This window comes from Nostoc sp. (assembly GCF_036916975.1).
GTDB lineage: Bacteria > Cyanobacteriota > Cyanobacteriia > Cyanobacteriales > Nostocaceae > Nostoc.
This window is the reverse complement of sequence record NZ_JBALFF010000034.1, coordinates 1-47,709: the sequence shown is the minus strand read 5'-3', so window position 1 is coordinate 47,709 and position 47,709 is coordinate 1. Positions and strand designations below refer to the sequence as shown.

General features: G+C 41.5%; 33 protein-coding genes, 1 tRNA gene and 2 pseudogenes. 15 read left to right on the top strand and 21 right to left on the bottom strand.

Going from position 1 to position 47,709, the window contains the following annotated elements; genetic code table 11:
• The 3 genes from V7K73_RS07045 to V7K73_RS07035 all read right to left on the bottom strand — a co-directional run.
• On the bottom strand, positions 1 to 221 hold a 221-nt coding region (locus tag V7K73_RS07045), incomplete at its 3' end, for a hypothetical protein (RefSeq protein WP_334878428.1).
• A 265-nt stretch (positions 222 to 486) separates the two neighbouring features.
• Positions 487 to 1,701, bottom strand: a complete 1,215-nt coding sequence (locus tag V7K73_RS07040) for a YbfB/YjiJ family MFS transporter (RefSeq protein ID WP_334878426.1) — start codon at positions 1,699 to 1,701, stop codon at positions 487 to 489.
• The gene (locus tag V7K73_RS07035; protein WP_334878424.1) at positions 1,688 to 3,583 is read right to left on the bottom strand and encodes an FAD/NAD(P)-binding protein; all 1,896 of its coding nucleotides are present in this window, start codon (positions 3,581 to 3,583) and stop codon (positions 1,688 to 1,690) included. Before V7K73_RS07035 ends, V7K73_RS07040 begins: the two co-directional genes overlap by 14 nt.
• A gap of 459 nt (positions 3,584 to 4,042) precedes the next feature.
• On the opposite strand from V7K73_RS07035, the gene V7K73_RS07030 reads away from it, so the two are divergent.
• The 4 genes and pseudogenes from V7K73_RS07030 to V7K73_RS07015 all read left to right on the top strand — a co-directional run bounded on the left by V7K73_RS07030 (position 4,043) and on the right by V7K73_RS07015 (position 6,993).
• Complete coding sequence (locus V7K73_RS07030) at positions 4,043 to 4,402, top strand: PAS domain S-box protein (RefSeq protein WP_334878423.1); 360 nt, start codon at positions 4,043 to 4,045, stop codon at positions 4,400 to 4,402.
• A gap of 116 nt (positions 4,403 to 4,518) precedes the next feature.
• Positions 4,519 to 5,910, top strand: coding sequence for a PAS domain-containing sensor histidine kinase (locus V7K73_RS07025; protein WP_334878421.1), 1,392 nt, complete (start codon positions 4,519 to 4,521; stop codon positions 5,908 to 5,910).
• A gap of 130 nt (positions 5,911 to 6,040) precedes the next feature.
• Positions 6,041 to 6,305 (top strand): annotated as a pseudogene (locus tag V7K73_RS07020) (ISAs1 family transposase); the annotation flags it as partial.
• A 268-nt stretch (positions 6,306 to 6,573) separates the two neighbouring features.
• Positions 6,574 to 6,993: a fasciclin domain-containing protein gene (locus V7K73_RS07015; RefSeq protein WP_334878420.1), complete on the top strand. Its 420-nt coding sequence runs from the start codon at positions 6,574 to 6,576 to the stop codon at positions 6,991 to 6,993.
• 136 nt (positions 6,994 to 7,129) lie between these two features.
• Here the strand turns inward: V7K73_RS07015 and V7K73_RS07010 are convergent, their stop codons facing one another.
• Complete coding sequence (locus V7K73_RS07010) at positions 7,130 to 8,602, bottom strand: glycoside hydrolase family 13 protein (protein ID WP_334878419.1); 1,473 nt, start codon at positions 8,600 to 8,602, stop codon at positions 7,130 to 7,132.
• A gap of 463 nt (positions 8,603 to 9,065) precedes the next feature.
• Between V7K73_RS07010 and V7K73_RS07005 the strand changes: the two genes are divergently transcribed.
• A complete protein-coding gene (locus V7K73_RS07005) occupies positions 9,066 to 10,793 on the top strand; it encodes a S8 family serine peptidase (RefSeq protein ID WP_334878417.1) in 1,728 nt (575 codons plus the stop codon).
• Positions 10,794 to 10,907: 114 nt separating this feature from the next.
• Positions 10,908 to 11,195, top strand: coding sequence for a hypothetical protein (locus tag V7K73_RS07000; protein WP_334878416.1), 288 nt, complete (start codon positions 10,908 to 10,910; stop codon positions 11,193 to 11,195).
• A gap of 346 nt (positions 11,196 to 11,541) precedes the next feature.
• On the opposite strand, the pseudogene V7K73_RS06995 reads toward V7K73_RS07000, so the two are convergent.
• Positions 11,542 to 12,339, bottom strand: a pseudogene (locus tag V7K73_RS06995) (RNA-guided endonuclease InsQ/TnpB family protein); the annotation flags it as partial.
• A gap of 632 nt (positions 12,340 to 12,971) precedes the next feature.
• Between V7K73_RS06995 and V7K73_RS06990 the strand changes: the two are divergent.
• The 3 genes from V7K73_RS06990 (at position 12,972) to V7K73_RS06980 (ending at position 16,160) form a co-directional block, all read left to right on the top strand.
• A complete protein-coding gene (locus V7K73_RS06990) occupies positions 12,972 to 14,261 on the top strand; it encodes a glucose-1-phosphate adenylyltransferase (RefSeq protein WP_334878414.1) in 1,290 nt (429 codons plus the stop codon).
• A 167-nt stretch (positions 14,262 to 14,428) separates the two neighbouring features.
• Positions 14,429 to 14,998, top strand: a complete 570-nt coding sequence (locus V7K73_RS06985; RefSeq protein WP_334878412.1) for an AAA family ATPase — start codon at positions 14,429 to 14,431, stop codon at positions 14,996 to 14,998.
• A 121-nt stretch (positions 14,999 to 15,119) separates the two neighbouring features.
• Positions 15,120 to 16,160 (top strand): DnaJ C-terminal domain-containing protein, encoded by a 1,041-nt coding sequence (locus V7K73_RS06980; RefSeq protein WP_334878410.1) that lies wholly within the window; start codon positions 15,120 to 15,122, stop codon positions 16,158 to 16,160.
• Between the two features lie 75 nt (positions 16,161 to 16,235).
• Here V7K73_RS06980 and V7K73_RS06975 read toward each other — a convergent pair whose 3' ends face one another.
• The 3 genes from V7K73_RS06975 to V7K73_RS06965 form a co-directional block, all read right to left on the bottom strand.
• Positions 16,236 to 16,889, bottom strand: coding sequence for a glutathione S-transferase family protein (locus V7K73_RS06975; protein WP_334878430.1), 654 nt, complete (start codon positions 16,887 to 16,889; stop codon positions 16,236 to 16,238).
• 55 nt (positions 16,890 to 16,944) lie between these two features.
• The gene (locus V7K73_RS06970) at positions 16,945 to 17,481 is read right to left on the bottom strand and encodes a peroxiredoxin family protein (RefSeq protein ID WP_334878408.1); all 537 of its coding nucleotides are present in this window, start codon (positions 17,479 to 17,481) and stop codon (positions 16,945 to 16,947) included.
• Between the two features lie 365 nt (positions 17,482 to 17,846).
• Positions 17,847 to 18,458 (bottom strand): peroxiredoxin, encoded by a 612-nt coding sequence (locus V7K73_RS06965; RefSeq protein WP_012412312.1) that lies wholly within the window; start codon positions 18,456 to 18,458, stop codon positions 17,847 to 17,849.
• A gap of 131 nt (positions 18,459 to 18,589) precedes the next feature.
• Between V7K73_RS06965 and V7K73_RS06960 the strand changes: the two genes are divergently transcribed.
• Both V7K73_RS06960 and V7K73_RS06955 read left to right on the top strand, forming a co-directional pair.
• Entirely contained in the window at positions 18,590 to 20,674 is a 2,085-nt protein-coding gene (locus V7K73_RS06960) for an amylo-alpha-1,6-glucosidase (RefSeq protein ID WP_334878406.1), read from the top strand.
• Positions 20,675 to 20,952: 278 nt separating this feature from the next.
• Entirely contained in the window at positions 20,953 to 21,930 is a 978-nt protein-coding gene (locus V7K73_RS06955; RefSeq protein ID WP_334878404.1) for a DUF4351 domain-containing protein, read from the top strand.
• Between the two features lie 65 nt (positions 21,931 to 21,995).
• Here the strand turns inward: V7K73_RS06955 and V7K73_RS06950 are convergent.
• The 13 genes from V7K73_RS06950 to V7K73_RS06890 all read right to left on the bottom strand — a co-directional run bounded on the left by V7K73_RS06950 (position 21,996) and on the right by V7K73_RS06890 (position 40,852).
• Positions 21,996 to 22,069: transfer RNA gene (locus tag V7K73_RS06950), tRNA-Met, on the bottom strand.
• 164 nt (positions 22,070 to 22,233) lie between these two features.
• Positions 22,234 to 24,552 carry a peptidoglycan DD-metalloendopeptidase family protein gene (locus V7K73_RS06945; protein WP_334878403.1) on the bottom strand — a complete coding sequence of 773 codons (2,319 nt, stop codon included), beginning with the start codon at positions 24,550 to 24,552 and terminating at the stop codon, positions 22,234 to 22,236.
• Positions 24,553 to 25,372: 820 nt separating this feature from the next.
• Complete coding sequence (locus tag V7K73_RS06940) at positions 25,373 to 25,834, bottom strand: tRNA (cytidine(34)-2'-O)-methyltransferase (protein WP_334878401.1); 462 nt, start codon at positions 25,832 to 25,834, stop codon at positions 25,373 to 25,375.
• A 309-nt stretch (positions 25,835 to 26,143) separates the two neighbouring features.
• Entirely contained in the window at positions 26,144 to 27,283 is a 1,140-nt protein-coding gene (gene gshA / locus V7K73_RS06935) for a glutamate--cysteine ligase (RefSeq protein ID WP_334878399.1), read from the bottom strand.
• 513 nt (positions 27,284 to 27,796) lie between these two features.
• Entirely contained in the window at positions 27,797 to 28,654 is an 858-nt protein-coding gene (locus tag V7K73_RS06930) for a hypothetical protein (RefSeq protein WP_334878397.1), read from the bottom strand.
• 300 nt (positions 28,655 to 28,954) lie between these two features.
• Positions 28,955 to 29,551, bottom strand: a complete 597-nt coding sequence (locus V7K73_RS06925; protein ID WP_334878395.1) for a Uma2 family endonuclease — start codon at positions 29,549 to 29,551, stop codon at positions 28,955 to 28,957.
• 132 nt (positions 29,552 to 29,683) lie between these two features.
• Positions 29,684 to 34,150 (bottom strand): translation initiation factor IF-2 N-terminal domain-containing protein, encoded by a 4,467-nt coding sequence (locus tag V7K73_RS06920; RefSeq protein WP_334878393.1) that lies wholly within the window; start codon positions 34,148 to 34,150, stop codon positions 29,684 to 29,686.
• Positions 34,151 to 34,265: 115 nt separating this feature from the next.
• Entirely contained in the window at positions 34,266 to 35,183 is a 918-nt protein-coding gene (locus V7K73_RS06915) for a histone deacetylase family protein (protein ID WP_334878391.1), read from the bottom strand.
• Between the two features lie 164 nt (positions 35,184 to 35,347).
• Positions 35,348 to 36,202, bottom strand: a complete 855-nt coding sequence (locus V7K73_RS06910; RefSeq protein WP_334878389.1) for a metal ABC transporter permease — start codon at positions 36,200 to 36,202, stop codon at positions 35,348 to 35,350.
• Positions 36,203 to 36,340: 138 nt separating this feature from the next.
• Positions 36,341 to 37,177 (bottom strand): metal ABC transporter ATP-binding protein, encoded by an 837-nt coding sequence (locus V7K73_RS06905; RefSeq protein ID WP_334878387.1) that lies wholly within the window; start codon positions 37,175 to 37,177, stop codon positions 36,341 to 36,343.
• A gap of 395 nt (positions 37,178 to 37,572) precedes the next feature.
• Positions 37,573 to 38,628 carry a metal ABC transporter substrate-binding protein gene (locus tag V7K73_RS06900; protein WP_334878385.1) on the bottom strand — a complete coding sequence of 352 codons (1,056 nt, stop codon included), beginning with the start codon at positions 38,626 to 38,628 and terminating at the stop codon, positions 37,573 to 37,575.
• Positions 38,629 to 38,912: 284 nt separating this feature from the next.
• A complete protein-coding gene (locus V7K73_RS06895) occupies positions 38,913 to 39,692 on the bottom strand; it encodes an MBL fold metallo-hydrolase (RefSeq protein WP_334878383.1) in 780 nt (259 codons plus the stop codon).
• Between the two features lie 419 nt (positions 39,693 to 40,111).
• Complete coding sequence (locus tag V7K73_RS06890) at positions 40,112 to 40,852, bottom strand: Uma2 family endonuclease (protein ID WP_334878381.1); 741 nt, start codon at positions 40,850 to 40,852, stop codon at positions 40,112 to 40,114.
• Positions 40,853 to 41,113: 261 nt separating this feature from the next.
• Here V7K73_RS06890 and V7K73_RS06885 point away from each other — a divergent pair, with 261 nt between their 5' ends.
• From V7K73_RS06885 to V7K73_RS06870, 4 genes are all read left to right on the top strand, one after another.
• The gene (locus tag V7K73_RS06885; RefSeq protein WP_334878379.1) at positions 41,114 to 42,007 is read left to right on the top strand and encodes an alpha/beta fold hydrolase; all 894 of its coding nucleotides are present in this window, start codon (positions 41,114 to 41,116) and stop codon (positions 42,005 to 42,007) included.
• Positions 42,008 to 42,317: 310 nt separating this feature from the next.
• Positions 42,318 to 43,214: a serine/threonine protein kinase gene (locus V7K73_RS06880; RefSeq protein ID WP_334878377.1), complete on the top strand. Its 897-nt coding sequence runs from the start codon at positions 42,318 to 42,320 to the stop codon at positions 43,212 to 43,214.
• Positions 43,215 to 43,419: 205 nt separating this feature from the next.
• The gene (locus V7K73_RS06875; RefSeq protein WP_334878375.1) at positions 43,420 to 45,057 is read left to right on the top strand and encodes an AAA-like domain-containing protein; all 1,638 of its coding nucleotides are present in this window, start codon (positions 43,420 to 43,422) and stop codon (positions 45,055 to 45,057) included.
• A gap of 427 nt (positions 45,058 to 45,484) precedes the next feature.
• On the top strand, positions 45,485 to 47,709 hold a 2,225-nt coding region (locus V7K73_RS06870; protein WP_334878373.1), incomplete at its 3' end, for an AAA-like domain-containing protein.

The window sequence follows — 47,709 nt, the reverse complement described above, 5'->3', positions numbered from 1 at the left end:
AAACGTCCGGCTGTTCCTATGTTTATCGCGTAGTTGTTTAGGCGCACGGCGCGGTGTAACCGCGCCATTGCTTGTGACAGTTGCGTAAGTCCTGAAGCAAAATAGATTCTGGTCGTCCTAAAACCCTTGTAAATACTGAATTGTCTAGTTTTCGGGGAATTGGTTCTATCTAATTTGGGGAATTCCGATTTTGAGTTACAGTAAGCTTTTTGGACATGCATCGCAAATAACGGACTACCATAATGCGATCGCGCTGTGCCAGTTGCGTAAGTTATGTAAATTATTATACATATATTTTATTTTAAATAGCTACACATACTTTCAATTCATTATTTAGTAATATTTTCAACAGTTTCCAGGTTCCATCAGTTAGTTTTACACTTCAAATATTGACAATCATTCTCGTAAGGAGAATTGCTGATTCCTCTTGCCTTCAAAAATGAGCGAACGTACAGTCATAGCGCAGCATTTTGTTAAGGTAAAGCTTCATGTATTCTGGGTTAGCTGTGGAGAAGGCTGAGGATGAGTAGCCATAATGCAGAAAATTGCCATCACTAGAGCTGTAGCACTGATGGCATATAAAGGTAAATAAGAATCGGTATGACTAATTAACAGCGTCATGCAGAATCCACCAGAGGCTTGAGTGAGGGCAAATGAAAATGTCATAGCACTCCATGCACCGCGATGTTGCTTGGCTCCAACTAGTTCTAGAGCGTACATTGAGATTAAAGTCACAATTCCTGGTGTGAACATTCCTACCAAGAATGCCGAAAAATGTAACACCCACAAATTTGTTGTTACTAAAGGTAAAGCTACACCTAATGCTTTCAAGGTAAAACAGACTAATAAACAGCGTCGGAATCCACAGCCATCGCCTATTATACCAGTTAATAAGGGGCCAAGAGCTGCACCAATGCCAAATAATGACCAAGATAAACCACCCACCGCCAAAGAAAATCCTAACTCTCGCACCATAAAGTCCACCCAAAATAAGGTGTGGGGCAAAAAACCAATGGCGTTAAATGCGTAAGCTATCAATAAATACCACATACTCTGATTGCGCCAAAAGCTGATTCCTCCATCTGCGTAGGCGTAGCCCGCCGCAGGCATCGCTGTATGATTTACAGGAGTGGATGCAACAGCAATATCTCCCCAAGTCTTCCATGTGATGAGAGTTAACACACCACAAGTGATTCCCATTGCCAACCAAGCAAAAATAATGTGAATATTCACTAGCTCCGGAATCAGCCAGCCAGCTAAAGCCGCACCGAGTCCAATACCTGAAAAAATCACACCAGCAACACGTCCCCATTGAGGGGCGGGGACGTGCGGTAAAATCATTGGTGCAGCTAAAACCATCAAAATTGCACCACCAAAACCCGCCAAAAATCTCCAACTATAGAACCAGAGAAAACTCATGTGAGGAAATGAACAAGCAAGGTAACTCACAGAACATAACACCATCCCAAATCGCATCAAAATCTGATTACTGATTGTTTTGATGACACGTTGAATGCATATCGGTCCGACCAAATAACCGATTAAGGTAGCTACACCTAATTGCGCTGCTTCTTCCTTAGAGAACCATTTAGCTTGAATCAGTGCGGGCATCAAAGTAATATATGCAAATCGCCCAATTCCATTACCTGTAAAGGTAGCAGCTAACCCAGCCAGCCAAAAACTGGGTTTATTTGCTGTCATAAACCTTCTCCGGTTGCTGATTCTGAATGGGAGCAGATTCAGCGTTAATTTGATTTACCAAGGATTGCACAACTCGATCTGCATCAAGTAAGGCAGTTGAGTTAACAAAAGGTCTTGGTAAAATAAAGGTGTAAAACTTAGGACCTTCGATAGGTGTTCCTAGTGCCCAAATGTTTTTGTAAACATGATTTTCTTTGCTAATCATATTAAAATCCTGTGAAATATCTAAACCGTTGGGATGAAATTGATTATTAAAAAATGGGCGAGCAAAACCGTCAGCTATCATCTGTTGTAGCAAGAGATTTGAGCTTTGTTGTGGGCTAGGTATATCAATGCGTGACCTAATCAAAACTTCAGCTTCTAGAGTTTCAAATTTTCCTTGAATTACAAATAAATTGCTAGTTTTATCAAATTCCCATTCAGGTTGAGGACCAAGATCCATTTTTAAAATGCCGGCTTTTTGTAATGCCAACATTTCCTCTATTCTGATTTTTGGTGGACCTACTGCTAAACGATTCATCGTCGGTATAAATGCGGTCATCAGCCAGCGATGGCTGCTTTCTGTCAGCCCAGCAAAATCAATAGCATATCTGAGATTGTCCCTAACATCCCTTAAAATATCACAGGCAGCTTTTAAAGGATTTAATACATTACCTTCATTGGCATTGACAACATCTGTATATAAATAATTATTGAGCCATTGTTTAAATTGAGCTTTTGATTCTAAAGCCGTTAATGGGATGGGATTTGCCAGATTGTCCCAATAAAACTGATGTTGTGGGGGAATATAATCAAAAATCAAAGATTTACGTTCATTGGCTGGAACAGTTAAATAGGCATTAGCAAATATATTAGCTGCTATGTAGCTATGATATTTTTGGATATAAGTTTTGCTATAAACAAACTCCATATCATTTAATAATAATGGGAGAATCTGCTTGGCAAAATCTAATTTTTGATATTTATTTTTTAATTCATTAATTGCTTGTCGTGTCAAAAAATTAGCTTTATATTGTTCTCGGACTTCTTTTTGATTACTGGCTCTTGCAGATAGTGGTAATCCCGAACGAGAAAAGGCGATGATTTTTGGTTCTGTTTGTGATGGTTGATAGCAAAGAACTCCTTGTTGATTGCGGCTGAATTTTCCTCCCCGACCGATGGTAAGCATAGATAAAACATCGCATGTTGATAATCCCATTCCTTCTAGTGCTACGGTTTCATGAGATTCAATACCTGATGTAGATATGTGGAGAGGATAAGCAGAGAATAGACGAGAGTTTGCGGCATCTTTTCTTAAGATTTCATGTTCATGCCCCGTAGTTAAAAAAACATAATTTTGGTAGGATGTTTCACCAGTTTCTGTCTTAATATACCATGTTTTGAGGGAGGGAGTAGCAGAAATCACCCGATGTGAAACAGGTTTAATATTTACTGTATCTGGTGCGAGACTGCACAAATAACGAAAGCTCCATTCTAGGTATTCACCTAATAGCTTTCGGGGATAATAGCTATTGGGGTCGTGTAATGAAGAGGTATGGTCACAAAGCCATTCATAAAAAGAAGGTCCATGCAAAATTAATCCAGAACCTTGTACTGTGTGGTCGGCAAAAATAGTTATTTGACTTGCAATAGTATTAACTAATAAATGCTCTGCTTGGTCGGACAAATGACAACCTGCACCAAAAGGATTGGGGTCAAAAATAGTAATGTTTACGTTAATTTCAGGTGCAAATTTTTTGGCTCTCGCAAAGGCAACAATCCGCTCCAGAATGCTCAAACCTCTTGCACCTGCACCAATAACTGCAATGTCAACAGTTTTTGGTCCGATCCATTTACTAACGTCAATTATTAAATTATTTGGTTGATTTAAAGATTCTTCCATAATTTTGCTTTGGAAATCAAAAAATATTGCCAAATTCCCCTCACAATTAGCACGCGATCGCAGCAACTGTTAGGAACCTGTGAACAATATTTTCTTGAGCGTGAAAGTAATAGGTTTGAAACAATGTCCTAAATATTATAGTTGCTAAAAATTTGAATTTAGACTAGGGTAAGCACACTTAAAATCTAGAAATAATAAAATAGTAAATTAGGTATTTTCCCCATATAATAATTGCAGCTATCAAGTTATAGATATAGATATAGGACTTATGCAAGTGTCATATACTATTCACATTTTCTATCAATAAATAGTCCAAGAAACTCTAATTTTGACCATAGACTGTTGACTATGGATGATCTGGGAGAGGATTGATTATGCTAATTGCGTAAGTCCTGGATCGTTAGTTTTCCCTCTTGACTGGGAATAATTTAATTAGACAAGTTTTAAGGAAGTAATACAATGTCAAATTTGACGATTGAGCAACTGAAGCAAAGTGATGTACCTGTGATCGTCGCTGATAGCGAAGGAATTGTGGTAGATATAAACATTCACTTTGTCAATGTTTTTGGTTGGACTGCTGAAGAAATCATTGGTCAACCATTGACGGTAATTCTCCCACCGTTTTTTCAGGACTCCCATAATTTAGGATTTGCGCGGTTTTCTGCGACTGGACAAGCCACAGTCCTGAATCATCCTTTAAATTTGACGGCTGTTACCAAAGATCATCGAGAAATTGAATCAGAACACTTTATCATTGCAGAGAAGCAAGAGGAAGGCTGGCTTTTTGCTGCAAGATTACGTCCCCTGGCAATATCTTAAGCTGATGCGCGTCTAGATTGTACATTTTGTCATTGAATGACAAATGACAACCTCATGAGTAAATATACAAACTTTTATGTGTAACAGCTTAGGTTCGTAAGGATTAAATTTACCAGATGTCTGACTCAGATTCCCAACTTAAACAACTTCGTTCAACCCTGAGCAAAATGGAAATTGCTCTGAGTAGTGTTGAGGAATGTATTGTTTGGACAGATCGTCAGGGTAGAATTAAGTGGTGTAATGCTGCTCTGGAACGTTTGTTTGGACAGACTCGCTTGTTGCTTCTGGGAAAATCATTACCAGAAAAATTACCTTTATTACTGAATGGACAAGTGGTTTTTGGTTACACTCATCCTGTGGCGATCGCTCTAGAAACCAGAAAAAGTGGCAAACAATGTTATGAGTATTATAAATCCAGTCAATATCTGTTTTTAGAAATTGCTTGGTCGTATGTCGAAATCGCCAATAACCTTACACAGACAGATGACTCGGTGAGTTCAGTTTTAGTTTTACGAGATGTCACTCACCAAAGGGAAGCAGAACGCAGACTCCAAGAAGTTAACGAAGTCTTAGAACAACAGGTAGCTCAACGCACTCAAGAATTGCAAGCAGCTAATGCCCATTTACAACTAGAAGCAGCACAATTGCAAAACTTACTCAATGAACTTCATCATACCCAAGCTCAATTGATTCAAGCAGAAAAAATGTCTGGGTTAGGACAATTAGTAGCAGGGATTGCTCATGAAATCAATAACCCGATTAACTTTGTTTATGCTAACTTGATTTATGTAAAAGAATATGTATCTAATCTATTGGATATCGTGCAACTATATCAAAAGCACTACCCTAACCCGGTATTGGAAATTAAGAAAGCAGCGAATAAAATAGACTTGGAATTTTTGCAAGCAGATTTTCCTCACCTCGTGAATTCGATGGAAATGGGTACTGAGCGAATTGCCCAGATTGTGATGTCACTTCGTAATTTTTCACGCATGAATGAAGCGGAAATCAAGGCAGTTGATATCCATGAAGGTATTGATAGCAGCTTGCTAATTCTGCAACATCAATTGAGAGCCACATCGCAATATTCAGAAATCAAGGTAATCCGAGATTATGGTAACGTGCCATTTGTAGAGTGTTATGCTGGACAACTTAACCAAGTTTTCATGAATATTCTGGCAAATGCAATTGATGCGATCAACACTAAACGAACTTATCAAGAAATTAATGATTACCCCAGCAAAATCACGATTCGGACATCTGTGATTGACTCACAATGGGTAGAAGTTGCGATTGCAGACAATGGTATTGGAATTCCCGAAGCAATTCAATCACATATCTTTAATCCATTCTTCACAACAAAACCTGTCGGTAAGGGAACAGGAATGGGAATGGCTATCAGTTACAAAATTATTACCGAAAATCATGGCGGTAAGCTAACCTGTTTTTCAATGCCAGGAATGGCGACGGAATTTGTGATTCAAATTCCTGTCCAGCAGCAGGATTAGCGCGTCTCAAACCCTATTGACAAGGGAATTTGTTTTAATTTCTTCAATTTTTGGAGGTAGTGATTTTTGTTGGGAGCTAGGAACTATTTTAGAAGCAAGTAACTCCACAAATGCCCTAGCACGACCAAACCGTAAACTATGGGCAGTTCCAGTCAGCCAAATGGGTGGACTCTACCAAGAGCAGCAGTGGGCTGGACTGCAAACGGTGGTGATGATCGTGACTAGTACCTCACCTTTGGAACAAAACCACCCAGGAGGTGCAGTTTTACCTGACCTCTTTGCCCTGTGATGCCCAACGCATCGGTCGAGCCATTCGATTGCACTGGGGCTGGGGCATTGAAAATCAACTCCATTGGGTGCTGGATGTGACTTTTTCCGAAGATGCTTCCCGCATTTCTTAAATGACTAAATTGTGGCTTTCCTCGCGGCTTGGATTGTAAATTTCCTTCAACTTTTTGTTGTTTTACAAGCTTTTGCACTAAACTCTTTGAGACGGAAAATATGTTAGCTACTTTCCTGATTGAGATGTTTTTCTGAAGATGTGCTGCAACTATTTTTTCTCGAAGATCGACAGAGTAGGACTTCATTTAAAAATATTTATATTTTAATCTAGTGTACCTCATAATAGACTTTAATATTATCTGACTAAAGTCACACACCCTTATGGCTGACCTTGTGGAAACTGCTATCAGCGCGGGAAACTTCAATACCCTGGTGAAAGCTGCTGAAGCTGCAAATCTCATAGAAATTTTGAAAAGCCCTGGTTCTTTCACGCTATTTGCACCAACTGACGAAGCCTTTGCCAACCTCCCAGAGGGAACCTTAGAATCGCTACTACAAGATATCCCTAAGCTCCAGAAAATTGTCGCATATCATGTTGCTAGTGGGGATGTTAGGTCTGATGATTTGGTACAGATTAATGAGGCACAGACGCTTGAAGGGTCAATTGTCGCCATTGAATCTGCCAACGGTAAATTTAAGGTAAATAACGCTAATGTCATCAAAACAGACATTTTGACAGACAATGGCGTGATCCACGTTATTGATGCGGTGTTGATGCCTGCAATGGTTGCGGGGAAATAAGGGCATTGGGCAAAACAGGGCTGAGGTAGGAGGTAGGAGTTAGGAGTTGGGAGTTAAGAGTTAGGAGTTAGGAGTTAGGAGTTTTTACTCTTCCCCTGCTCCCCCTGCTCCCTCATCCCCCTCATCTCCCCACTCCCTACTCCCCACTCGCCATTGCCAGAATGCACCCACTACGTGCGGGAACAGTCAATGACAACTGCTGAGTTTCTCCTTGACTATTCCACTCAAATTCAGCAGTACCATATAACAGCTTGTTGGGTTGAGTCCGTAAACTGACGATATCTGCATTGGCTGTTGCCGAACTTGTGCCAGCGTTGACGGCAATTATTAATTCCTCTGTTCCTAAAGTCCGCGCAAAGATATAAATTTGTCCTTGAGCATGGAGGACTTGGTAATCACCTGTACGCAAGGCTGGGTATGTGTGGCGCAGGGCAATTAATTGACGATGAGTGTTGAAAATTTCTTGATTCCAGTTACTCTCTAAAGGAAAGCCACGACGTGAGTCTGGATCTATTGCACCAGGTAAACCAACTTCATCACCATAGTAAATGCTGGGCGCACCGGGAAAGGTGAGTAGCAGTAAAGTTGACAATTCTATACTACCTATATCACCGCCTGCAATGCTCATCAATCGGGCTGTATCGTGACTTGCTAACAAATTGAGTTGAGTTAGCTGAATTTCCCAAGGGTAAAGTTGCAGTACTTCTTGAATTTTGGTGGCGTACTCGGTGGCAAATAAGGGTGGGTAGGGTTGATAGTCGCGGCTTTGGACTTGTTCTAAGACTACGCGATCGCCTGCTGCAAAAGCAATTGTCGGCCCAGCAAATAGATAATTCATCACGCCGTCAAATTGGGTTCCATCCAACCACGCGCGAGAATCTCCCCAGACTTCGCCGACAATGTAAGCTTCAGGATTGACTGCCTTGACGCGATCGCGGAATTCCTGCCAAAATCCAGGAGTTTTTATTTCAAATGGTACATCTAATCGCCAACCATCAATGCCGAATTTTATCCAATATTCGGCAATTTCCATAATGTATTCCCGCACTTCTGGATTATCATGGTTAAATTCTGGCAAAGCCCGATTTCCCACCCAACCGCCGTAGTTTGCCGGGAGTTCACCATTGTATGGTGAAAGCGGCCAGCCTTCTATTTTGAACCAATTTACCCAAGGCGAATGAGGGCCATTCTCCAAAACGTCGTGGAAGAAGAAAAAACCACGGCTGGAATGATTAAACACCCCATCCAAAACAACTTTGATATTCCGTTGATGGGCTGCATCTAGCAATTCCTTAAAAGCTTCGTTGCCTCCCAGCATTGGGTCAACTTGATAATAATCGTGGGTATGATAGCGATGATTGCTGGCGGATTGAAAAATCGGTGTAAAGTAAATCGCGTTAATTCCCAAATCCTGGATGTAGTCTAAACCCTCGATGATGCCCCATAAGTCGCCGCCTTTATAACCCTGGAGTGTTGGCATAGAGTCCCAATCTTCCCAACGGGCTTCTTGCAATAACCGTTTGCGCGGCTGTTTACTTCTGGCAAAGCGATCTGGGAAGATTTGGTAGAAAACTGCGTGCTTTACCCAGTCTGGTGTTTGAATTTGCATGGATAACTTTTTGTAGCTTCAGAAGCGATCGTTGCAAATCTTAGCTTCTTTATGGCTCTTACTTATGATAGAGAATCTGTCATTTGCCAGTAGTCATTAGAGATTTAGTCTCTATCCTGCTACTTTATACGCAAATGTTATCATTCTTAACTATTTTGACTAGAAACTAGAATTTATTTGAGTTTTTAACAGAAATCGCACATACGGCTGCTCAAAGCTGTCTCACGAGCCACAAAAAATAACTATCAGGGAGACAGAATTGAAGAATATGAGTTATGAATTAGCAATTATTGTCTTAGGAAAAGGTTACTGCCTCCTAAGCTTAATTGATGTTATCTCTGAAAAAAAATAGATAACAATAGTCGCATCAAATAATCAAGGCGAAAAAACTACGTTATAGAACGACTGTTCCCTCTCAAATCACTATTTTGTTAGCAGTAAATAAATTTAGCTTGAGGTAAAAATGAGGCACGAAAAACTTTCTCCCGGATTACTTTTGGCATTTCGAGACTATCAAAATGAAGGAGATCAAGCTTTAGTTACACACAAGCGATCGCTTGGCATCATTGCCCACAAAAGCCCAGTCAAGCCCACTAAAAGCGTCGTTTTTATCTACTGCGACCATGATGCAGACTTAAGTTATCTATCACAATATAATATTGAAGTCAATCAAAACTCAGGAAGTGTGCGAACGGCTTTCTTACCGATAGAAAATTTAGATGTTTTATCTGAAGAAGATTTAATTCAGCGAATTAAGCCATCACGCAAACTTCATTTGAAGATGGACACTGCAATGGGAACAGTTAAATTACCGGAGTTCCAGAACCGAACCGGATTGAGTGGTAAAGGAGTAATTATCGGCATTATAGACAGTGGCATTGATCCGAAACACCCCGCCTTTGCTGGACGAATTTTACACATTTGGGATCAAACACTGCCAGGCCCCGGAGTCACAGAGGGCGGCTATGGGGCCCAATTGACGGGAGCGCAACTGACAATTTCTCAGGATACTGGCGGTCATGGTACTCACGTTGCGGGAATTGCCGCCGGTGCAGATGCTAGCTATGGCGGTATCGCACCAGAAGCAAAATTGGTTATCGTCAGGTCAGATTTACAGGATGCCCACATTGCTGATGCTGTGCGTTACATTTTCCGAGTTGCTAGAGAATTGGGATGCCCAGCAGTGGTAAATCTCAGCTTGGGCGGACACGCTGATGCCCATGATGGTAGTGATTCCTTATCAAAGGTCATTGATGCCGAAACTGGCCCTGGAAGAATTGTTTGCTGTGCGGCGGGTAACGAAGGAAACTATAACATTCATGGTCAAGCGACCATACCCAGTGGACGCACTCGCGGTATACGCTTTAATGTTCCTTTGAATCAAATACCCATAGTTTGGTTAAACGGTTGGTATTCCAAAGACGGCGAATTAGAAGTTTCTGTGCGGAGTCCTAACGGTTTTGTCACCCCTTTCCAAAAAATAATTACTCAGGGTAATGCCGCACAAGATTATCAGTTACCAGATGCACGGGTGCAATTAGCGACACCAGCGCCAGACCAAGCCAACGGCGACCATAATTTCTTTGTGCAAATACGCGGTATTGACCCCTCGCCAATCATGGGAGGTATTTGGCAACTGCGAGTCCGCAATGTTTCCTCAGCTGACACACGTTTAGACGTATGGACACTAGATGACAGTTCGTCAGTGTTTTTCACAGGTAAAAGTGTCAAGGATGCAGTAAAAATTGGTTCGCCAGGAGCCGCCAGCAGTGCAATTACAGTTGCCGCTTATACTACTAAAACCAAGTACATAGATATTGATAACCAAGTGCGAGAAATGGGGTTAGAATTGCATACTATTTCGGAATTCAGTAGTGAAGGGCCTCTACGGAATAATGGACAAAAGCCGGATGTAGCAGCACCAGGAGCGATGATTATTTCGACGCTTTCCGCCGATGCAAATTTTGACCGCTCATCGATGATTAATTCCAAGTTTGTGGTGCAGGCTGGTACGAGTATGGCAACACCGTTTGTTAGTGGATTAGTGGCACTGCTATTGCAGCGCGATCCTAAACTCGATCCGGCTGCGGTGAAAGACTTGCTACGTAAAAATAGTACCATTCCTGGAAAACCCACAGGCACATTTGATGATAAATGGGGTTATGGAGTGATTAACACTTTAAATCTGTAATTAGACTGAGAAAGATGAATATTATTTCTGTACAAGGGTAGGCAAGAAAAACCTATAAATTTGATAAGTTAAGGTAGACAATTTCTGTCTACCCTTTTTAGTAAGGAGTTGCTGATGAATTATCAAAAACTAGATGCCGCTCTTGCTACAGCGCTGAATGAGCTTGAAAATTCACAAGAAACTAGTTTGGCTGTTTTCATCCATACGGAACCAATTTTAAATTCTGCTGCAACTGCTGTTTTAGAAAGTTTTGGTGTCAGTGGTGTTAGCAGTGGCAAAGATATTTTTACAGCAACACTCTCACCAAATGCCATTTCCCAGTTGTCAGAGCAACCTTGGGTGAAATATTTGAAGCGATCGCACCAATTAGGTTTGGTTAATAGGAGATTAAATAATTCGTAATAGAGCCTCCGGCACGCTCCGCGGTTTTCATGCCCAAAGGGCTGTACGTAATTCGTAATTCGTAATTCATAAATTTTGTTTTGCAATGAAGAGTGCTGTTGTGGAGACAGTTTCCGACTCGCATTACTTCGGGGGATTTTAACCCCAACGCAAAACTTGTCGCTTGTTAGAAGCGAGGGACTCAGACCCCTCAAAAATGTTAAATATAGGGAAGTAGGGTGTTTCATCAGCATTGCCTAACCCTACAATCTGCGGATAATTTTTTGCTGTTACTGTGAATCAGGTTTTGGGTGACATACTCCACACACTCCTATCGACGGTGAGTCTGGGCTTCTCAACGACTCTTCTATGAAGACATTGATTGAGCTTTGAGGGCGTGTGTCCCACGCGCCTTTATGTTTATAGAGGCATTTAGATCCCTGCACAAACTGATATTGCAGTTAGGGCAATTGTGCATTCTTTGGGATAACGGTTTTTTGACCTTTTGCCCACAGCTAGAACATTCTTGCGAAGTACCGTTTGGATTTATAGCAACTACTTTTAGCCCAGCGTTTTCGGCTTTGACTATCAGTATTGAAATAAATTGACCCCAACCAGCATCGTTTACACTTTTAGCAAGTCGTGACTTAGCTAGTCCTTTGATATTCAGTTTTTCTACTGCGATAACATCATACTTTTTGAGTAAGCCATTAGCAGTCTTGAAATGAAAATCTTTGCGAGTTAAGCCAACTTTTTTATGTTGCTTACCCAATTTTTGAATAGCTTTCTTGCGTCTGTTAGAACCCTTTTTTCTACGAGATACACGACGTTGTGCTGATTTTAGCTTACGTTCAGTTTTACGCAAAAACCTTGGTGCTGCTATCCTGTCGTCATCGGAAGTAACAATAAAATCTATTAGTCCGACATCAATTCCAATAATATTGTTAGCGTCAAAATCAGGCTTGATTGTTGGAACTGTCTTATCTTCTAAACTCAAAGTAACATAGTAGCCACCTGCCTTTTTGGTGACAGATACAGTTTTTATATCAAACCCGTCTGGTATTGGACGATGAACAATTATTTTGAGTGTGCCTATTTTTGACAGTGTTATTTTATCGTTGCTAAAATGCTCCTTTTTGAATTGTGGATAAGTGAAAGTCTTGTAAGGATAGCCAATAGACACCCATGATGAAAAATAAAAGACTAAGCCTAAGAATTAGCGAAAGAAGACTGTTAGTGTTGCAAACTTATGCTGCAAACAAAGACAAAACTATTACATCTCTAGTTGAAGACTGGATAGATTCACTCAACTAAAGAATTAGTTCGTTCGTCATCGACCAACGATCTTAATTGAACTGCGTTCAATGTCGCCTGTTGGTCAATTCCTCACTCACTCGCATTCATCACAACACTGAATTGGGTGCAATTTCAGTGTGAGACTTCTGCTGTTTTAGTTAAACAAACTCTTGGCAAGATTAATTATACAGAAATCCTATAGTATTATATTGGATAGTTAAATCCTAAATAAGCTATTGTAGATGTATTATTAATTACTTTTAGTTGGATGGTCTGAGAATTATCAAGTGATTGTTTGCAATGCCAGAGCAGGTCATACTTAAGATATCAAGTAGCATTTGGTACTTAAAATCGGTTTTTGGATTAACAGGCAGCACTATCCATTACCAGTAGCATTCTGTAAAATTCATCCCAAAGAATCAGATGAACCCCCTTACCTGTGGTGGCAGACAGTCCTAAACTGAATATGAGAGTTGAAAGGCAGTCGGGAGAAATTTTATTGTGAAAAAAGTTTTATCAATCATTCTTGGTGGTGGCGCGGGTACTCGGCTTTACCCACTAACCAAACTCCGTGCTAAACCAGCAGTACCAGTAGCAGGGAAATACCGCCTAATCGATATCCCTGTCAGTAACTGCATCAATTCCGAAATATTCAAAATCTACGTCCTGACACAATTCAACTCAGCTTCCCTGAATCGTCATATCGCCCGTACCTACAACTTTACTGGGTTCAATGAGGGGTTTGTGGAAGTGCTAGCGGCACAACAAACACCAGAAAACCCTAACTGGTTCCAAGGTACAGCCGATGCTGTCCGTCAGTATCTGTGGTTAATGGAAGAATGGGATGTAGATGAATATTTAATCCTCTCAGGCGATCACCTCTACCGGATGGATTATCGTGAGTTTATCCAGCGCCATAGGGAAACGGGGGCTGATATTACTCTCTCAGTCATCCCGATAGATGAACGCCGCGCCTCAGATTTTGGCTTGATGAAAATTGACGATTCTGGTAGAGTCATCGATTTTAGCGAAAAACCGAAAGGTGAAGCTTTAATCCAAATGCGCGTTGATACAAGCGTACTAGGTTTATCAAAAGAACAAGCCCAGCAACAGCCTTACATCGCCTCAATGGGGATTTATGTCTTTAAAAAAGAGGTTTTGTTCAAGTTGTTGAAAGAAGGTATAGAAAGGACTGATTTCGGTAAAGAAATTATTCCTGATGCTTCTAAAGATTACAACGTTCAAGCTTACCTTTTTGATGATTACTGGGAAGATATTGGAACAATTGAGGCATTCTATCATGCGAATTTAGCTCTGACTCAGCAGCCCCAGCCACCTTTTAGTTTCTATGATGAAAAAGCACCAATTTATACTCGCGCTCGTTACTTACCTCCGAGTAAACTATTAGATTGCCAGATCACAGAATCAATTATCGGCGAAGGTTGCATTTTGAAGAATTGCCGCATTCAACATTCAGTTTTAGGAGTGCGATCGCGGATTGAATCTGGCTGTCTGATCGAAGAATCTTTGCTCATGGGTGCAGATTTTTACCAAGCTTCTGTAGAACGCAAATCCAACGTAGAACAAGGTGACATTCCTGTAGGTATTGGTGCTGACTCGATTATTCGCGGTGCGATCGTCGATAAAAATGCCAGTATCGGTCACGATGTGAAAATTATCAATAAAGATAACGTGCAAGAAGCTGACCGCGAAAGTCAAGGTTTCTATATCCGCAGTGGCATCGTTGTTGTGCTGAAAAATGCTGTAATTACCGATGGAACGATTATTTAATAGTTAGGAGTTAGGAGTTAGGAGTTAGGAGTTAGGAGTTAGGAGTTAGGAGTTAGGAGGTTGGAGTTAGGAGGTTGGAGTTAGGAGGTTGGAGGTTGGAGTTAGGAGTTAGGAGTTAGGAGGTTGGAGGTTGGAGTTCGGAGTTTGGAGGTTGGAGTTTGGAGTTAATGACTAAAAATTATGATTATTCCTCACTGTTGACTTTTAATTCTTCACTTCTAACTTCTCATTCCTCACTCTTTTTGCTGATTGGCCTTCCAGGTAGCGGGAAGTCTACTTTGGCAAAAGAATTACTCACAGAATGCCCCCAGATGCTACTGATTTCTACGGATGGCATTCGGGGGCAACTGTTTGGTTCTCAAGCTATTCAGGGGCCGTGGCTGATGATTTGGGAAGAAGTAGAACGGCAATTTCAGCAAGCTATTTGTACTAAGAATACAGCTATTTTTGATGCTACTAATGCCCAACGCCGCCATCGCCGTAAAGTCATTGCTTTAGCCCATGACTTGGGTTTTACCCACATTACCGGAATTTGGGTGGATACGCCAGTGTGGCTGTGTATAGCACGTAATAAAAGGCGATCGCGCCAGGTTCCTGAAGAAATTATCTTGCGGATGCACCGTCAACTCCGAGATGCTCCGCCAAGTCTGGAAGAGGGACTAGACAGGCTGATCCGCTTATCAGAAAAATCCGAGTACGGAAATTGCGATCGCTTGTTGAGCGAGAACCACACTTGAATTTCTATATTCTTTGTTAATTTAAAGTCAGATTCTATTTGCTTGAGACTATACCGGGCAAACTAACATCTCTTATCTTAAAAAAACATAACAGGAATTTCTATAGGAGGCTGGTAGATAGATGGCTGCAACCGACTTCAAAGACTATTACGCAATTTTGGGAGTTAGTAAGACTGCCACTCAAGACGAGATTAAGCAAGCCTTTCGTAAACTAGCCCGCAAATATCATCCTGATGTCAATCCAAATAACAAACAGGCAGAAGCACGCTTTAAAGAAGTTAGCGAAGCCTACGAAGTTGTGTCAGATGTAGATAAACGCAAAAAATACGACCAATTCGGTCAATATTGGAAACAAGCTGGTGAAGGTTTCCCATCTGGCGGCGCTGGTGTTGATATGGGTGGTTTTGACTTCAGTCAATACGGAAATTTTGATGAGTTCATTAATGAGTTGCTAGGACGTTTTGGTGGTGCTACCCCTCGCGGTGGGCGACAAAGTTACTCACAACAAACTAATAATTACTCAAATTACTCACAAAATTATTCTTACCGCAGTTCTACAGGTGCGACGAGTGGTTTTAGCGGCAACTTTAACGATTATGGGTTTGGTGATGCAGGTACGGGTACTTCCCAGGATAGTGAAGCTGCGATCGCTCTAACTTTTGCTGAAGCATTTAACGGTGTGCAAAAGCGCTTCAGTTTAGGTAACGAAACAATTGATGTTCGTATCCCATCTGGCGCTAAACCTGGTAGTCGTCTGCGCGTGAGGGGCAAAGGTCAAATCAACCCGATGACTCAACAACGAGGGGATTTATACTTAAAAGTCGAATTTCAGCCGCACTCCTTCTTCCAAATGGAAGGCGATAACTTGGTGTGCGAAGTGCCAATCACACCAGATGAAGCTACTCTGGGAGCGTCTATTGATGTACCCACTCCCGATGGTTTAGTTAATGTCAAGCTACCAGCAGGAGTGCGTTCTGGTCAATCCCTGCGTTTACGTGGCAAAGGTTGGCCCCTCCCTAAAGGTGGACGTGGCGATCAGCTGGTAAAGGTGGCGATCGCACCACCAAAAGACCTCAGCCAGCAAGAGCGGGAATATTATGAAAAAATCCGGGCTATACGTACTTATAATCCCCGCAGTCATTTACAGCAAGTCAAGCTGTGAAAATTTCGCATTTTAGAGACGCGAAACTGGACTTCGTTTTGCTACGCTAACGCGTCTCTACATTGATTAGGTTGGTTATTTCGCCATTCTCGCCAGCACGATGGACTTCATCGCTTCCATTGCCTCTGGTGTAGCCTGGGTAGCTTGCCACGTTGTTCGTGCTACTAAGCGATCGCACCAAGCATTCAGCTTTGGATAATCACTTAAAGAAATGCCTATTTCCGGCAGCAATACTACTACAGTTCCAGCGACAACCTCAGCGAGAGTGAGGTTTTGACTACCAAAGTAAGGGCGATCGTCAAGTAAACTCTCAAAAAGCTTCAGCACTGTAGTAATTTTTTGCTGTGCTTTTTCAATTTTTTCTGGATCTCCTCCAGGCAAGCCGAGATACTGAGGTAAAAAGGTGTTGGTTGCTGGCAAAAGCTCATTTATAGTTACCAGTTCTACCATGCGGGCGATCGCTAAATCTTTGGCATCTTTAGGCAACATCGCAGGTGTGGGATATTTTGCCTCTAAATAGTCCAGAATTGCCAAAGATTCCACTACATTAAAGCCGTCATCTACCAAAGCCGGAATGTGATGGAAGGGACTAATTGCCAAAAACTCTGGTTTAAACTGCTCCCCATCCAGTTTTATATCTACTAATTCAAACTCAAGTCCTTTTTCCAGCAGAGTAATCCAGACACGGCGAGAGTTGGGAGAAATCGACGAATGATAAAGGGTCAGCACCATAAAAGCTCACAATTTTATGAGTAGGGTGGGCATTGCCATTTACACATTACACTCAATTGAATTGTTCTAACAATGTTTCAACACTAGCATTGTGATCCAAAAAAGAAAACAAATGCCAGTAGTGGAGTTTTCCTTCTTTATCTAATACGAATTGGGCTGGTAAAGGCGCTCCCAGTGCTTGTCCTACTTGATAGTTACGAAAAACTCGGCAACTAGGATCGCTCAATAACGGCATTTGTAAGCCTAAATCCCTCACAACTCTTTGACTCTGCCGTTCATCGGTACTAGTAATCATTAAAACTTCTATACCGCGATTCTTAAACTGCTCATAGTTTTCCTTTAAAGCTTTGATGTGAGGAAAACAAAAGGGGCAATATTGTTTTTCAGTAAAGATGCGAGTAAAGGCGAGTAATACTGGTTGTTTGCCTTTATAATCAGACAATTTTACTAATGTTCCGTTGGTAATATCAGGAAGTTGAAAATCTGGCGTTCCTACTCCCAACCTGAGTTTATTTGTCGCTGGAACTGGTAAAAAATTGCGGAAGAATCGCTCATTTAATAACCCACTAAAATCAGTTGAAGTCAGCATAATACCATTTTGGATTTTGGATTGTCAAAGAATGATTTAGTAATCGTTTTTTGGCATTTTATCTGTCATAACCATTGTTAAGATTGGTCTATTTTTAACAATGATTATTTGAATAAGTAAGTGGGTCAAATTAAATATCAAACCTCACCCTGCTTCCGGCTTCCCTCTCCTTAATAAGGAGAGGGATTGAGGGTGAGGTTTGATCTTATATTTAATTACGCCTACCTACTTACCATTTTATTAAAAAACCACAGATAGATACCGAGGTTGACACTGTTTAATGTGTATCTCTGTTTATCTGTGGTTTTCGTCGTTGATTTTAGTTTCAACTCCAACAGGATGGATTAAATCCTAGCTAGCGAAATTTAGACAGCAGAGAAGTAGACTTTAGACTTCACTGGGTCAGGATTCATTGTCTTGTCACCAGGTTGCCAACCAGCTGGGCAAACTTCGTCGGGGTGAGACTGAACATACTGAATTGCTTGCAGTGTCCGCAGGGTTTCATCAACGCTGCGACCAAAAGCTAGATTGTTGATGGTGGCGTGCTGTATGATACCATCTTTATCTATGAGGAACAAACCACGCAAGGCAATGCCAGCTGCTGGATCGAGAACATTGTAAGCGGCGCTAATCTCTTTTTTGATGTCAGAGACTAGAGGATAATTCAGGTCGCCGACGCCACCAGACTTACGATCTGTTTGAATCCAAGCGAGGTGGGAGAATTCACTATCAACAGAAGCCCCAAGGACTTCAGTATTGATTTTCTTAAATTCTTCGTAGCGATCGCTAAATGCTGTGATTTCAGTGGGACAAACAAAGGTAAAGTCTAATGGGTAGAAAAACAGGACGACATACTTACCGCGATAATCGGAAAGTTTGATTGTCTTAAATTCCTGGTCTACCACAGCCGTTGCTGTGAAATCGGGAGCTTGTTGACCAACGCGGAGGCTTCCTTCGGTTCCGTAAGTAAGGGACATTAACCTAATTCTCCTTTATCGGTTTAGTAGCGTTAGAATTCGGGTCAAGTAAAACTCACCCATCCACGCTCTCACAGTTTAATTACGATCTGTTACGACTATATCATACTCATAACGATTTTGAGTAGCAAATGCTTGATTTAGATACAAGAGAATGGTTGCTTACTAATGGCTTAGGAAGTTTTGCCAGTGGTACAGTTTCGGATGTCCGCACGCGCACTTATCACGGTTGGCTGTTTGCCGCGACAAATCCTCCTAGCGATCGCACCCTACTGTTGTCGCACCTAGAAGCTAGCTTGGAAGTATTAGGGAGCGTTGTCGCACTGGGGACAAATTTTTGGGGTAACGGTCAGATTGAGCCGACGGGCTACGAACTGCTACGCTGTTTTGATATTAACCCAGTTCCCAAATGGATTTGGGGTCAAGATAACTGGCAGTTAACCAGACAATTGGTGATGCCTTATGGTTGGGAAGGGAGTAGGGAAGAGAATGATACTTCCCACTCCCAGTTTTGCCATCGAACTTTGATCCAATATCGTTATGAGGGAAGTGATACAGCGATTTTACGGCTGCGACTGCTGATAGCAGAACGTGACTTTCACCACCAGCAAACTGCTAATCCAGGATTACAGTTCTCACAATTGCTTGGGCAACAGCAAATCTGTCTGCAAGCAAAAGATTTTGGGAATTTCGGTATCCCTTGGCACTTGCGCTGGACACAAGGAAGATATCAAACAGATGCAGTTTGGTATTGGCATTATGGATTGCCTGAGGAGAGAAAACGGGGATTAGGCGACAAGGAAGACCTCTACAGTCCTGGTTACTTGATAGTCACACTGCAACCAGGAGATACACTTACTCTAGAAGCACGAGTAGGTTTACCGGACTCGATGGCAGGTGTTCTTACCCCCGAAACCTTTACAGAAGCCGTGAAGGCAGAGCAAGAAAGGCTCTCACAGATTTTTGGATGGAAAGAGGGAGGCAGAAAAGCAGAAAAGCAGGGGAGCAGGGGAGCAGGGGAGCAGGGGAATAATTACGAATCTCAAATGCCCAATGCCCAATCTACAATCTGGCAACAACTACTCAAAGCAAGCGATCAGTTTATCGTTTATCGAGCCTCAATTCCAGGCCCTACAGTAATTGCTGGTTATCACTGGTTTAATGACTGGGGACGCAACACATTAATCGCTTTACCAGGGTTAGCACTTATTCCAGAGCGCTTTGACTTAGCAAAAGGAGTATTGCGGACTTTTGGGCATTATTGTCGCCACGGTTTGATTCCTAATGTATTTTCTGATGCCAATGGCGAACCAATTTATAACAGTATTGATGCGGCGTTGTGGTGGATTGAAACTTTAGGACTTTATTTAGAAGCTACCCAAGACTGGGAATTTTTGGCGGAGCAATTCCCCTTAGTACAGCAAATCTACAAAGCATTTGTCGGTAGTACACATTTCAATATCCAGATCGATGCTACCGATGGGCTAGTTAGTTGGGATGCTCCTGGTGTAGCCCTTACCTGGATGGATGTGGTAATTGGAGTATACCCCGTCACTCCCCGTTACGGTAAGCCAGTAGAAATCAATGCACTGTGGTATTCTGCTTTATGTTGGCTGAGTCAGTGGGCAGAACGATTGAGCCTGCTTGAGTATGGTGAGCAGACGCGTCTGGTTAAGCAAGCACAGCGTTATGCTCAACAAGCAGAACATGTGAAAACCTCGCTGCAAAAGTTCTGGAATCCTCAACTAGGTTATCTGTACGATACTATTGAGCCGGACGATCGCCGGAATTTTCAAGTTCGTCCCAATGCCGTTTTAGCACTGTCGCTGCACCATTGCGGCTTTTCTGAACAACAAGGGTGTCAAATACTAGATTTGGCAACTGTCAGCTTGCTTACCCCCTATGGCCTTCGCAGTCTCGATCCAGGAGATCCCGAATACAAAGGGAGATATGAGGGGAACCAAGAGCAACGCGATCGCGCCTATCACCAAGGTACTGTTTGGGCTTGGCTAATTGGGCCATATATTCGGGCTTGGCAACGTTTTTATCCACAGCGATCGCTGCGTTTTGATTGGCAACCTCTGCTAGATCACTTTCTATTTGACGCTTGTCTTGGTTCTATTTCTGAGATTTTTGATGGCGATGCACCTCACAAACCTAGAGGAGCGATCGCTCAAGCTTGGTCAGTTGCCGAAGTCATCCGCCACATTAAATAGTGCTGAATATAAGAGATAGCTATACCTCACCACTCACTCTTTGTAAATTTTAATGTAAATTTTTATTCCAAAAGTGTAACAAAAAGCTGAATTTGTAGTTTATTTTGATGAAAATTTTTCAGCGATAAAGTATTTAGTTGTTCAAGTAAGATAGCACCATCCAAAGATGGTTTTGATCCCAAAATCTATGTTTGCTGACTTTTGTATATAATTTTCAAAACCTACGCAGTATTAGCTCACATCTTAATTATCAAGAACATGAATCTACCAATCAACTCATGAGCGAGGAACGAGAAAGAGCCGATAATGATTCCCCGTGGAAAGAAATCCTAGAAGCTTACTTCCCACAAGCAATGCAATTTTTCTTTCCGCAAACAGCAGCACTAATTAATTGGGAACGTCCCCACGAGTTTCTTGATAAGGAGTTTCAACAAATAGCCCGAGAAGCAGAACTTGGTAGAAGATATGCAGATAAATTGGTCAAAGTCTGGCAAATTCAAGGAGAGGAAATTTGGCTGTTGATTCATGTCGAAATTCAGGCAAAATCGGAAGATAATTTTGCTCAAAGGATGTTTTCCTACAACCTGCGAATTTTTGACAAATTTGCTAAACCAGCCATTAGCCTAGCAATTTTGTGCGATGCTGACTTGACTTGGAGACCAAATCAATACAGTTATAATTATCCTGATTGTGGTTTGCATTTTAGATTTGGAACCGTCAAACTGCTCGATTATCAAAATCGATGGACAGAGTTAGAAAATAGCGATAATCCCTTTGCGACGGTGGTAATGGCACATTTAAAAACCCAACAAACTACTAAACAGTTGGGAGAAAGAAAAACGTGGAAATTTAGTTTAATTCGGCGATTGTATGAACAAGGGCTGCAAGAAAAGGATATTCGTAACCTCTATCGTTTTATCGATTGGGTTATGATTTTACCAAAAGGATTAGAAGCAGAATTTTGGCAGGAGTTTAAACAATTCGAGCAGGAGCGTACCATGAGTTACATTACCACAGGCGAGCGCATTGGCTACGAGCGAGGTAAGGAAGAAGGACAACAGGAACAAGCACAAACACTTGTACTACGACAGCTACAAAAACGGGTAGGAGAGTTACCACAACAAATTCGAGAACAGATTCAGGGTCTTTCTCTAGAACAATTGGAAGCACTGGGCGAGGCTTTGTTAGATTTTAGTGCGATCGCTGATTTGCTCAACTGGCTACAAACTCATCAAACACTTAGTGCTGAGTCGTAAGTATTAGAGGTTAAAGTTACTCTATCTTAACTCTACTTATCGCTCACTACTTATAACTTTTAAAGTGGCTCAGGTTGGAATTGAACCAACGACCTCAGGCTTATGAGTCCCGCGCTCTAACCAACTGAGCTACTGAGCCATATATCTTCAAATCACCTACTAGTATAGCATACAAATTTGCTCAAGACTAGAATTTTTGCAAATTTCTTACAGCTTTTATCCCTGTTGAGGCAATAGAAAGCAAAAGAGGGAGTTTACCTCCCTCAACTAACAAGGCAATGATTTAATTACAGATAGCCTGTTTTACACGCGTTGGGGTAGGAAGGCTATTGGGTTAACAGCTTCTTTACCTCCTGGATGAATTTCAAAGTGGCTGTGTGGCCCAGTGCTGTGACCAGTACTACCCATTAAAGCAATTGTTTCTCCTTGATGCACCTGCTGACCAGGTTGTACCAGAATTTTGCTGTTATGAGCATAACGAGTCGTGCTGCCATCAGGATGGCGGATTTCAACGAGGTTGCCGTAGCCACCGTTGTTCCAGCCAGCTTTTTGTATCGTCCCCTCAGCTGAAGCAACAACTGGTGTGCCAGTGGAGTTAGCAATATCAATTCCCTTGTGCGGTCTTCCCCAACGCATACCAAAGCCAGAAGTGAGAGTGCCTTTTGCTGGCCAGGTGAAAGCTATGGTTGAGGAAGAAGATGGAGGAGGCGTTAGTTGGTCAATGGCTCTGGGGAGATATTGATCGACTGCTGCCAAAGGTGGTATTACCTGTGGAGAAACAGTCCTTCCCCGCATCATTCCTAAGGAGTCAGAAGCATTTACTCTTCCAGAAGGTGTTGCAACCTTTACGGCTACTGGGGTGTCAGAGGGAGTCCACTTACTAGCAGAACCTAGATTAGGCAAGAACTCTGGGTTTACTACCTCGCTAGGGCGTACAGAAGTACGGAATTGGGGCTTAATTGGCTGAACGCTATACTTACTCTGAATCGGTGTAGGAACTGGAATTTGGATTGCTACACTATTCGGTCGAGCCGCATTGGGTACAGTGAAATTATTGGGGGTGGAAATAGGAGTCAAAATCGCAGCATTATTAGTTTCGGTAGCTGCTGCTGACACAACTGAGTTCCCAGACTGTTGAGTGCGATATTTCTGCTGTAACCTTTGAATTTCGGCTTGTAAACTCCGCAAACGGTCATTATTGTTATTGTTTACCCTTGCTACCCTATTTGTTGGTGCTTTAAAGTGTTGCATTTCGGCAAAAGTTTGTGGCACTTGATTTTCACCACCGACGCCATAAGAAGAAACAGGAGTAGGGGCTGTTTTTAAGTCGGTTGCACTATTTGCCTGAATCTGAACAGTTACCGGTGTAGGGACGGTAATGTTAGTGTTGTCGGCAATATTTGGTGATTGTGAGCTAGGTAGATATGAGTTGGCACTACCAATATTTATAGGGGAGGTGGCAACATGAGGAGTTTTGCTGGACTCTACAAAAGTGGGCTTAATCGCTAGAGTGGAGTTACTTGCTAGAATGGGGTTAGTCGCTAGAGTGGGGTTAGTTGGTACAGTTGCCTCAATTTGAACAGCAGGAATAATTAGTTGTTGACTAATTTTCAGTTCATTTGGATTATTGAGGTTATTTGCCTTGACTAGTTCTGATACGGAAGTGTTATATCTGCTGGCGATCGCTGCTAGTGTATCTCCAGGCTTAACTTCGTAAGCTGTTCGAGTCGAGGAGGCAATAACTGTTGGTTTAGCTGGTGTTAGTGCAGTCGTTTGTGTCTTCTGTTTTAACTGTTTTAACTTCGATATCAAGTTGGCTTTGCTTGCATCGCCAGAAGTGTCCGACTGGGCTAATACAGTCTTCTCAACTACAGTCGTTGGCTGTGCCAACCCCATATCAGCTTGTGATAAATCTTTAGTCTCCCCAGACCGCAACTGTGCCAGACTATTTCTTAAACGGTTCGATTTTTCTTGTAAGCGATTCAGTGCGAACTCTTGTTGCGCCTTAAGTTGTGCATTTATTTCACTGTTGGCTGCGCCAGATATTGCCACTGTTTGTGGCTGGGCAGTTAGTGATGCTTTTGCAATACCAACACCATCAGCACTAGACTCAGACAGATTATTGACTGTTGGGAAACTAGTTTCAGCTAAGGTATTCTTTAATCCCTGCGCCACTTGGGGCTTCAGGTAGGTAGAATTTTTATAAACTGCTGTTCCTGGGGAAAACTTTTCTGATGCAGGAACTTGCAAAGACATTCCATTTGCCGCGACTTGCCATTTAGCTTCAAGCCCAGGCACTTGTGAGACTGCCGTTGGTTCCACGATAACAGGATTTTCCGGCACGCTCGCTGATGAGACTGCTTGGGACTCCAGCTTTGTGGAGGCGAATTTCACCTCAGTGTCAGCAACAGCAGGAATCGAAGAAAAAGCCTTCTGGCTACCTACAGGCACTGCTGCTTGGGCTTGATCGCTTTGTCGAGTCACCAAAAGGCTGGTTGCTCCCATAGAGATTGCCAAGCCAATCATGGCAGCTTTTGTCCGCACCCGGCGGTTAACTTTTGGATTTGTCACATTTAGCAGTTCTACCGGGGCATCATCGCTGCTGGGGTTATTGTTCAACACAGCTTTTACTCTCTTTTTCAATGCTCGTTTCAAAGACGACCTCCTTACGATCACTAGCGCTTAACTGACCTCGATTTTTCAGTTGGATACTAGTCAATGATTTAGATCACAACGAATCATAGATCGAGATCACATTCACCAGAGATGCTTACGCAAGATTAACCTGCTTCTCTGATTAAAACAAGTTCACACGTATTAGCAAAACTTAAATTTTGCTGTGTTTACTTGTCCGAACCACTCTTCACACCACTTAGGACGTTTTACTTTTTACCATTGTCCGCCATTGTCTTGCGTCAATTGCGGGGACTGGACAAACTATTTGCCAAGTCCATAGTCGCTGCAGAGAATTAAATTGCTGCGACTTCTGGAAAAGTGATGCCCCCCACTGTAGATATCTTCAAGATATTTCTACCCAATCAGTCTTCTCAACACGAGACTTTACGTTGATTATTCCCTAAAAAACAACCGTATGATCTATCGACTACTTTGGGGCTGCTTTCTAAGTCGAGGGAGCTAAAATGGCTCAAATGTCTATTATGACTGATTTTAGCCGTTTTTCTCCCCATTTTCGGATCTTTCAGATTCATCAAAATCTATCATTCAAATTTGGCAATATCCCAAGTTTTATATACAAATTTCTTATAATAACCTTCCTATCCTTGTAAGTATCTTCCACTACAATTTCGCAAATAAACCCATTTTAGGTATCTTGTTTTACATATTCTTACAGTAATTCCGAAAATTTTTACTGCCACAAATCCTTTGTCTAATAGATATCTCGGAATTTTATAAGTATATTTACTTGTGGTGATGTAAATAACTATTGTAAATAGCCTAACTGACGACGGGTTTCAAATAAGCTAATTGCCACACTTACTGATAGATTCAAGCTACGAACCCCCGGTTGGCTCATGGGAATATACAGAGTAGCATCGCAATCTGACAAAATTGCTGGTGGTAAGCCCGTAGTTTCACTACCAAACAGCAACCAATCATCTGGTTGAAACTGAAAGTTGACGTAATTAGAATTTCCACCGACACTAAAACCTAAACATCTGCCTCCACGCTGCTGATGTAGGTTTTTAAAGGCTTCTAGCGATTCGTGATAGTGCAGTTTGACGTAAGGCCAGTAATCCAAACCTGCTCTTTTGAGGTAGCGATCGCTAATTTCAAATCCCAAAGGTCCCACTAAATGCAACTCTGTATCCGTAGCTGCACAAGTACGGGCAATATTACCTGTATTAGGAGGAATTTGTGGGTGAACTAAAACTACCTGGGGCATTGAGCGTATAATCTACGTATTGTATAAAAAAAACTATTTTCTATGTTAAATCTACCAAAGGGTAGAGGCGATTCATAGGTTTTATTAATAATAATCAAGCATCCTCTATTGATTAGATTTTTAAAACGAAGCCCAAACCCTCCCAGAGCAATGTCTGAGAGGATATTTGGTTAAAATCAGGAAATATTAAGTTTTATGTAGAAATAAAAAGGCCTAGTATCTCCAAGAAAATCTATCATTTGTCTGAGGGAACTCCAAAAAATAAATTATTTATTCAATTTCTGGACTTCCCTCCCCCTGCTCCCTGAGTTAAGCGAGTAGGGAGGAACACAATTTCTCTTCGAGTTCGATTTCGCGCTCTTGGGTGGCGACAATAGCTTGGGTGATGACGCGCTGGGTGTCAAAACCGACTGCATGTAATTGCAACCACTGTTGAGCTTCATTGCCTTCGCGGAGGATTTTGTGTAAAGGGGAAAGGAAACAACTAAAGCCTCGTTGTTTAGCGATCGCCCAAACATCTTGGTACATTTGGGTAATCCAATCTCTGGCTAGGATACTTCTACCATCTTGCCAATGCTTCAACTGAGCATCGAGACTACCAGATGCTGCTGCTGCTTCGTTCTCAGCAGTCAGGGTGACGAGTTCTTCGCCAGAGAAGGTACTTTGAGTTAACGGATCGATGCTGGGATTTTCGATTATTTGCAACAAACGCGCTTCTAATAAGGCACTAATGGCTAGCAAGGCAAGGGGATCTGTGACTAAATCGCAAATTCTCAATTCTAGCCGATTTAGGTCATAAGGACGGCGATCGCCATTTGGTCGCACTGATACCCACAAATGCCGCACGTTTTGCATGGTTCCGGCAACTAGCTGATCTTCCACCCACTGAATATGATCGGCGTGGCTGGCAAATAACGGTACATGGCTAGGCGTTTGGGGAAATACGCCCCAACGGGTGGAGTGATAGCCAGTAGCTTTACCATCTAGGAAGGGAGATGAGGCGCTGAGAGCGAGAAATAAAGGTGCTTCCATCCGGATCACGCGACACGCCCGCATTAATACTTCTGGATCGCTAATGCCTACATTGATGTGGACGCTGGCGGTGACTACTTTTGTGCCGTAGGTGTTCTCAATGTAGTCATGATAGGGGTTTGCTGGATCGGAACGGAGAAAGCGATCGCTCCCACCTAAAGATAAAGTACTCCCCGGTATCAGGGTGTAATCGCCCAAACGATTCAGGTAGTTTCGCAACACCCGCCTCGGACGCAGCAAGGCACACAATAAATTTTCGTAATTAGGGGATGGTTGAGTTATGTATTCCACATTGCGGCTATCTGGCTCCCGCATAAATCCATCCAAATCTGCAACAATTTTGTCGGAGAGACCAACGATTTCACCTTGAGGCGTGCCAGTGTAAATCTCAATCTCAAAGCCTTTTAATAAAACCACCTTGTTCTCCTTGGCTCTCTCTGCCTATAAATTGTATCGAATTAGACGATTTTCTGGATCTATCTTTAAGCCAATCAAAGGTTAAGAATAATTTTATTGATAATTCATCCCAAATCAGGACGACAGATTTATTGGCTATCTCTCGGAAAATTATTACTTACTACTAAAGCATAAGAAATATACTAGTTAAATTTACGCAGCGTATAGTTCAATGTATATTCAGAATTTTGGTTATTTCAAACAGTTAATTTAAACCTAAAATTTCCGTACTATGTTTGTTTTATTTTAGGTATATTGCGAAATAAAATTATCAGGTGAATCACTCTTTTGGGCAATATTAAGGCGGAGAAATTGCGCCCAGACTTCATCATTAAGTAAGTTTAAATATAAAACCTCACCCTCTATCCGGCTTCCCTCTCCAAAGTATCGGAGAGGGATTGAGGGTGAGGTTTATTATATGTTTAATTACGTCTACCTACTTAGCGTCTTTTGGCGAATCTTTTCGAGTCTAGGTTATATTTCAGTATTTTTCTGTTTAAGAATGGCTTCACGTTGAAAATTGATGGTTTCTGTTGACAATTTACATAATGTTTGCAAAGATATTTTACCTTCAGCATGTAGCACTTCTAACCAATTTGATGCTGACTCTAAAATTTGCTTTCCATTTCTTATTTGAATAGTCAATTTATCTTCAAGAGCATCAAATATAACGAAAAGCGATATCTTTCTCCAAAATTTTTGAGTCGAAGCTAGCACCCTATAGGAACTTACGATTTTTCCCTCTTCTGGTACATGAAGTGCTAAACCTGAAGCTTGAATACTTTTTTGGATTTCCTCAAGTGGTAAAGAAGCAATATCAGTAATTGTACGATCGATAGTGATAAAGTCTGCCAAGTCAGGTAAAGTTATCGTTGTCTCATTTAATGATTCAGATTGAAAGGTGATCTTGTCGCTTAAAGGGTCTGTAATAGCATAAATTTGTATAGGATATGGCGGCTGTGGTACAGACCCTTTTTGATAAAATAAACGACCTTCAGCAGTAACAGTAAGTGGTGATGTTGGTGATAGAGTTTGTAAAGAACGAAGAGTTGTAGTAGTAGTTTTAATAAAAACAGAATCCAGCCCAAGTACAGATGCTAATTCATCCTCTGTTGGCGGAGGTTGAAATTCAATAGCGGCGCGGATAATAAATTCTTCAAGTACGTTAAACTGGCGGGGTTCTTTGATATTTACTTCTACAGGAGTTTGCCGCAAACTATAACGAAATTCACGCGCTGCTAAACCTGATAAACTAGAACTTTGCGCTTCTATTTCGTCTACCAATTTTTTGAGATTGTCATCAATCGGTTTAGCAGAAGAGTCCAGAAACATCAACGAAACCTCCATGTAGATGCACAATTTGAATGTAGTTCTGCATTTGTGCTGTTAATATCTTGGAAAACTTCCTCTAATGTTTATGTTAATGCGGCTTTTGATGGGACTGTTTTTGAGATATTATTGAGTTTTGCCACTTTTAAGTACGACTTCTAAATCCTGTTATGTCAAAAGCGAAATTTTACGACAGACAAAAAGTCTCGGCTTTTAAAATTGCTAATTTGCTCAGTCTTTCGCCTCAATTTAATTTCCCAAATTTTTAAGATTGTCATCAATTCGTTTAGTAGAAATTGCCAGCTATTTATGAAGCGCCTGCTGAAAAGTCTTGATGGCATCAACATGATTCACCATATTAATGCAGCGTAACAACAAATCCAGATCGATACCTTTAACCTCCTCACTACTAGAAACCTTTTCATAATCAAGTGCGTTGCCTTCTTTCCGCAAATGATAAATTTCTAACACTCCATCTTCCCAGAACCACACTTCTGGAATCAACAGCCGTTTGTATGCCTCTAGTTTGTTGATACCGCCACTGGTAAACACCACCTCAATCGCTAAATCAGGGCGCACTCGACCAGGGGCAAGTTTATAAGATTCATCTGCTTCTCGCTTGACAGCACCCGATTCACTTTCTAAGGTCATTGATCCAGTTGGAGTAAAGTCAAACCCTGCCATGAGCAGATAAAGTTCTAACAATGCGGCAATTCTCTTCTTAACGGTTTCGTGTTGTTCTCCAGGCATTCTTCGGATCTCCAAAATACCATCCAGGAAAGATAGGCGATATCCTGGACGGTCTAATAATTGCTCAACTGCTTTGAATTCTCTCCAAGTCAGTCCTTCAAACAAAAGGGGTGATTCTTTTGTGGGTGTAGCGATCGCTGCTGGGGTCATAAAAATCTCCAGTCTGTTTCTAAATGAGAAATAATCAGTTTTGGAGGGCAGTTTGTTAATTATAACTTCTTTCTAGGAGCTTAAAAATTACTTTTTCTCACCTAAACCTTTAATTAACAACAAAACCACTTTTCAAATGATTCGAGAAACATCAACGAAACCTCCATGAAGACTGACAATATTTGAAACTTCAGAATACATACTTCCGACTTTACCTGATTGATGGGTAAACAAATTATGACAACCCACAATTATCAAGAGTTCTTGAGCGCGAGAAAATGCAACATTTACCCGTTCTGGCTTCTTCGCAAATCCCACATCTCCTTTGCTATTGTTGCGAACCATACTGACAATTACAACAGGTCTTTCCATACCTTGAAATCGGTCTACTGTACCTGTACGAATTTCTAATGAAGGGAAAAGTTCAGATTGCAGGCGCTCATCAATTTTTCTTAATTGAGCGCCATAAAATGTAATTACGGCAATTTCTTTTTTCGGTTCACCATTAGCAACTTTAGAAGCCCAAGTAGTCTCGAATTGCTGACACAAAAGTTCAATCGCATCAATTTCTTGAGTATTAAAGTAAGAAGTTCCATTTCTTTGCTCTAAAAACTGATTCTCTATAGGCGTTTTCACCCAAATAAGATGCTGAGATTCTTGGATGATTTCGCCTGCAAGATGATGTGCGCGTTTTGTATCCGGCTCCAAAATACCAGACTCTAATTTACCATCATAAAACTGATTGATTGCTCCCATAATAAATGGATGCATTCGGTATTGTGTAGTTAGCATCTGTTTGATGCTTTCATCAGCAGATTCAAACTGACTTTTAAATAGTGATTCTTCTAAGAATTGTAGTTCATTTCGTGTGTTGCCAATTGTTTGAGCAACTTCTTCTAAAGTGCTAGTATCAAGCATGGGCGGTAATTGCCGATGATCGCCTACCATCACTAACTTTTTACCTTTTAATGCTGGGATTAGTAGCTCTGGTGGAGTACACTTACTAACTTCATCAATAATCACAACATCAAAAGATTTGAATTCTTCAGAAAAACCTCTATTTGCAGCTTGAACACAGGTGATACCGACGACGTTGGCATTATCTAAATATATGCGCCTTAAATCGTTGCGATCGTGCTCATTTGGCTGTCTTAATTTTTCAATCCAATCTTGTACAAAAGTTTGATATTTATTGATATAAATTTCATCTTTTTGTAGTTGCTGTTGCCAAGATTCAAAACTAATATTTATGCCACGCAATAACTCTATATTATACAAGTCATTAGCAAATTTTTCTGGTTTAAATTTATCCGGTATTCTTTGCCATGCTGTCAACCACCAGTTTCTTTCTTGTCTTAAACTTAATGATGGCTGTGGTTGTAATTTTTGTTCTATTTCACGTAGGCTAATTTGGAGTTTTTGAAGCTGCTGTAGAGAAGTTTGAGTTTCTTGTTGTAGCTTTGATAAATGCTCATTAAGAGAGGTTCTAATTATCTCCAACACAGCAACAGGTTCTAATAATGAAATTAAGGTTTCAAGTTGACTGATACAAGTTACATAATCATTAACTTGATTTGAAAACTCTTGTGGCTGCTCCCAAATATTTGATTGTGTTGCGAGATATTTTTCAGTTAGAAGGCGTAAGTGAGCAGGTATATTTTGTTGGTTAAGTTCTTCTAAAATATTAATAACTCTTCCAAGTTGCAAATTAGCGTCTTGCTGTGCTTTTTCGGCTTCAGCTTGAGTAATGGATATTTGCTGTTGGCTGATTTCATTTTTCTGAAGTTCATTTAATTGGTGTTGCAGATAGTGAAGCTGTTGATCGGTTTCTGTTTTGACTTTTAAAACGCATTGACGGGCATTTATAAGAATAGTATCTAGCAATTCTTGTGTAATCTGGGTGAGAGTAGAGTGGATGTTATTCCATTCCCACGATGCGCCATAAGTCCGTTGCATTCTAATTAAAAAAGCCTGGGTATTTTCAACTAGTAATTTTCGCTGTTTGGGGTTGAGTAGCTGATAATTATTGAACTGTTGAGAGGTTTCTTGCCATTGGGTGCGATCGCTCTTTGATAGTACCATTGGAATTTGACTAAAATTTTGTTGTAAAAAATAACTAAAATTATGCTGTTTCCCCCGTCTGTCAGTAAAAGCCCCGTCTATTTCATAAGCGATCGCTTTTGTCAATAGCTCCCATTCTGGCAGGTTAATTTTGTAAACTTTTGGTACTATTGGTAATTTTAATGTATTAGCAAACATCAACAAACCTAATGGTAAGTCTACTAAATTTTCTGTGAGTGGTAAACCTGATTGCTGACAATCTTTCAAAGTTTGATAGAGATGAGAAGGGGCTGTAGATTTCCATTCCTTAACTGCTGAGATAATATAATCTATTTCGCGTTTGCGGTTTTCCCATATCTGGATTGTTTGTTGGATGTTTTGCAGTTTGGCAAGATATTTTTGATAATCTGGTTGTAGCTGATTTAACGAGGCGAAATTCTGTTTAACAACCTCAACTGATGCTGCAACTTCTAAGATCGCTTTACTTATATCTTGAGCAGAAGTCAAAGCTGTTTTAAATCCAGAAATTTCTCTGGCGACGGTTTCACGTAACCAACCCGCTAAACCAAAAGCACCAAGGGCTGGACGGACAAAGCCAAGTTCATCAGTATATTTTATAGTTTGACGAACGTTTGCTAAAAATTCTTCTACTAAACTGTTACCTTCTGTGTATGGCTTAAGAAGCGGCAAAAAATTTGTAACTTCTGGAGCTTCCCAGTTTATATTAGATGCAGTATTTAATATATTTTCCAGTCTTGCAATTAGGGATTCAACCTCATTTTGTTTTTCTACGGTTTCATTGTAAGATTTTTCTTGATTGTTAAAGTCGCTTTCTACTTTTAACTTATTTTTATTGAATTTAATTTGTTGCTGATTAAATTCTTCCTCTACTTGGAAATAGGCTGTAAATTTTTGTGATGATGCGAGTAATTGACTGAAAATTTGGATATTTTCGAGCCGTTGAGTCAGATTCTTTTCGCAGTCATTTGCTGTATTTTCTAGCCATTTGCCAATCACTTGGTCTTCTAAAAATGGCTGTCCTTCCTCCCCAACTTTCTCGGCTCTACCTTTTCGTACAGCGCGAATTACGGGGTTATGAACTAATCGACTCAGGGCGTTATCTACTGCTAAATTCGCTTGAGATGCAATTAGAGTTCGTCCACCCCGAAGGGCTATTTGATAGCAAATCTCGGCAATTACGGTAGTTTTACCAGTCCCTGGTGGCCCTTGAATGAGAACAAGATCCTTAGCAGCAAGTACCTTTTCTACTGCTGCTTTCTGACCAGGATTAGCGGAAGATAATAACAAATCTTGTGGTTTAAGTTCGATAGTTGTTTTGATTTGTCTAGCTTGGGAAGCATCGAATAAAAAGTTACCCAAATAGGGATTTTGGGTATAACCATTATTTAAATCATCTAAAGCTTTTTTCTTGCGCTGAATCTGCTGAATATCACCAACTGCTTCAAAACACAAAAATCCGGTATCTGGCAACTTATAACGCTCTGTTGCCATAAATTCAGCTAAATCGCGGTCTAGTCTGAGACTAATAATACAACGGTTGGGATTAACTTCTTCAACTGTCCCTAATTGACGACCGCTAATCCAATTTTTGCCGACGGGAGCAGTTTCAAAAAGCTTTAAATCTTCGTTTTTTGTACGTCTTGCTCGTTCCCAAAAGTTTTCTACTTCGAGGGAATTTTGATAAAAGCCGTCTAGGGTGGCTGAGGCGACATCAATTTCAAAACTGATCTGCCTTTTGAAGTTATAGTTGTGATTTACATAACGCACGCAAAATTGACGTGCTTTCGCAATTTTTTCTTCAATTTGCAAAAACGCTTTCCAGGCTTTAAGCTGATCTTCTGTAGGCACATGCTCACCACCCATTGGCGCGGCTGCGATGCGTTTCAATGTTGCGGGTGGAATGTCGAGATGATGCTGATGATTAGATAGCAAACGTAAGCGACAAGGTACAGCATAACTATCAGCCTGTCCCTGTGATGGATGGAGCAACTGAGCCGAAAGTATTTTTATACCGCCGCGTCCATCTTTTGGTACAGCTGCTCTAAATCCTAATGTTTTTTTAAGGTTCTCAAGTCTTGCGGGTAATGGAATATCGGAGTCTGTTGCTATTGTTAAATCCCAAATTTCTTCTCTTGCTTCTTTTCCTGGACTTTTGCGACGTACATAAAATAGAGAAGGTTTTTTCCCGACACATTCCAACATTAACTCATTGACGCGATCGCGCCGTTCCCTAAATTCAGGATATGATTTCAGGGCAGCTTCACTTTCAAGATGGCGGATAAAACTATCAATTGCTGAAGCTATAAACATATAGCCCCAATCTTCGGAGTTAGTTTTTGAGGATTTTGCTGTTAGTTTATTTACTGCTAGACGAATACGCTCTACGTCAGATTCGGAGATTGTACTGGTATGGCTTTTGACTGCAACTTTGAGCTTTTCGCAAATTAATAATAGCTTCTTGCTATCTAAATTTAGTTCTTTTGCTAGTTCGTAGATTCTGAGTTTGCCGTTGTTCATCCAGTACTGCCTTTGCTGACAAAATAAGGTTTAGATTTAAACGCAAAGGTGCGCGGAGGGAAGCGCAGAGGAGCGCAAAGTTTATTTTAGTATTATTCGTTAGGATTAAATATGACTATAGTTTGTATTGCTGGTAAACTTCGCTGGCGGCGCGATGCAGTAGGGAGTGTCGCCAAACTAAGGATTTCATATCATCAGCATAACCGCCGCCAATGACGCAGGCGACGGGATAACCGCTACTGATACAGGTGCTTAAAACCTGCATTTCCCGGCGAAAAATGCCAGCATCGGTTAGGGCTAATTTGCCTAAGCGATCGCCTATATGAGGGTCAACACCTGCATCATAAAATACTAAATCTGGCTTGACTTTAGATAATAAATCTGATAGGTAATTCGCTAAAGTTTGTAAATAAGCATCATCTTCCATTCCCACCGGCAAAGGAACATCCAAATCGCTGTTTTGTTTAGTACCGGGGAAATTGACTTCGCAGTGCATAGAAAAAGTAAAAACGCTGTCGTCTTCTTGGAAAATAAAAGCGGTGCCGTCTCCTTGATGCACATCCAAATCTACAATCAGGATTTTTTCGACAAGTCGGAATTTTTGTAAAACGCGACAGGCGATCGCTAAATCGTTGAAAATACAAAAACCAGATCCATAACTGGGAAAGGCATGATGAGTTCCACCAGCCGTATTACAAGCTAAACCTTGACTTAGTGCCAGTTTAGCAGTAAGTATTGTACCACCTACCGCTACACAAGTACGATTTGCTAATGCTGGACTCCAAGGCAAACCAATGCGACGCTGTGCTTTGGTATCTAGGGTTCCTTCACAATAAGCTTTAACGTAGTTTGGGGTGTGAGCTAATTCTATCAACTCTAACGGCGGACGTTCGGGGGTGTGAAATTGTTCTTGATTTGCTACACCATCAGCTAACAGCAATTCGTAGAGTTGTCGAAATTTAGACATCGGAAAACGATGTCCTTCAGGTAGCGGCGCAACGTAATCTGGGTGGTAAATAATTGGCAATTCCATAAGGAAAGAAAATCTCAAGCAGCTGATCCGACAACTAATAAGCTAAAATACATCTAATTTGCATATCAAAATTTTATCAATATCTTGTGGAGTGGGGCGATTTGCCCGCCGTGATTATGCAACTTAAATGCCGATTAGCTTATCATGTCCTTTAATCCACTTTCCTAAGAAAGGTGTTTTGTCGCAAGGGGAGGGAGACGGCGTTTATATCGTCCTTGCAGATTCTTGGTGAGCAGCACACAGGCAAATATAGCGGTTGAGAGTAGCACTACACTAGCTCCAGAGGCAATGTCGAGGTAGTAGCTGAGGTAGATACCCACAAAGGAAATCGCAGTCCCTAAAATCCCGGAAATAATCATCAGATAACCAAAGCGATCGCTTACTAATCGCGCAATTGATGCTGGAATCACTACTGCTGAAATAATTAGAGTTACCCCCAATACATTCAGTGTCGCCACTAGTAAAGTCGCTAACATCAAAGCAAACAAAGTATCCATTCCAAAAACAGGTACGCCATGAACCTGAGCAACTTCTCGGTCAAAACACCAAAATAGCAAGGGGCGATAAAACAAGAAAACCAGGCTGAGTAAGACAATCGTTACACCAGTCACCACCCACAAATCATTAGGGGAAACCCCCAACACATTACCAAACAAAGCAGCTTCAAAGTTTTGGCTAAATTTGCGATAGCTACTGATCACAGCTACTCCTAAAGCAAAGCTAGCAGTTGTCACAATCCCAATAGCTGCATCTGAGTAAATTTTGCGTCCCGTCAAATATTGAATTAATAGAGCAGCTGCAAAACCCCAAATTCCAGAGCCAATGTAAAAATTTAAGCCCAGTACATAACTCAGCACGGCTCCCCCTAAAATCGCATGAGATAAACCGTGGGCAATGTAACTCATTCTGCGAGTTGTAATATAAACTCCCATAATGCCGCATAATAGCCCCGCCATCATGCCTACTAAAATTGCACGGCTAAAAAATTCGTAGCGAAAGGGTGCTAGTAAAAGATCCATATACTGTATTTAGATTAGGGACTTCCAAGAAATAAATTACTCAAATAAACGAACCACAGAGGCACAGAGAACACAGAGGAATGAGGAGAAGAAAGTTTTTTCGCCAGTTTTTTGGGTATTTTTTTATTTGGAAGTCCCTTAAGCAGATTTCGACGAGTTGGAGGGACGCAGTATTTGGGGCAAGTTATCTTGCATTTGATGGCGTAGAGATGTACCGCCACTAGCAATCAAAATTCGGTCTTGTTGGTGGAAAACTACCATTTCTCCACCAAAAGTATGCTCAAGATTTGCGGTAGTGAAGACATCAATAGGTTGACCTTGACAAATTAAACCGTGGTTGAAACATACTACCCAAGGTAGATGAGTTGCTACCGAGTTTAGGTCATGGGTGGAGAGAATAATTGTCAAGCCCTGTTGATTCAAATCAGCCAATAGGTGCAATAGTTCGTGTTGAACGTGCAAGTCTGAACTGCTGGTAGGTTCATCTAAAAGGACTATTTCTGGTTCTCCTACTAAAGCACGGGCAATAAAAACCCTTTGCTGTTGTCCACCAGATAGACTACCGATAGGTTGATGGGCAACATGGGCAACTCCAACGCGCTCTAGGAGTTCTCTTGCAACTTGGCGATCGCGCCGCGAAGACCAAGGCAACATGTTTTGCTTTTGGTAACGCCCCATCATCACCACTTCCAATGCCGTAACTGGAAAAGTCCAATCCACCGTTTCTACCTGCGGCACATAGCCAACCAAAGACGGTGCTACTCCTGGCTTTAAACGCCTTCCTCGAAACCAAATCTCTCCAGCCCAAGGCTGAACTAGTCCTAAAATCGCTCTGATTAAAGTGCTTTTACCACTACCAGAAGGCCCCACCAAGCCAGTAAGTTGGCCAGGGTAAAGCGTCAAATTAACATCGGTAAACACTGCCTGCGTTTGATAACCACAGGTTAAATTTCTAACTTCAAGTATTGGTTGCATAGGAACTAGACGAGAATAAAGCAAAGTAAGTTAAGTAATCTAAAAAATAGTGAAATTAGTTCGTAGTCAAGACTTTAGTCTTTATTTGAGGCTTTAGTCCTGATTGCGAACCTTTAATTATTTACGCCGCTCTACTTATAGCAGATTTCAAGTTGGGTGTTGTACATAAATAAGTTAAGTCTGTTAGCTGGGAGCATCCCATTTCCCTCACCCCCAGCCCCTCTCCCTTCAGGTGGGAGAGGGGAGACATAATTCTAGTTCCCCGAATCCCAAAGATGGGAGAAGGGGTTAGGGGATGAGGGCTATCAAGGTTTTTGCACATTTGGGATGCTCCCGTTAGGCTAGGTATCAAGCGTGTTTTATTCCTGAATTTTGCTGTATTTATTTTGTTTATCCTACTTGGTTGCTGTTGGTCCAACAACATTTGCAGTGTTTAAATTCTTCACCAAATCAGGATTTCCTCCCAAATTAGAAGCGATAATCCGCATATTGTTAGCCATCATGCCAATATAAGTATGCTCAGGATTGGTATTTTCCATTGCATTAGCTGAACCTTTACCTGGTAATTCATCATCGGCAGTGTTGCCTGTTTTTACCTTTGCTTCGCGGGCAATTTGTTCTTCTACCTTGCTGGGGTAGACTTCAGAACCAAAAATGGCTGGAACGCCTACTTTCCGAATTTGGTCAATTAGCTTTGCGACATCTTGAGCGGATGGTTCCTTAAAATCTGAAGGTTGAATTGCACCAATTACTTGAAAACCATACTCTCTAGCCCAATACGCCCAAGAATCATGATAGGTCAAAAGTTTACGATTTTTGGCAGGAATACTGGCGACGATTTCTCGTGTTGCTTTGTCTAGGGCATCCAGACGTTGTAAATAATTTTTCAGATTAGTCGCGTAGTAGTCTTTGCCAGCAGGATCTAAGGTGGCTAACTGCTGGGCGGCTAGTTTGGCGTAAGCCTCAGCATACTTGGGGTTTACCCACAGATGAGGATTGGGATCGCCCTTTTCTTTAGGAAAGCTGAAGTCGAAAAGCCATTGGTCTTGGGTAATGGTATTACTACCTAGTTCAAAGATTTTAGTTTCTTTAGGAATTGAAGCTTTAGCTAGTTTTTCTGTCGGGGATTCCAAATGTAACCCATTGGCGATGATCAGATTAGCTTTGGATAGTATATCGGCATCACTGGGACGAGGCTCAAAGGTATGGGAGTCGGTTCCCTCTGGAATAATGCCCTTAACTTTTAAGCGATCGCCTGCAATGTTACTTACAATATTCGTTAAAGGAGCAACTGTCGTTACAACTAAAAGCTTATTCTGTGTCTTTTGCTCTCCTGCTTGAACCGCAGTGCTGGTTACTTCGGGATTAGAAGACACCGTTTTATCCTGAGAGGGACTGCAAGCTACTACCATGAAGCTCAGTACAAATAGCAATCCAAAAAGGGTCTTCATTAGATTCAAGCCTTCTAAATTAAAGAATCAATCTTTGATTAGACCTTTTCCGATTATTAAAAAGCAATGCCCCCTCAGGGTATTTTCGGTTGATTTTGAGATTTTTTTTACCTAATATCCTACTTAAGTAATACTGGGGGAGTCGGGGAGATAGCAATTATCCGCATTGCTGAATTGAAGGATGAATTGTTGTTTGTATCTTTGCGTCTACCCTACCGATTGCTTTGAGGCGTTCTGTAAGAGTAGTTGCTGCGCGTTGATACGTGAGCTTTTCAGATTTTGATTTAGATTGCTAATGCTCGTTTTTCTAATGGTAGTTCAAAGCGATCGCCTGGTTTTGGCTCAAGCACCCGCGTCGAAAGATTGTTTTTCTCAACTAACGAACGAAATTCTTCAGCAGTTCCTTTAGTCTGAATGAATTTCATTAGCAATCCCTCAAAGTCCACATCACCACCAGCCGCAGTCGGTAATATTACTTGAGGCTGTAACAACTTTACTACTTCCAAAGCACTATTTTGCCCTTTAATAATCGACCCAAGCAAAGGTAATGTCATATCAATAAACGGTGTAATCACTACATCGATAGGTGCAGCTTGCTTAAGTTCTGGGGAATGATGCCCATGAGGCTCGTAGTATACAGTTAAAGCACTCTCCAATTCTTTGAGGAGATAACTATTTTCTACCAGAGTCGGGCCAATTGGAGAGCCAGGAAAAGCCTTAATTTCAACTTGATTATTTAAAGTGAAAGTTTCCCCATGAGCCAATACCGTTACTTGGGTGTAACCTAACTGCTGTACAACCTTGGCCGCATTGGGAGAAGCTACAACTTTGATACTGCGATCGAGTAATTTAAGCGTTGGTGGATGAGCGTGGTCTTCTAAACCTTGAGACAGCAGAATCAGATCAATGTTATCTGGTATTGGGCGATTTTGCGATCGCGAGCCTTTAAATAACCAATCCAAATTGCTGAAAATTAACGAACCAACCAGCCAAGGGTCAATTAGTATTCGTTTTTTGCCGATTTCCAGCAGCCAAGAGTTGCTGTCTAACCAAGTTAAGAACATAAAATTTTATGAAGATAACGCCTATCTTCATTATCAACGGTGTCAGCTTTATTGCAGGGATTGAAGTTACTACTGCGTTCTCACCACAGAGTAATCATAATTTTTTTAATTGTAGTAAGTAAGTGGGTCAAATCAAATATAAAACCTCACCCTCAATCCCTCTCCGATATTTTGGAGAGGGAAGCCGGAGGCAGGGTGAGGTTTTTTCTTATATTTAATTACGCCTACCTACTTAATTTTTACCTATCACTCTAAGAGGTTGAATGAACAAGTCTAATTTATTACTAGCCTTGGCGGTTAGAAACCGTGGCTACACAGACAAAACCTGCCTCCGCAGGTTAAAAACCGTTGATTTTGTATTAGTCCACGCAGGTGGACTTCGTTTGTGTAGTAGCGAATTTTATTCGCCCAAAACTTGTTCATTCATCCTCTAAATCAAACCGTCTCACCTGATCCAACGATAAACTAAGAGTACTGGCAATCTGTTCTACACTCAAGCCTAACTCCAATAATCTAGGTATTGCATCTTGTCGCGCTTGTTCTGCTTCTTGTCGCGCTTGTTCTGTTTCTTTATGACTTAACAGTTTTCTGCCAGTTTGGGGGTGAAAAAACCGCAGTTCTCCGTCAATCAATCTGAGGTCTAAACCCAATACTTCACTGTGAATAGAGAAGACACCATCGGGTAAAAAGTTGGATGTAATGGGTTGATATTTGCCCTCAAATAAATAGGAACCCTTTAGTCGTGGGTTGAGGTAATCTCCGGTTGGGTCATACTGAAAATACTCTTGCACACCTAAAAGTGAATATTTTGTGGGTTTATCCTCTTCATCATTTTCTTGGGTGCTTGCAGAAGTAATTTCCAAAATAAAATTAGGGACTTTACCCCCTTCTTGCCAAACCTTGTAGCTGACGCGCTTTTTCTTGTCTACCTCAAATACCACAAAGACATCAGGAGCAACCACAGCACTAGGAATGCCCTTTTTGTAGTAAACAAATAGATTCCCTGATACGTAGACATCATTTCGGTCTTGAAAATAAATGTCTAAGGCATCTACAGCATAAATTAGATAATCTCGTGCTGGGTCGCTCTCCGCCATTGGTTTACCATCAGAACTGGGGTAGATAATTTCGGTCTTTAGTTGGTTACCAAAAAGGGTCATCGTCGCTTCCCTCCAATTCAAAATAAGTTACAAGTAAGTGAGTCAAATTAAATATAAAACCTCACCCTCAATCCCTCTCCTTATTAAGGAGAGGGAAGCCGGATGGAGGGTGAGGTTTGCTCTTATACTTAATTACGACTATCTACTTAGGGCAAAGACTTTAACTCAACTGGGACTGGTTTAAAAATAGCATTTTGTTCAGACTTCATTTTAGGTCAGAGAACATTAATATATTTAAGAAAGACTTTATTAATCTTCATAATGACTGTAACTACACAGCCGCTTGCAACTCAAGATGCCTTTGAAAAATTTATTTGGACTTGGCAGGGTTACAAAATTCAGTATACTGTCATGGGTACAGGACGCCCTTTGGTACTGGTTCACGGCTTCGGTGCTTCGATTGGCCACTGGCGCAAAAATATTTCAGTTTTAGCTAATGCTGGCTACCAGGTATTTGCCATAGACCTTTTAGGTTTTGGCGGTTCCGATAAAGCAACCATTGATTACAGTGTGGAAGTTTGGGTGGAACTGCTGAAAGATTTTTGCACAGCGCATATACACGAACCTGCTGTATTTATTGGCAACTCCATCGGCGCACTTTTGAGCTTAATTGTACTGGTAGAACATCCAGAAATTGCTGCTGGCGGTATTTTAATTAACTCTGCGGGTGGCTTGAGTCATCGTCCCCACGAACTGAACCCACCACTACGGGTTGTGATGGCAGCTTTTAATCGGTTTGTGCGATCGCCAATTACAGGTAAATTTGTCTATAACCGCATTCGTCAAAAAGCCCAAATTCGCCGCACCCTCTACCAAGTTTACAAAAACCGTGAAGCCGTCACCGATGAATTAGTCGATTTACTTTATACTCCCTCTTGCGACCCAGGAGCGCAACAAGTCTTCGCCTCCATTCTCACAGCGCCTCCTGGGCCAAGTCCAGAGGAACTTTTGCCCAAAGTAGAACGTCCTCTATTAGTAATTTGGGGTGCTGACGATCCTTGGACACCAATTACCGGGGCAAAGATTTACGAAGAGGCGCGTCAGAATGGTAAAGAAATCAAAATTGTTCCCATTCCTAATGCCGGTCATTGTCCCCACGATGAAGTTCCAGATATTGTTAATGCCCAGATTGTCGATTGGCTAGCGCAAAGTTAAGAATTTCGCGCCAAGACGCAAATGCAAACACACTTTCTAACGATGCGTCTTGGCCTATGCAAGATATAAATGGGGCTAACAATCTGGGTGAGTCAATTTTGGATTTTGGATTTTGGATTTTAGATTTATTTTCGCGTTTAAGTTCGCTTGCTCTCAGACCTTTTTAAATTTTGGACTTCGGCGTAAGCATTCAATCGAACGCTTTTAAATCTTTCAATTCCATTATCCAAAATTTAAAATCTAAAATTTCGTGGGTGGAGCAAAATCTTTCTAATTGCACCTTGACAGAATCAAACTCGTATGGTTTGTAATGGAGCTTGATGTGCGTAATGGACATAAAAGGGCAATTCCCTTAAATCACCATCCAGATTTTTCTAAAAAAGGCTATCAAGTTATCAGCGAACTAGGACGCAACCGAGAAGGGGGACGCATTACTTACTTAGGTAATGTCTTCAACTCTCAGCAACAAGTGGTGATTAAAGAGTTTTGTTTTGCTAATGCCGATGCTGATTTATCAGGTGTGAAAGCATATCAGCGCGAAATCGAAATTTTGCAGCAACTAAATCATTCTCGCATCCCTCGCTATGTAGATTCGTTTGAAATGCCAGGGGCTTTTTATCTGGTGCAGGAATATAAAAATGCCCCATCTTTAGGTTTAACCAGTAGCTTTAATCCAGAAGAAATTAAGCTTATTGCTCTGTCAATTTTAGAGATTTTGGTTTATCTACAAAAGCAAATTCCGCCAATTATTCATCGAGATATTAAACCAGAGAATATTTTGGTTGATGAGCAACTAAATGCTTATCTGGTTGATTTTGGTTTGGCTAGGATACAAGGTGCAAAAGTAGCTCTGAGCAGCTTTGTAGCAGGAACACTAGGTTTTATGCCACCAGAGGAACAGTTTGGTCATTCCCTGACTGAGGCATCAGATTTATATAGTTTAGGAGCAACCCTGATTTGCTTACTTACTAATACCCGTTCTGTTGAGATTGGGAAATTAATTGATGATAACTATCGCTTTAATTTTCAGGAATTAGTTCCTCAAATCAGTCCGTGTTTTCGGTCTTGGTTGATGAAAATGGTGGAACGCAACCGGAAACGCCGTTATCCTAATGCAGCTGTTGCTTTAAAAGCACTTGGGCGAATTGAGGTTGTTGGTAGTGCCACTGGGATAGATAATTTCATCAGGACAGTATTTGGCTCGTAGTTGCGCTTTAGCGCATCCGGATAAAGATGCGCTAAAGCGCAACTACAAACCAGTGATGATTATTTGCGCCGACTGTACTTATCAAAGACTCATCGGCGAGCATTAAAAACTCATTTACGGGAATGCGCTATCAGTAATTGTCTAGTTACTTGCTGTAGTAAACTACATCTAAGCCAGAAGGCTGCATTCAATAGTTGATAGCGCTGTGAAAAAAATCCTGATTGTGTCAGCTAATCCCACGACGACGGATAAACTACGCTTGGACGAGGAAGTTAGGGAAATTCAGGAAGGGTTGCAACGCTCTCGCAGCCGAGATAAGTTTGAACTTATTACTAAATGGGCAGTGCGTCCTGACGATTTGCGACGGGCGCTTTTAGATAACAATCCTCATATTATCCATTTTTCCGGGCATGGTACTGGAAATCAAGGTTTAGTGTTGGAAAATGATACAGGGCAAATGCAGCTGGTGAGTACCGAGTCACTGGCAAGGCTATTTAAGTTATTTCAAGAGGTTGAGTGTGTATTATTAAATGCCTGTTATAGCGAGGTGCAAGCTGAGGCAATTTATCAACATATTAACTGCGTAGTTGGGATGAATCAGGAAATTGGGGACAGGGCCGCAATTAAATTTGCGGTAGGCTTTTATGATGCACTGGGCGCTGATAGGTCTTATGAAGATGCTTATGAGTTTGGCTGTAGCGCGATTGACTTAGAAAATATTCCCGAGTCTTCCACCCCAGTGCTGAAAAGTCGGAACAATCCCCAAGTTGCTTTGACTGCTAGCGAACCTGTTGCATATACTGAGACAAAACCAGAAATCTCCTTAGAAAATCCCGAAGGGCAGGTATCTCTAAACTCTGCTTTTTATGTCGAGCGATCGCCTATTGAGGTAGACTGTTATGAAGCGATTCTTCAATCAGGGGCCTTAATTCGCATCAAAGCCCCCCGGCAAATGGGCAAAACTTCGCTGATGTCGCGGGTTCTCCATCATGCTAGTCAAAAGAACTATCAGATAGCATCTGTAAATTTCCAGTCAGCCGATGCAGAATTTCTTAGTAATTTAGATCAGTTTTTGCAGTGGTTCTGCGCCAGCATTACTTACGAACTGAATCTACCCAATAAATTAGATGAGTATTGGAAAGGTGTTTTAGGTAGCAAGAATAAATGTACAAATTACTTTCAACGGTATTTATTACCCGCGATTAACACCCCCGTAGCTATGGGTTTGGATGAAGTCGATGAAGTCTTCAAGCATCCCATAATTGCTGCTGATTTTTTTGGATTACTACGAGCTTGGCATGAGCGGTCAAAGAATGAGACAGTTTGGAAAAATCTCCGGTTGGTAATTGTGCATTCTAAGGAAGTTTATATCCCGCTCAATATTAATCAGTCGCCTTTTAATGTTGGCTTACCCATTGATTTGCCAGACTTAAATCAAGTACAAGTGCAAAACTTGGTAGAGCGTCACGGACTCAATTGGTCTGACTCACAAATTAAAGAATTAATCACACTAGTGGGTGGCCATCCTTATTTAGTGCGCGTAGCCCTTTATGAAATTGCCCGTGGTAGGATGACACTGGAAAATCTGCAAAAAATCGCCGCAACTGAGGAAGGGCCTTATAGTGACCATCTGCGCCGCCATTGGCTGAATTTGCAAGAGGATAAAGAATTGCTAGCTGCGGTTAAACAGGTGATGATGGCAAATCGTGCTGTGGATGTAGGCACAACTGAAGCGTTTAAACTCCGCAGTATGGGGTTAGTTAAATTTCAAGGCAATGAAGTAGTGCCACTGTGTGAATTGTATCGTCAATATTTTTGCGATCGCTTGCGAATTAAAAATTAAAAAACTACATCAGGAGTGCAATAGATAATACCAATTTGAAAAAAGAATGTGACACATACACAAAACCCTCGGCTTATTCAGGTATCACCCCCCTTAATCCTCCCGATGTATTGGGGGGAGATTAGAAATCAATCGAGAGCATCCCGTCAGGTGCAAAAACCTTGTGTTTGCCCTCATCCCCTAACCCCGAATCCCTTCATCTGGGATTCGGGGAACTAGAATTATGTCTCCCCCCTCTCCCATATTTGGGAGAGGGGCTGGGGGTGAGGGAAAAGATTTAAGCCAACAATTGGGATGCTCCCAATCAATCTCCCCTCCCCAAAGCATCGGGGAGGATTAGGGTGGGGTAAAACGGCTGTAGAACAACAGTTTTAGCTTAATTTGAATTTTGAATTTTGAATTTTAAATTTTAAATTTTAAATTATTTATGACCCAGTATCAGTATCAATTCGGTGGTAGTCTGGATAAAAATGCCCCAACTTATGTCAAACGGCAAGCTGACCAACACCTCTATGAAGGCTTGAAGGCTGGGCATTTTTGTTATGTTCTCAACTCCCGCCAGATGGGGAAATCTAGCTTGCGGGTGCAGGTAATGCAGCAGCTGGAAACTAAGGGATTTGCTTGTGCTGTTGTTGATATTACAGCTATTGGGACGGCAGATATTACCCCAGAACAGTGGTATGCCGGGGTGATTGATAGTCTGGTGGGAAGTTTTAATATTTATACAACTTTTGATTTAGATACTTGGTGGAATGATAACGCTTTACTTTCACCAGTACAGCACTTGAGCAAGTTTATTGAAACAATATTACTAAAACTAATTACGGAAAATATTGTTATTTTTATTGATGAAATTGACAGCATTTTGAGTCTTTCATTCAACTTAGATGACTTTTTTGCAGTTATCCGCGATTGCTATAACCGACGAGCAGACTATCCTGAATATAATCGCCTTACCTTTGCTTTAATTGGGGTATCTACACCCTCAGATTTGATTCAAGATAAACGCCGCACACCTTTTAATATTGGGCAAGCAATTGATTTAACTGGGTTTAAACTTGCCGAGGCGGAACCTTTGGCGCGGGGTTTGGCGGCGGTGGGTAATGCCCAAGAGTTGATGCAGGCGGTGCTGGACTGGACGGGAGGACAGCCGTTTTTGACGCAAAAAGTTTGTAAGTTGGTGGTTGGGGAGCAGGGGGGCAGAGGGGCAGGGGAGTGGGTGGAGAATTTGCTTAGGAGGGGGATTATTGAAAATTGGGAGACGCAAGATGAGCCGGAGCATTTGAAAACGATTCGTGACAGAATTTTGCGGAGTGGGGAACAGAGAACTGGGCGATTGTTGGGGTTGTATCAGCAGATTTTGCAGCAGGGAGAGATAGTAGCTGATGATAGTCCTGAACAAACCGAACTGCGGCTGACGGGTTTGGTGGTGAAGCGAGACGGAAAGCTGCAAATTTATAACCGGATTTATATAGAGGTGTTTAAGCAGGAATGGTGTGACAAGATTTTAGCAAACTTGCGCCCCTACTCCGATACATTGAATGCTTGGGTTGAGTCTAAATTTCAAGATGAATCGCGCTTGTTGCGGGGAAAGACTTTGCAAGATGCTCAAGAATGGGCAGTCGGTAAAAGTTTAAGTGATTTGGACTATCAGTTTTTAGCTGCTAGCCAGGAGTTGGAAAGGCTAGAAGTTAAGAGAAATTTAGAGCTAGCCAAGAAAGAACAAGAAATTTTAACAGCAGCTAATCAAAAAGCTACACAGAGAGTTTTAATTGCTTCGGTGTTGTTGTCTGTTTCTTTGATTGCTGCGGTTGGGTTAGGAGTATTGGCAAACAGGAGTAATCAACAACTATTTTCGACAAAAAACGAACTGAATAAAGAACTGAATAAAATTGATGACGCAAAAAAAGAGAAAGAGCAAGAACTAGCAACGGCAAATCAGCGAATTGTCAAAACTAATAAAAATCTGACTGATGCACAAAAAAATCTAACTGATGCTAAGGCTAATTTAAAAAAGCAACAGCAAATTGCTAACCAACACCTAGCTGCAACAAAGCAACAGCTAGCAGAAGCCAAAGACAAGGAAAATCAGGCGCGAGGACAAGTAGGAAAGGCGCAAAAGCAGCAGCAAGAAGCAAAAGAACAACAGCGAAAGGCTTTGGTGGGGTTAGAAACGGCGAAAACAGAACAACAGCGAGCAGAGAAGCTGGTGAAACAGGCTCAAGATAACCTGCAAAAGACAAAGGTAGAACGTCAAATTGCCCTAGACGGGACGCGACTGGAACGCTCAGGAGTAGCGAATATTAACCGCTTTCAGTTTAATCAACTGGGGGCTTTGCTGGCAGCGATGCAAGATGGCAAGGAGTTAAAAGGTTTAATAGACAAGCATAATCTGGGAAAACTAGAAGCTTACCCGGCGGCTAGTCCAGTTTTAGCTTTACAGACAATTTTGGATAAAGTGCAGGGATTTACAGTAATGGCCGGGCATGAAAGTTATGTCACAAGTGCCAGTTTTAGCCCGGACGGGCAGCGCATCCTCACCGCCTCTTTTGACAAGACAGCGCGGCTGTGGGACTTACAGGGCAAGGAAATTGCCAAGTTTCAGGGGCATGAAGATTGGGTCAGAAGTGCCAGTTTTAGCCCGGACGGGCA

Excerpts from the sequence above, each read along its gene's own strand:
- V7K73_RS07040 (WP_334878426.1), bottom strand. The coding sequence starts at position 1,701 with ATGACAGCAAATAAACCCAGTTTTTGGCTGGCTGGGTTAGCTGCTACC.
- V7K73_RS07035 (WP_334878424.1), bottom strand. The coding sequence starts at position 3,583 with ATGGAAGAATCTTTAAATCAACCAAATAATTTAATAATTGACGTTAGT.
- V7K73_RS07030 (WP_334878423.1), top strand. The coding sequence starts at position 4,043 with ATGTCAAATTTGACGATTGAGCAACTGAAGCAAAGTGATGTACCTGTG.
- V7K73_RS07025 (WP_334878421.1), top strand. The coding sequence starts at position 4,519 with ATGTCTGACTCAGATTCCCAACTTAAACAACTTCGTTCAACCCTGAGC.
- V7K73_RS07015 (WP_334878420.1), top strand. The coding sequence starts at position 6,574 with ATGGCTGACCTTGTGGAAACTGCTATCAGCGCGGGAAACTTCAATACC.
- V7K73_RS07010 (WP_334878419.1), bottom strand. The coding sequence starts at position 8,602 with ATGCAAATTCAAACACCAGACTGGGTAAAGCACGCAGTTTTCTACCAA.
- V7K73_RS07005 (WP_334878417.1), top strand. The coding sequence starts at position 9,066 with ATGAGGCACGAAAAACTTTCTCCCGGATTACTTTTGGCATTTCGAGAC.
- V7K73_RS07000 (WP_334878416.1), top strand. The coding sequence starts at position 10,908 with ATGAATTATCAAAAACTAGATGCCGCTCTTGCTACAGCGCTGAATGAG.
- V7K73_RS06985 (WP_334878412.1), top strand. The coding sequence starts at position 14,429 with ATGACTAAAAATTATGATTATTCCTCACTGTTGACTTTTAATTCTTCA.
- V7K73_RS06980 (WP_334878410.1), top strand. The coding sequence starts at position 15,120 with ATGGCTGCAACCGACTTCAAAGACTATTACGCAATTTTGGGAGTTAGT.
- V7K73_RS06970 (WP_334878408.1), bottom strand. The coding sequence starts at position 17,481 with ATGCTGACTTCAACTGATTTTAGTGGGTTATTAAATGAGCGATTCTTC.
- V7K73_RS06965 (WP_012412312.1), bottom strand. The coding sequence starts at position 18,458 with ATGTCCCTTACTTACGGAACCGAAGGAAGCCTCCGCGTTGGTCAACAA.
- V7K73_RS06960 (WP_334878406.1), top strand. The coding sequence starts at position 18,590 with ATGCTTGATTTAGATACAAGAGAATGGTTGCTTACTAATGGCTTAGGA.
- V7K73_RS06955 (WP_334878404.1), top strand. The coding sequence starts at position 20,953 with ATGAGCGAGGAACGAGAAAGAGCCGATAATGATTCCCCGTGGAAAGAA.
- V7K73_RS06940 (WP_334878401.1), bottom strand. The coding sequence starts at position 25,834 with ATGCCCCAGGTAGTTTTAGTTCACCCACAAATTCCTCCTAATACAGGT.
- V7K73_RS06930 (WP_334878397.1), bottom strand. The coding sequence starts at position 28,654 with ATGTTTCTGGACTCTTCTGCTAAACCGATTGATGACAATCTCAAAAAA.
- V7K73_RS06925 (WP_334878395.1), bottom strand. The coding sequence starts at position 29,551 with ATGACCCCAGCAGCGATCGCTACACCCACAAAAGAATCACCCCTTTTG.
- V7K73_RS06920 (WP_334878393.1), bottom strand. The coding sequence starts at position 34,150 with ATGAACAACGGCAAACTCAGAATCTACGAACTAGCAAAAGAACTAAAT.
- V7K73_RS06915 (WP_334878391.1), bottom strand. The coding sequence starts at position 35,183 with ATGGAATTGCCAATTATTTACCACCCAGATTACGTTGCGCCGCTACCT.
- V7K73_RS06910 (WP_334878389.1), bottom strand. The coding sequence starts at position 36,202 with ATGGATCTTTTACTAGCACCCTTTCGCTACGAATTTTTTAGCCGTGCA.
- V7K73_RS06905 (WP_334878387.1), bottom strand. The coding sequence starts at position 37,177 with ATGCAACCAATACTTGAAGTTAGAAATTTAACCTGTGGTTATCAAACG.
- V7K73_RS06900 (WP_334878385.1), bottom strand. The coding sequence starts at position 38,628 with ATGAAGACCCTTTTTGGATTGCTATTTGTACTGAGCTTCATGGTAGTA.
- V7K73_RS06895 (WP_334878383.1), bottom strand. The coding sequence starts at position 39,692 with ATGTTCTTAACTTGGTTAGACAGCAACTCTTGGCTGCTGGAAATCGGC.
- V7K73_RS06890 (WP_334878381.1), bottom strand. The coding sequence starts at position 40,852 with ATGACCCTTTTTGGTAACCAACTAAAGACCGAAATTATCTACCCCAGT.
- V7K73_RS06885 (WP_334878379.1), top strand. The coding sequence starts at position 41,114 with ATGACTGTAACTACACAGCCGCTTGCAACTCAAGATGCCTTTGAAAAA.
- V7K73_RS06880 (WP_334878377.1), top strand. The coding sequence starts at position 42,318 with ATGGAGCTTGATGTGCGTAATGGACATAAAAGGGCAATTCCCTTAAAT.